The sequence below is a fragment of the Pseudocitrobacter sp. 73 genome (assembly GCF_008369545.1).
Classification (GTDB): Bacteria; Pseudomonadota; Gammaproteobacteria; order Enterobacterales; family Enterobacteriaceae; genus Pseudocitrobacter; species Pseudocitrobacter vendiensis.
On sequence record NZ_VTZO01000008.1, the window covers coordinates 1 to 57,671 of the forward strand.

General features: G+C 48.3%; 45 protein-coding genes (1 of these 45 running past the window's edge). 22 read left to right on the forward strand and 23 right to left on the reverse strand.

Features of this window, described 5'->3' with window-relative positions; all coding sequences use genetic code 11:
* From F0Q32_RS07295 to F0Q32_RS07325, 7 genes are all read left to right on the forward strand, one after another.
* Positions 1–485: IS3 family transposase (locus tag F0Q32_RS07295; RefSeq protein ID WP_149462505.1), on the forward strand; the 485-nt coding region annotated here is incomplete at its 5' end.
* An 887-nt stretch (positions 486–1,372) separates the two neighbouring features.
* Complete coding sequence (locus F0Q32_RS07300; RefSeq protein ID WP_149462506.1) at positions 1,373–2,632, forward strand: hypothetical protein; 1,260 nt, start codon at positions 1,373–1,375, stop codon at positions 2,630–2,632.
* Positions 2,633–2,873: 241 nt separating this feature from the next.
* Positions 2,874–3,692 carry an abortive infection system antitoxin AbiGi family protein gene (locus F0Q32_RS07305; protein WP_103798342.1) on the forward strand — a complete coding sequence of 273 codons (819 nt, stop codon included), beginning with the start codon at positions 2,874–2,876 and terminating at the stop codon, positions 3,690–3,692.
* Between the two features lie 211 nt (positions 3,693–3,903).
* The gene (locus F0Q32_RS26775; protein ID WP_326970303.1) at positions 3,904–3,999 is read left to right on the forward strand and encodes a hypothetical protein; all 96 of its coding nucleotides are present in this window, start codon (positions 3,904–3,906) and stop codon (positions 3,997–3,999) included.
* Positions 4,000–4,035: 36 nt separating this feature from the next.
* The gene (locus tag F0Q32_RS07315) at positions 4,036–5,196 is read left to right on the forward strand and encodes a DUF3800 domain-containing protein (RefSeq protein ID WP_149462507.1); all 1,161 of its coding nucleotides are present in this window, start codon (positions 4,036–4,038) and stop codon (positions 5,194–5,196) included.
* A gap of 547 nt (positions 5,197–5,743) precedes the next feature.
* Positions 5,744–9,871, forward strand: a complete 4,128-nt coding sequence (locus F0Q32_RS07320; RefSeq protein ID WP_149462508.1) for an ATP-binding protein — start codon at positions 5,744–5,746, stop codon at positions 9,869–9,871.
* A gap of 135 nt (positions 9,872–10,006) precedes the next feature.
* Positions 10,007–11,149 (forward strand): helix-turn-helix domain-containing protein, encoded by a 1,143-nt coding sequence (locus F0Q32_RS07325; RefSeq protein ID WP_103798345.1) that lies wholly within the window; start codon positions 10,007–10,009, stop codon positions 11,147–11,149.
* Positions 11,150–11,434: 285 nt separating this feature from the next.
* Here the strand turns inward: F0Q32_RS07325 and F0Q32_RS07330 are convergent, their stop codons facing one another.
* Positions 11,435–14,233 (reverse strand): ATP-binding protein, encoded by a 2,799-nt coding sequence (locus F0Q32_RS07330; protein ID WP_149462509.1) that lies wholly within the window; start codon positions 14,231–14,233, stop codon positions 11,435–11,437.
* Positions 14,234–14,578: 345 nt separating this feature from the next.
* On the opposite strand from F0Q32_RS07330, the gene F0Q32_RS07335 reads away from it, so the two are divergent.
* Together F0Q32_RS07335 and F0Q32_RS07340 are read left to right on the forward strand one after the other, a co-directional pair.
* Complete coding sequence (locus F0Q32_RS07335; RefSeq protein WP_149462510.1) at positions 14,579–16,315, forward strand: ATP-dependent endonuclease; 1,737 nt, start codon at positions 14,579–14,581, stop codon at positions 16,313–16,315.
* Positions 16,305–17,723, forward strand: a complete 1,419-nt coding sequence (locus F0Q32_RS07340; protein WP_149462511.1) for a UvrD-helicase domain-containing protein — start codon at positions 16,305–16,307, stop codon at positions 17,721–17,723. Before F0Q32_RS07335 ends, F0Q32_RS07340 begins: the two co-directional genes overlap by 11 nt.
* A gap of 88 nt (positions 17,724–17,811) precedes the next feature.
* On the opposite strand, the gene F0Q32_RS07345 is transcribed toward F0Q32_RS07340, so the two are convergent.
* Both F0Q32_RS07345 and F0Q32_RS07350 read right to left on the reverse strand, forming a co-directional pair.
* The gene (locus F0Q32_RS07345; RefSeq protein ID WP_032149706.1) at positions 17,812–18,108 is read right to left on the reverse strand and encodes a helix-turn-helix domain-containing protein; all 297 of its coding nucleotides are present in this window, start codon (positions 18,106–18,108) and stop codon (positions 17,812–17,814) included.
* Positions 18,109–18,415: 307 nt separating this feature from the next.
* Complete coding sequence (locus tag F0Q32_RS07350; protein WP_103798347.1) at positions 18,416–18,973, reverse strand: hypothetical protein; 558 nt, start codon at positions 18,971–18,973, stop codon at positions 18,416–18,418.
* A gap of 97 nt (positions 18,974–19,070) precedes the next feature.
* Here F0Q32_RS07350 and F0Q32_RS07355 point away from each other — a divergent pair, with 97 nt between their 5' ends.
* Entirely contained in the window at positions 19,071–19,403 is a 333-nt protein-coding gene (locus F0Q32_RS07355) for a helix-turn-helix domain-containing protein (RefSeq protein ID WP_103798348.1), read from the forward strand.
* 209 nt (positions 19,404–19,612) lie between these two features.
* Here the strand turns inward: F0Q32_RS07355 and F0Q32_RS07360 are convergent, their stop codons facing one another.
* The 10 genes from F0Q32_RS07360 to F0Q32_RS07405 all read right to left on the reverse strand — a co-directional run bounded on the left by F0Q32_RS07360 (position 19,613) and on the right by F0Q32_RS07405 (position 35,628).
* Entirely contained in the window at positions 19,613–20,041 is a 429-nt protein-coding gene (locus F0Q32_RS07360; RefSeq protein WP_103798349.1) for a hypothetical protein, read from the reverse strand.
* Positions 20,041–22,407 (reverse strand): hypothetical protein, encoded by a 2,367-nt coding sequence (locus F0Q32_RS07365; protein WP_149462512.1) that lies wholly within the window; start codon positions 22,405–22,407, stop codon positions 20,041–20,043. Before F0Q32_RS07365 ends, F0Q32_RS07360 begins: the two co-directional genes overlap by 1 nt.
* Complete coding sequence (locus F0Q32_RS07370; protein ID WP_149462513.1) at positions 22,391–23,956, reverse strand: site-specific integrase; 1,566 nt, start codon at positions 23,954–23,956, stop codon at positions 22,391–22,393. The genes F0Q32_RS07365 and F0Q32_RS07370 overlap by 17 nt, the downstream gene beginning before the upstream one ends.
* Complete coding sequence (locus tag F0Q32_RS07375) at positions 23,943–25,283, reverse strand: tyrosine-type recombinase/integrase (RefSeq protein WP_103798352.1); 1,341 nt, start codon at positions 25,281–25,283, stop codon at positions 23,943–23,945. The genes F0Q32_RS07370 and F0Q32_RS07375 overlap by 14 nt, the downstream gene beginning before the upstream one ends.
* Before the next feature lie 307 nt (positions 25,284–25,590).
* Entirely contained in the window at positions 25,591–26,910 is a 1,320-nt protein-coding gene (locus F0Q32_RS07380) for a type II toxin-antitoxin system HipA family toxin (protein WP_149462514.1), read from the reverse strand.
* Positions 26,910–27,176 (reverse strand): type II toxin-antitoxin system antitoxin HipB, encoded by a 267-nt coding sequence (gene hipB / locus F0Q32_RS07385; RefSeq protein WP_149462515.1) that lies wholly within the window; start codon positions 27,174–27,176, stop codon positions 26,910–26,912. Before hipB ends, F0Q32_RS07380 begins: the two co-directional genes overlap by 1 nt.
* A 177-nt stretch (positions 27,177–27,353) precedes the next feature.
* The gene (locus tag F0Q32_RS07390; RefSeq protein ID WP_149462516.1) at positions 27,354–27,512 is read right to left on the reverse strand and encodes a YqaE/Pmp3 family membrane protein; all 159 of its coding nucleotides are present in this window, start codon (positions 27,510–27,512) and stop codon (positions 27,354–27,356) included.
* A 201-nt stretch (positions 27,513–27,713) separates the two neighbouring features.
* Positions 27,714–33,134, reverse strand: a complete 5,421-nt coding sequence (locus tag F0Q32_RS07395; RefSeq protein ID WP_149462517.1) for an ECSE_1600 family autotransporter — start codon at positions 33,132–33,134, stop codon at positions 27,714–27,716.
* Between the two features lie 305 nt (positions 33,135–33,439).
* On the reverse strand, positions 33,440–34,171 hold the full coding sequence (locus tag F0Q32_RS07400) for a MerR family transcriptional regulator (protein ID WP_149462864.1): 732 nt from the start codon (positions 34,169–34,171) through the stop codon (positions 33,440–33,442).
* 236 nt (positions 34,172–34,407) lie between these two features.
* Positions 34,408–35,628: a diguanylate phosphodiesterase gene (locus F0Q32_RS07405; protein WP_149462518.1), complete on the reverse strand. Its 1,221-nt coding sequence runs from the start codon at positions 35,626–35,628 to the stop codon at positions 34,408–34,410.
* A 316-nt stretch (positions 35,629–35,944) separates the two neighbouring features.
* On the opposite strand from F0Q32_RS07405, the gene ycgZ reads away from it, so the two are divergent.
* From ycgZ to cho, 5 genes are all read left to right on the forward strand, one after another.
* Positions 35,945–36,196, forward strand: a complete 252-nt coding sequence (gene ycgZ, locus F0Q32_RS07410) for a regulatory protein YcgZ (protein ID WP_149462519.1) — start codon at positions 35,945–35,947, stop codon at positions 36,194–36,196.
* Positions 36,197–36,300: 104 nt separating this feature from the next.
* A complete protein-coding gene (locus F0Q32_RS07415) occupies positions 36,301–36,591 on the forward strand; it encodes a hypothetical protein (protein WP_149462520.1) in 291 nt (96 codons plus the stop codon).
* A gap of 48 nt (positions 36,592–36,639) precedes the next feature.
* Positions 36,640–36,906, forward strand: a complete 267-nt coding sequence (locus F0Q32_RS07420; protein WP_149462521.1) for a biofilm development regulator YmgB/AriR family protein — start codon at positions 36,640–36,642, stop codon at positions 36,904–36,906.
* A gap of 64 nt (positions 36,907–36,970) precedes the next feature.
* Positions 36,971–37,528, forward strand: coding sequence for a helix-turn-helix transcriptional regulator (locus F0Q32_RS07425; protein ID WP_149462522.1), 558 nt, complete (start codon positions 36,971–36,973; stop codon positions 37,526–37,528).
* Positions 37,529–37,622: 94 nt separating this feature from the next.
* The gene (cho, locus tag F0Q32_RS07430; protein ID WP_149462523.1) at positions 37,623–38,486 is read left to right on the forward strand and encodes an excinuclease Cho; all 864 of its coding nucleotides are present in this window, start codon (positions 37,623–37,625) and stop codon (positions 38,484–38,486) included.
* On the opposite strand, the gene F0Q32_RS07435 is transcribed toward cho, so the two are convergent.
* Together F0Q32_RS07435 and F0Q32_RS07440 are read right to left on the reverse strand one after the other, a co-directional pair.
* Positions 38,487–39,866, reverse strand: a complete 1,380-nt coding sequence (locus tag F0Q32_RS07435) for a diguanylate cyclase (protein ID WP_149462524.1) — start codon at positions 39,864–39,866, stop codon at positions 38,487–38,489. It lies immediately after the preceding gene.
* A 243-nt stretch (positions 39,867–40,109) separates the two neighbouring features.
* The gene (locus F0Q32_RS07440; protein ID WP_149462525.1) at positions 40,110–40,355 is read right to left on the reverse strand and encodes a DUF2545 family protein; all 246 of its coding nucleotides are present in this window, start codon (positions 40,353–40,355) and stop codon (positions 40,110–40,112) included.
* A 285-nt stretch (positions 40,356–40,640) separates the two neighbouring features.
* On the opposite strand from F0Q32_RS07440, the gene F0Q32_RS07445 reads away from it, so the two are divergent.
* The gene (locus F0Q32_RS07445; RefSeq protein ID WP_149462526.1) at positions 40,641–41,774 is read left to right on the forward strand and encodes an alpha/beta fold hydrolase; all 1,134 of its coding nucleotides are present in this window, start codon (positions 40,641–40,643) and stop codon (positions 41,772–41,774) included.
* Positions 41,775–41,807: 33 nt separating this feature from the next.
* Here F0Q32_RS07445 and F0Q32_RS07450 read toward each other — a convergent pair whose 3' ends face one another.
* The 3 genes from F0Q32_RS07450 to F0Q32_RS07460 all read right to left on the reverse strand — a co-directional run bounded on the left by F0Q32_RS07450 (position 41,808) and on the right by F0Q32_RS07460 (position 44,472).
* A complete protein-coding gene (locus F0Q32_RS07450; RefSeq protein WP_149462527.1) occupies positions 41,808–42,773 on the reverse strand; it encodes a TauD/TfdA family dioxygenase in 966 nt (321 codons plus the stop codon).
* Between the two features lie 173 nt (positions 42,774–42,946).
* Positions 42,947–43,378 carry an OsmC family protein gene (locus F0Q32_RS07455; RefSeq protein WP_149462528.1) on the reverse strand — a complete coding sequence of 144 codons (432 nt, stop codon included), beginning with the start codon at positions 43,376–43,378 and terminating at the stop codon, positions 42,947–42,949.
* 47 nt (positions 43,379–43,425) lie between these two features.
* The gene (locus tag F0Q32_RS07460) at positions 43,426–44,472 is read right to left on the reverse strand and encodes an NAD(P)-dependent alcohol dehydrogenase (RefSeq protein WP_149462529.1); all 1,047 of its coding nucleotides are present in this window, start codon (positions 44,470–44,472) and stop codon (positions 43,426–43,428) included.
* 213 nt (positions 44,473–44,685) lie between these two features.
* Between F0Q32_RS07460 and F0Q32_RS07465 the strand changes: the two genes are divergently transcribed.
* The 3 genes from F0Q32_RS07465 to adhP all read left to right on the forward strand — a co-directional run bounded on the left by F0Q32_RS07465 (position 44,686) and on the right by adhP (position 49,705).
* Positions 44,686–46,380, forward strand: coding sequence for an NAD-dependent malic enzyme (locus F0Q32_RS07465; RefSeq protein ID WP_149462530.1), 1,695 nt, complete (start codon positions 44,686–44,688; stop codon positions 46,378–46,380).
* A gap of 388 nt (positions 46,381–46,768) precedes the next feature.
* Complete coding sequence (locus tag F0Q32_RS07470; protein WP_149462531.1) at positions 46,769–48,481, forward strand: ABC-F family ATP-binding cassette domain-containing protein; 1,713 nt, start codon at positions 46,769–46,771, stop codon at positions 48,479–48,481.
* A 213-nt stretch (positions 48,482–48,694) separates the two neighbouring features.
* Positions 48,695–49,705, forward strand: coding sequence for an alcohol dehydrogenase AdhP (gene adhP, locus F0Q32_RS07475; protein ID WP_149462532.1), 1,011 nt, complete (start codon positions 48,695–48,697; stop codon positions 49,703–49,705).
* Positions 49,706–49,719: 14 nt separating this feature from the next.
* On the opposite strand, the gene araJ is transcribed toward adhP, so the two are convergent.
* Positions 49,720–50,895, reverse strand: coding sequence for an MFS transporter AraJ (gene araJ / locus F0Q32_RS07480; protein WP_149462533.1), 1,176 nt, complete (start codon positions 50,893–50,895; stop codon positions 49,720–49,722).
* Between the two features lie 131 nt (positions 50,896–51,026).
* Here araJ and F0Q32_RS07485 point away from each other — a divergent pair, with 131 nt between their 5' ends.
* Both F0Q32_RS07485 and F0Q32_RS07490 read left to right on the forward strand, forming a co-directional pair.
* On the forward strand, positions 51,027–51,320 hold the full coding sequence (locus F0Q32_RS07485; protein WP_149462534.1) for a hypothetical protein: 294 nt from the start codon (positions 51,027–51,029) through the stop codon (positions 51,318–51,320).
* Positions 51,320–51,643, forward strand: coding sequence for a CcdB family protein (locus F0Q32_RS07490; protein ID WP_149462535.1), 324 nt, complete (start codon positions 51,320–51,322; stop codon positions 51,641–51,643). Before F0Q32_RS07485 ends, F0Q32_RS07490 begins: the two co-directional genes overlap by 1 nt.
* Before the next feature lie 54 nt (positions 51,644–51,697).
* Here the strand turns inward: F0Q32_RS07490 and fdnI are convergent, their stop codons facing one another.
* The 3 genes from fdnI to fdnG are packed head-to-tail and all read right to left on the reverse strand — an operon-like array spanning position 51,698 to position 56,289.
* The gene (gene fdnI, locus F0Q32_RS07495) at positions 51,698–52,351 is read right to left on the reverse strand and encodes a formate dehydrogenase-N subunit gamma (RefSeq protein WP_149462536.1); all 654 of its coding nucleotides are present in this window, start codon (positions 52,349–52,351) and stop codon (positions 51,698–51,700) included.
* Positions 52,344–53,231 carry a formate dehydrogenase subunit beta gene (gene fdxH, locus F0Q32_RS07500; protein ID WP_108474287.1) on the reverse strand — a complete coding sequence of 296 codons (888 nt, stop codon included), beginning with the start codon at positions 53,229–53,231 and terminating at the stop codon, positions 52,344–52,346. The genes fdnI and fdxH overlap by 8 nt, the downstream gene beginning before the upstream one ends.
* Before the next feature lie 10 nt (positions 53,232–53,241).
* Positions 53,242–56,289 carry a formate dehydrogenase-N subunit alpha gene (fdnG, locus tag F0Q32_RS07505; protein ID WP_149462537.1) on the reverse strand — a complete coding sequence of 1,016 codons (3,048 nt, stop codon included), beginning with the start codon at positions 56,287–56,289 and terminating at the stop codon, positions 53,242–53,244.
* A gap of 221 nt (positions 56,290–56,510) precedes the next feature.
* Here fdnG and yddG point away from each other — a divergent pair, with 221 nt between their 5' ends.
* A complete protein-coding gene (gene yddG / locus F0Q32_RS07510; protein ID WP_149462538.1) occupies positions 56,511–57,389 on the forward strand; it encodes an aromatic amino acid DMT transporter YddG in 879 nt (292 codons plus the stop codon).
* Here the strand turns inward: yddG and benD are convergent.
* Positions 57,386–57,671, reverse strand: partial view of a benzoate diol dehydrogenase BenD gene (benD, locus tag F0Q32_RS07515; RefSeq protein ID WP_149462539.1) — the 3' portion only. It continues 488 nt past the right edge of the window; 286 of the gene's 774 nt are visible here — the last part of the coding sequence; its start codon lies off the right edge, out of view; its stop codon occupies positions 57,386–57,388. The two genes, yddG and benD, sit on opposite strands and share 4 nt — an antisense overlap.

Genomic DNA, 57,671 nt, shown 5'->3' on the forward strand with positions numbered 1-57,671 from the left:
CCCTGCCTCTTACTCTACTCAGGACCCACGAAGGCTGGCTGTATCTTGCTGTGGTTGTTGATCTGTTCTCACGCAAAATTATCGGCTGGTCAATGCAATCGCGGATGACAAAGGACATTGTCCTGAATGCACTGCTGATGGCTTTATGGCGGCGTAATCCCCAAAAACAGGTGCTGGTTCACTCGGACCAGGGCAGTCAGTACACCAGCCATGAGTGGCAGTCGTTCCTGAAATCACACGGCTTGGAGGGGAGCATGAGCCGTCGCGGTAACTGTCACGATAATGCGGTTGCAGAAAGCTTTTTCCAGTTGCTGAAACGCGAACGGATAAAGAAAAAGATCTACGGAACGCGGGAAGAAGCCCGCAGCGATATTTTTGATTACATCGAAATGTTTTATAACAGTAAGCGTCGGCATGGTTCGAGCAATCAGATGTCACCGATAGAATATGAAAACCAGTATTATCAACGGCTCGGAAGTGTCTAGATTATCCGTGGCGATTCATCATGAACTTACTAAGAATGCGCTTCTTATGTGTATTTTCTGACAGCTTGGTCTAGTAGAGTTCATAAACCATATCACATCGCAATCGCATAACCAAGCATATAAATCTTCAAGAGCTATCTGATTGTTTTCTTGAATAACTTAAGAATCTTGGTAACATTTGGACACATCAATGCTTAATCAGGACTGACGTCTCTGATGGCGGTAGCGTTGCTAAGGTATCGTGGTTTAATGAACTTGGACACCTGTTAAGAGGTTGATATTCTTACCTCATAAATGCAGATGACACAATGCGAAGAATTTTTAGCCCCGAGTTTAAACAGGAATCTGCTCAGTTAATTCTCGACCAAAACCATACCCTCTTGGACGGCGCTGTCGGCATTTCTACAATGACTGGCAGGGTGGGACAGTTGCGAGAAAAAAGGCAAAGTTGATCGCCAAAAGCTTCTCCCATAACACCTGAGCAGATTGAAATACGTGAGTTTAAGGAAAACTGCAACGCATTGAAATATAGTATGAAATTTTAAAAATGATATTAAGTTGACAGACTAAAACTACAACCATGATCTTGATGTCAGACTTCCTGAACAGTTCTCGTTAATCGAGAAACTCAGGGCGCGTTATTCCATGAAAACGCCTTGCCACGTGTTCGGAGTTCGACGCAGTAGTTATAAGTACTGGAATAATTGCCCTATTGAACCAATATCAGGCATATACAACTCCGCAGCTTTGTTCAAAAATCTCACGACGTCAGTCACAGTTCAATTGATGCGCGAATGACATCACCCAAAGGTTACAAGATGGGGCGCTGGCTTGCTCGGGAATTGATGGTAGGCGCCAATTTAAAATCATCCAAATAAAGGAATGTGATGAATATATCACTGCAGCCGAATAACCCGTTCAATCATCCAACAAAAAAAATAAAAATTGACATTAATTATTACAATAATGAACAGAAAAAATTATTTAACAGAAGACGAGGTAACCCTTATCCGAAGATTGTAAGAAATAACATTAGATTATCTGTGACGAGTGGAATTGAAATCGATATCGAGGAGTTTTTTATTTACTATCTTTTTCATTTAAAAACATCTAGACCTCTTGATTTCCCTGACAGAAACATGATTTCTCAGCATATAAGCAGAGCTGTTTATGAAATTGATGGATATATTGAATATATTTCCGATAGTTTACATGTTTGTAATAGTGTCGATTCTTTAACTACTCCTATAACGGAAAGGATAGGCGAATCAATTGGAATGCTCGTTATTGCACATGTGAATAACATGACTTCGGCCGATTGGATACCGATCCCCGTATTACAGGTCAAAGCTTTTGACTATTTCGTGGCGATTTCCCCTCATGGGGCATTGCAAATTGAGACGAAAGGATCTTATGTTGAAAACAACAGCACGATACAGAAGTTAAGAGCTCATAAGAAAAGTATTGTTGATAAAAAAGAACAAACTAAAAATAATCCAATTTCAGATTACCCAGGTGATTATCTTTTTGGAACAATTACAGCCATTGACAAAGAGTTCTCAAGAAAAATAAAATGTTGGTTGGTTGACCCAAACATTGAAGATATAGAATTTGATTATAGAAGAGAGAGAATCCTTTCTAGACTATATGACATTTATTTTTTAATGAAAGTCATATCTCCATCTTCTAGATTAACTAAAGCATTAGATAAAAGGATCGCTGTTCTTATAGAGAATGAAAATATCACGCAATTTGATGGTATTCCACTAATTGAATGGGTTAGGGATGATGATGACGCAGAAAAAGTAATAAGACAATTTTTTTATAATAAAACATACATAAATGACTCCAGTGATGCAGGGATTTGGGGGAGTGTTAATGACCAAACAATTTACTATGTTGGTATGAAAGCGGACCTTTTAAAACTCGCGTTATGGCAAAATTTCGACGATATAATTGATTATAGATTTGTAGCTGAGCATTCCGAGACACGCTTAGAATGTCGTCTAGTAACCGAAGCGGATAAAATTGAATTCAGTAAAATGTTTAAAAGTAGTGGTTTGGTGAAGCATTTCGAATCATTCGGCAGTGTTTACACAAGCTCGAGTGGGATGCTTTTTGGAATGTTAACTATGTCGTTTACCTAATAGCTATGCCCACATAATGACTATGGCACTTATGTCGATTAAGGGGGGCGGGGCATGAATATTAAACAAAATAAGGATTTATGGTTAAATTCCGTAGTTGCGAATGTAATTTATTTTTATATGAGTCTGTAATTTATTTTATGGTTTTTGTGATTAAAATTAAAAGATAAAATCTTAGTTATATGATTTTAGTAAACTAATACTACATTGCAAAATGTTTACCTGTATTGGACACGTTATAATGGAAAAAGTAGCAAAGAAAACCAAGCAGAAAAGGTCTAAGAGTCTGCACCCTTCCACTATTTTTCATTTCACAAACAATGAAGAAGCATTTTATAGTATACTTACAGAGCGGCGCTTCAAACCCTTTTTAGCTCGAGAACGTATTACAGGAATTGGTTCAAGGAGACAATTTGCTGTTCCTATGGTTTCTTTTTGTGATATAAGATTATCGCAAATTGATGATCATACATTCAAATATGGTGAATTTGGTTTTGGTCTCACAAAAACTTGGGCGGTAAAAAAGAAATTGCATCCTGTTTTGTATATGGAGCAAGGAGGGGGGTTGTTTTCCAATTACAACAAAAGGGTCAGAATAATAAAAAATGAATTGTTGCCACTTTGGAATAAAAGAAAAAAATTAAACCCTACAGAATCAAAGTTATTTAACGCACTTAAAGATGAATATTCAGACCTTTACAATTTACTTCGTTACATGAAAAACTACAAAGGAAAACTAGTAAGGCCAGGGGAAAAGGATGACGATAACTATATTTTTGCTGATGAAAAAGAATGGAGATATGTACCGGAACCTTTTGTCGGTGATATGTGGCCGAGTTTAAATCTCGAGAGAGTCATATCATACGAAGATAAGAAAAAGTTTAGTGAAGGATTTTTTGATTTCAGCATCAACTTTACACTGGATGATATCAAATATATACTTGTGCCAGACGACTCTTACATGCTCAAGGTAATAAATTGTTTATCAAGTTCTGATAGTTTTGATAACGAATTCATTAGTAAAATATTGACAATGGATAAAGTAATTAACGACTTCTGAATAAGCCATTTCGTTACTAAAAAATTTATTGAGGAGTCGCTATAGATTAAAAGAAATTTGATTGTTGCAATCAGATGTCGCCTAATGAATATTAACAACATTATTATTAACGGCTCGAAAGTGAATAGCCATTTTGAAAGAGGGATACATCGCTTGCATTTTTTTTTCGCAGCTTTCACTGAATCTTATGACTTTACAACGGTTGGTTGAAATGGATTATCTCGTTGTGCATTCTGGTGATGCGAATGACTCTGATAGCCTGCACGCACCACAACCAATGCGGGCGGATGAATTACTGATACGTTGATTACTTTAAGTATTTGACTTTATAAAGAGGTATGGATTGAAAATTTACATTGATGAATCGGGAATCTTTAGCGCAAATAATAATTTAACCCGGATTGATAAAGCATGGGGTACAGTTGGGGCGATCACAATACCGCATAAAAATATAAAAAAAGCTAGTGCTGCACTATGTGTTCTAAAATCGAAACTGAAGATCCCTGTTTCCCTTGAAATAAAAAACGAATTCAGACCGGAACCTTCATCTGAGTATTTTGCAGAATTCCTGACTGAATTGTTGAAGTTGGATTGTACGTTCCATGCTATGACTGTAAACCGTACATCACTAAATGATGATGCTACGCGCATGCATATGAAAGCGCAGATCGACGGCAGAGCTAATTACATTAAAAAAATTGAAAGTGAGTTAAATCAAGAAGAGTCTGAGGAGTATGTTAATGAGTTTGAGGTGACCAAGGAACTCATTAATTCATCAAGCATACAGGAATACAACCAAGTTGTAATTCAGTCTTACCTGATATCGTTCATGCTTGATAAAACCATTACCTATTATTTACGTAATAACCCTAGGGAATTATCTCGCTTTGAATGGGTTTTTGACCTAAAAAACTCCGCACCTGCTAGATTTGAACTTCTATATTCTAAATTTATGCCTGAGACCGTTGAGTCACATTATTACAGCGAACCAAGAGGTATACCATATATACCAGAAGCAATAAAATATTTTTATAGAAACTACGGAGCAGAGGAAGTTGGATTAGGAATGCCACTCGAGGAAATAGAACGTCGTAAAAGGCTATTTAACGTAGACCATTCCACTGTAGCTGGTTGTTCTATGCCAATCCTATTTGGGAAAATACTTAATAATTATAGTGTTTTCCTGGACTCAAATAAATCTGACGGGCTACAAATAGCTGACTTAGTTGTATCTGCAGTTAACCGCTTTTTAAAGGGGAATGTTGATGATGTTGTCAAGACATCTAAACTACTTGGTCCGTTGTTTGTTAACTCGCCGAGAATAGATGTTCCTGCAATTCCACATGTTAATTTTGGTGAATCAAGCGAATCAATCAAAAATATCAATTTTGATAATCTTGAATTGCTTAACTTTGAAGCAAGAGAATTGTATACGAATGTTTTTAGGAGCGGTTTCACAAAGAATATCCGTAAGTTATTAGAGCGTCAAAGCAACGGTAATTAAGCTGTTGTAAATTGTTTTGGCGATGCGAATATAGACACGCCCGCTTTAGTTCCACGCATTTTCTGAAAGCTCCGGTTTATTTTAAGTATCCCGGTGAAACAAACCATTCACCTTTAGAGATCTTCCGAAATACTGATTATGTCCCCTGAGGAGATTGCCATGCGTAAAGCCCGACTCAGCCAAAAGCAGATCATTACAGATATGAAGTCTATCGAAGCCGGACGTACCATTCCTTTTGTTTGATAGCATTAAGGAAAAGGAAGCTAAGTTGAAACTTATGCAGCAACAGCTTGCCGATTTTACCCCAGAGGGTGTTCCTCAAGATGTATCGCTGAAATCAAATGCAGCACTGTCTTGAAATTGTACCCTTGATAACCCAAAATCATTTGTTCAACAGAAATGGTCAAAGACCCATCAAGATAATTTTTTCTCCCCCCTCATTCTTAGTGTTTCGCTAAACCTTACGTCACTTCAATACCAATATATTTTTAATGGGTATAATATGTGACTGCTTTTGCCGCATTATTGACAGGAACAAGGACTGGTGATGAATATTGATTTCAGTTTAATTCGCAGCGCCCCCAAAAGCCGTAACGATAGCTTTGAAGCACTCGCCGTACAGTTATTTAGGAAAACCTGTCGAGTACCGACAAATTCAACATTTATTAGTTTGCGTGGAGATGGTGGAGACGGTGGCGTTGAGGCATATTTCCGCTCACCGGACGGTGCCGTATTCGGTGTTCAGGCAAAATACTTTTTCCAGCTTGCTTCCGCAGAGCTTACACAGATTGATAGTTCCCTTAAAGCCGCGCTAAGCAACCATCCCACACTAACCGAATACTGGATTTATATACCGTTTGACCTGACCGGGCGTGTTGCTGCGGGAAAGCGAGGAAAAAGCCAGGCAGAACGCTTTGAAGAATGGAAAAGTAAAGTCGAATCGGAAGCGTCAGCGAAAGGGAAGTCACTTTCTATTGTCCTTTGTACCGCTGCTGTTATCTGCAATCAATTACTTGTGATAGACCCTTACGGAGGGATGCGCAGGTATTGGTTTGATGACACGTTGCTGACAGCAGCTCAAATTCAACAATGTCTGGATGACGCCATTGCTTTTGCCGGGCCAAGATATACTTCAATGCTGGATGTGGTGACGAATGCTCATGTCGGCCTGGATTTCTTTGGTGGGACTGGTGACTTTTGCGAGTGGTACGAAATATCATTAACACCAATCGTTCGAGAGTTCCATTCACTGAATGGATACGGACGCAAATCGCTGGATATACTCGGCGAAACCCGTGCTACATCCGCCACGGCATTGATTGAAGAAATAATTGCCTACTGTGAGAGCATGAGAGATAACAATGTCACGGCCACATCGGTTACAGATCTTTGCGTCGCTCTGTCATCCCTATTGACACTTTTCGCTGATGCCCGCCATGCTCAAGAAGATAAATTTTATGAAAAGCATGGCAAGCATAGTGATACAGAATCGTTCCGACAGTTCCACGCAGAGTATATGTGTGCATTTCCTGCCGGAGATATGGATGCGGCGAGAAAATGGGAAGAGCAGGCGCAGCAACTGCAAAATTTGCTGACTTCTCAGGTCATTGGTGCCGCAACAGCACATTCCTTACTGCTGGTTGGGCCAGCGGGTATCGGCAAAACCCACGCGATTGTCAGCGCAGCATTGCGTCGACTGGAACATGGTGGTTTTTCCCTGGTCGTCTTTGGAGACGACTTTGGCAAAGCAGAGCCTTGGGAAGTGCTACGCAGTAAAATAGGGCTGGGTGCCGCCATCGATCGTTCGACATTATTTGAATGCATACAGGCCTGCGCCGAACATACTGGCTTACCTTTTGTCATTTATATCGATGCCTTGAACGAAAGCCCGCGAGAAGTGCGCTGGAAGGACAAGCTTCCCGAATTGCTCGCTCAATGCAAGTCTTATCCAGACATCAAAATCTGCGTTTCAACCCGAGATACCTATCGCAATCTTGTGGTCGATTCACGCTTTCCAGGGTTTGCTTTCGAACACATCGGTTTTTCAGGACATCAATTCGAAGCGGTACAAGCTTTCGCAGCCTACTATGGGCTGGATGCAGAGATTACACCACTTTTTTCACCCGAACTCAGTAATCCTTTATTTTTACACTTGGCCTGTAAAACGCTAAAGGGCGAAGGCCGTGACAGTCTGGATATTTCTTTGCCGGGTTTTACCTCTCTGTTTCAAGGACATCTCAAACATTGCGATGTTTTAATTCGAGAACGCCTCCACTACGCAAACCCTCGCAATCTGGTAAGGGCTGCAATGATGGCACTCGCGAATACTCTGACACATGAGTTGCCGCAGAACCGAACCTGGGAAACCTGTTGCGAAGCACTGAGCAAAATAGTGGGAACTGAGACCACACCTGAATCCTTTTTAAATGCATTGGCACATGAAGGCCTCATTATCCTTTCTGTTGTAGATGAGGATACCTTCCTGATCCGTCTGGGTTATCAACGCTACGGAGACATACTCCGTGCTATCAGCCTTGTGGAAGCTCTTGATTCGGATACAGCAAAACTAGCGGAGAAAATTGCAGCGTTAACAGAAGAAGATGCTGGATTGCTGGAAGCTCTTGCCGCCGTGCTGCCAGAGAAAACTGCTCTTGAAATTACTGCTGAAGAAGTAGGATTACCATCCGAACAAGCCCATAAGCTGTTCATCCAGTCATTGGTTTGGCGCTCCCGACAAAGTGTAGTGGAAGAAATTGATGAACACATCCATGCAGCACTGCATACACCTGGATTATGGGAGTCGGTTTATGAAGCGCTGTTTTCACTTAGTCTGGTTCCTGACCATCGTCTAAACGCAACTAACTGGCTGGGGCCATTTTTACGGCAGTCATCCTTAGCTGAACGTGACACCTACTTGTCATTAGCTGCGCTGGGATCATTTGATAACAAGACTGCTGTCTATTCACTCATCCATGCAGCACTATTTGCTGACATAACCCATTGGCCTGCTGAAAGCCGGAGGCTGGCCAGTCTAACACTTGCCTGGCTCACTTCGTGTGCTGACCGCCGAATCAGGGATTTGTCCTCAAAAGGGCTAAGCAGAATCCTGGCAAACTACCCTGAGAACTGCCAAACAGTAATCAGTGAATTTGCATATTGTGATGATGATTACGTATTAGAGCGTATTAGCCTTGCTATCTACAGTGCATGCTTATTGTCACACCAACGCAGAAATGCGTTTATGCCAGCGCTCTCTGGTCTATTAAGCATTGCGTCAGATAGCGAGAATATTCTGCTCCGGGATACGGTTCAGCTATTAGTAAACTTGTTGAAAACAGGAGAATTTCCCACAGCCGTAACAAGCCAATTACAGCATTACCAGATAAACGTATCATTACCATCACGATGGCCTGTACTGGCGGATGTCAAACCCCTCCTAGATCTGGAACATTTACCATCAAACATGCTGCTCTGGGGAGAATCCATGGCCCCGGATTTCTGGCGATATCAGGTGGAATCGAAGATTTCCGGCTTTGACTTGGAGAGCGCCAATATCAGCCATGAAAACATTGCCTGTTGGTTAATGCGAGAAGCACTTAATTTAGGATATCCCGGTTATAACCACTGCGCGCTCAATTATGATCGCCATATCGGGAGTCAGTATGGTTCGGGACGGGGTAGAAAAGGGTATGCTGACCGACTCGGTAAAAAATATTACTGGATCGCCTTACATCGACTACTGGGCATTCTGGCCAGTAATGTTCCCGCACTTGAAGACCCATATTCCGACTACGAACCTACAAGTGATCATCTATGGTCAGTCGACGTCCGTAAAGTTGACCTGACCGATGTACGCGATATCACCGCAGAAGGTGTCTATCCAGTACTGATGGAGGAAACAAATTATGCATTCCCTGACCACAATTCTGATATCAAAGGTTGGGTTCGGACCGATGATTTTCCACCTTATGAAGCTAGTCTTATTCGAACTGACGAGGAAGGAGAGCAGTGGGTAGCGCTTTCACATAGCTATTGGGATGACGATAAAGCGCCGAATGAAAATAGCTGGGATTCCCCGTACTTGGGAGTGCGTGCTTCCTACTCAAGCGCACTCATAAATGAAAGCATCCAGAACTTTAAACAGAAAAGATCACGCGATATTTTTCAATATAATCAGGGAAGTAGTTGTTATCGCGGTTATCTTGCTGAATATCCTGACAGCCCGGTATACAAACAACTTCTTAATAGTGATGAAGATAGTGAAGCATTTAATTTTACAGAAGTCAGTTTACTGCGCGGAAACGAATGGGAATACGACTACTCATATACCATGCCCGAGCGCCAGGATAACCTCATTGCGCCATGCCTGGGAATCATTCAAAAACTCGAACTTTTATGGGATTGTCAAAGCGGTTGGGTTGATCATTCTGGCAAACTTATCGCCTTCCATCAAAAAGGTGTAAAACAACGCGGACTTTTCATCCATCGTTCGGCATTGAACGCCTATCTGTCCATAACAGGTGAAGAGCTTATACATCGCCGTTTTGCTAACAGAGGATATTTTGATTTAGCTGGTCGTAATAGCACGCAAATAGACCTTAAAACTTGGATCCAGTACCGGGCAGACAAGGCACCGGTAGTTTTACGAGAAGAGGAACTGCCGTTTAACTGCTGACAACGATACTTATTAAGTAATCAACTGGCTGCCTTGGCATCGAATGCCAGAAGAGCCATTTCGCACTACCAATTTAAGTAGACTGAAGGAATACTTGGTACAAGCAAACGCACGCCATATCGGATAGAGGGGACTATGAACGAAACCATCGAAAAACTGATTGCCAGTGGCAAGGAAGGGCCATGGTGGGACTTTAAACAAACCTACCACCAAAACAATGCAGCCCTTGTTCACGATATCCTCTGCATGGCAAACGTCCTGCATGACGGTGACCGGTATCTGATTTTTGGCGTGAATGATGAAGGGGTGATTACCGGCGTGCCGGAAGATGGTAAGCAACTTAACCAGGCAAATTTAATCGATCTGTTAAGAAAAGTCAGTTTTGCAGAGCACCATTGTCCGGATATTCAGCTGCACCACATCACACTCCAGCATAAGGTGCTGGCTATTCTACAAATTCGTAACGTCAGAATTAAACCCTACTATCTGACCCAGGACTATATAAAAGAGGGAAAAACTGTCAGAGCCGGTGTCGTTTACACCCGGCAACAAGATGCCAATACGCCCGTAACTAGCTGTGCCAGCCCTGGAGATGTCATGGCAATGTGGAGAGAGCGCTTTAACCTGGACCTGGCACCCGCTGACCGCATAGTCAGACTGCTTCTGGATTACGACAATTGGGAATATGACGGTATCAGCGAGGCCTATTATCGGTTGGACCCGGATTATGCCATTCATATTGGCGACACAGAAAAAGATATAGGAGGACAACACTGGTGGTCAACGATTAGCATTGAGCAACCTTGTCACTATGAATACATCCTCAAATACCGTGGGCGTGTACTTGAACGAGTGCCAATCGTACATTACAGAAATGAGGGTTTACAGTTTCCCTTTCCAGAGATGGATACGCTGGCTTATCCAGGGAAAAGGGATGGATTCGTAACTGATTATTATGCAGACGTTTTTTACTTCGTAAAAAACACATTACCCTACAATCTGTTGAGTCATATCAGAGAATTATACTCACTGCCTGGCCGTAATTCAGGCATAACCATGCCGTTAACCACCCAGACCAAACCGCCGATTATCGAGCTGCCATTCATGGTGTTTGAGAACGCAGGGGAAAAAGAAGAAAAGCTAAAGTTTATTCAAAGTCAGCTTGCTGATTTTTGCCCGGATGGTATGCCTGATACAGCATCGATGAAAACTGACCCAGAACTAAGAATGGAAGTAGAGAGACAATTTTCCTGGTGGGTTTTTAACCATATGCGTTGAGCCGAAGCCAGTAACCCTGCCTGGGAGTTGTTCATTTTTGACGTTGCAACTAAAGGTCAGCACTACGATAGCGTGTTTTAGTGCGCACTCGCGTATTTTCTCCCTCTTGGGTGTATATGGCCTGCTTTCGCAGGCCATATACTGCCCCCCACGCACGACGATGTGCTTTAAGAGAGTCAACGGCAATACCAATAAAAAGCGCTCGGTTGCACGATGTGGACAGCATCCTGATATGGCTCCCGTGGACTTAGCCCCCGGCCGCGTCCAACATAGCGAAGCCAGCACTCAGGCTCCATGACATTTTTTATACTTTACTCCCGACCCGCAGGGACAAGGTTCATTTCTGCCTACCGCCCCGAACAATCGCGTTACTTCGGATTTAGCCGCCTTGTAAGCAAGCTGCGCGATGTAGTTCGATTGATTTTCAACCTCCTGTCGCTGCTCACCTGTTAACCCTTCAAAAAAGGGGGCTAGCCGACGCATCTCCGCTTCTGCCTGCCCATGTTCGCCTGCAAGTGCCAGTATGACGGCATACTGGCTCCGGACCTGAACCAGTCGCTGTACCAGGCCGGCTTCATTAACCACGGGCAGGACGTGTTGCTCCAACACCTGTCTGGCGCCGACATAGTCCTTTCTTGCGACAAACTCGTCTGCCAGATCCTGTCCGACCCGGACCAGAGATTCCGGGGCCGCGGTCATGTTGTAAAATTTCATCGCGTGAATTCGCAGAAGCGGTGACACTTTTCCCTGTGCGTCAGTAATCCTGGCGAGTAACTCCAGGGCATCGGCCAGATGTTTGATGTGTTCGTGAACATTTTCAGGCTGGTTGATGATTGTCCACAGCACATCCGAGTTCTTACCCATGACATCCTGTGGGGTAATACCAAATAGCGCGTAATAGCGATTTACTACGCTCAGGCACAGCGTTTCTGCTTGCTTGTATCTTTTCAGTCTCCAGAGCGCGATGGCACAGGTGTAGTCAAAAATACGCGCATGCTCTTCGTCCGGAAGACTGGGGCGGGCTTCATCTGCCAGCCTTTGCACTTCACTAAGGTCTCCCTTTTCGGATAAGAAAAGCATCCGTTTCATGGTGTAGGCTGTGCGTTCCCGGTAGCCAAACTCATGTTCTGTAAGCAAGGCTCCCATCGCTTCCAGCCATAGCGCAATTTGCTCAGAAACACCGTCTTTAAGCTCGGAAAAAACCAGTCCATCGAGTGCCCAGAATTTTTGTAAGGGCGCCAGAGAGTCTGAAGCTGTCGCCTGTTTCAGGCTTTCCATAATGTCGACAGTAATGCCCATCTCATAAAACAGCTCTTCACCAGATAGACCGATGAGCGTCATGACATCGTTAAGCTTGATGTATATCTGTGTCAGAAGAGAAAATCGCGAAGTGTCACGTGTCTGGTGAAGACTCTCGATCAAAAGATCTTTTAACGCCAGTAACGCGTTGTTTGTGATATCCGCGTCCATCATGGTCAGGTGCTGCAGCCCCAGCGCCCTGACAGCGTCGTGTACCTTTAACGTCTGGTTTCCATAGTTTTCAATGGTTCCGGTGGCTCGCATTTTTTTAATTAATGTGGCTGCTCCGCTTGAAGGGATATTCAATGAACGGGCAAGGTACCCTGAAACTTCGTCACGGCTCAGTCCCACATCGGACAGACTGAACAACGCCAGTGCGTTCTGGACCGGTGGCTCGAATCCCTGATAGACCCGGCTGAGAATGACGTCCTGCGCGGTTTCCGTGCTGTTTTCCTGTTGCCGCAGTTCAGCACACAGCGTGTCTATATCCCCTTTGTATTCCTCTGCGGCAACTCTCGCCGCGCTTTCGACATACAGCGGCAACCCTCCGGTGTAGCTTCGTAGCTGCTCATATCCCAGCGCACTGGCGTGCCCACCGAGGTCGGCCACTGCGGCAGCCACTGTGTCGATATCCCATCCCTGTAACGATTCACGCTGAAGTCCAGTCATCGCCTCCAGTTGACGGACATTGTCATGGGGCTGGCACAGCAGCACAAAATGGATACGGGTTGTGGCGTGTAGAACATCCCGCAAGTTCTCCACAGGGATACGATGCGCGTTATCCAGAACCAGCAGAAGATTGTCGTTCCGTTGCTGCAAGAAGGTGTCGAACGTTCTCAGCGCTTCAACGCCACTGGCACCAGGGAGCAGTATTCTTCGCAGGCCACCTTGCTCCTGAGTCGCAAACCGGGCTGCCAGCTCACGAACCAGCGTACTGGCAAGTGCAGGACCCGGAAGGTCGCCAGCGTCGTAATACGCACACACCTGTGTACTGTGCTGGGCGGCCTGTGCTGCCCATGCTGTTTTACCTGCACCAGACAAGCCGCAAATGATGCGTATTCGCTCATCCGAAACAAAAGAGGGTTCCTCTCTTTGTGGCCGGTAGAGTGTCGGCGGTGCAGGGAAGTCCTGTAACTGAACGATGAGCTGTTCGAACAGGGCAGGAAGATCCCGGGTATAAAACGCATGCTGTCCGTCGGCATCACCTCCGGTGGCGGCGAGCTGGACCAGACCGGCCAGCTTCCAGATCAGGGATTCTGGCGACAATAACGAAAAATTCAGTTGCTCTGCTTGCGCGATGCACCACGCGGCCGCATCAGCCACGGCGTCCCAGGCAGGGGGAAGTGCGGGATAGCGCTCAGCGGTTGACTGGGGCCAGATAAAACGGACATCCGCAGGAAGCGTCTTATCCTCAATCATCTTCTGCAGATGTGGACCTGGCGCCTGGTTGGCGACGATAACGAAAGAAGCGCTTCCCTGGCGGCGCCCATCAGTGTGCTCGTTACGCAGCTCCGCAAACCGCGCGAGCGCGCCAGACACATCGCTGAGAATGATGGGTTTCAGGCGGGTTTTAACCTGAACGTAAATGCGCTCCTGCCTGGAGTTGAGTTCAATATCCTCATCCAGCTCAACGGTTACTGTCTCCACGCTTGCTTTCTGTGCCAGCAGCAAGCAGCCAACGGCATACAAGTGCTGATAAAGGAATCCCCGGTGTACGGCTTCAATACGTACCAACTGGGCAGAGTCCAGAACATCCGGCATAGATTTTTCTTTGCTTCCCCTCATTTTTGTTCCTCAAGTTACTTGTCAGAAGTATCCAAGATTTACCTATCAGCGTGCGCAATGGAACTTAAGTATGGCTACTAAAAGTTTGACCAGAACACCCGGATTGATCGGTGCGCAACAATTTCACCTCATATTTTGAGAGAGGCAGATGTAGTTCGTATGGTGTTAAATCAATAAATTGAAGGAAGTCCACCCGCTGTCAGATATGTCAGTAAAACAGGCTATATATCATTGATTAAGAAATTCGGGAGCGTTACTTTTATACGTGTCGGTGCACTGGCTGCGCATTTGTAGTTATCTTTACGACAGGCGAGTGGACAAAAAGAATAAAAGAGGGAGAGTCCCGTGGTCAGAGTTTGTAAAGTTGAAATCCAGAACTTCCGATCTATTCGTTTGCTGACCTGGCTGCCTTCGCCAGGGCTCAACTGTCTCATTGGCCCTGGGGACAGTGGCAAGACCACAATTCTTGACGCTATAGATTTGTGCCTGGGGGCGCGACGTAATGTCAGTTTCAGCGACACCGATTTTTTTGGTCTCGATGTGACTCAGCCCATCAGCATTACCTTGGCCCTGGGGTCATTGCCGGATGCACTGAGGACTATAGAAACCTACGGCAATTATTTGCAGGCGTTCAACAGCACGACTGGGCAGATTCAGGAAGAGCCCCAGTTCGGGCTGGAAACGGTTTTGTGTCTGCGGCTTAGCGTCGACAGTGAACTGGAACCTAACTGGACGCTGGTTTCTCAGCGTGCCGAAGCGCTAGGTCAGGAACGCAATCTGGCCTGGAAAGATCGGCTGCTCATCGCACCGGCGAGACTTGGCACATATGCAAGCTCAAATTTATCTTGGGCACGCGGATCGGTGCTTAATCGGCTCACGGAGGAGCGCCCTAATCTGGGGGCTGAACTGTCAAATGCTGCGCGTCAGGCCCGAACCAGTTTCGGTGGTCAGGCTGCAGTACAACTCGCGGCAACGCTGGACGTAGTTACTCAGAAGGCCAATGAGTTGGGTGTGCCGGTCGGTGGTCGGACTCAGGCCTTATTGGATGCTCACGCGGTTTCCATCGGCGATGGTGCAATTGCGCTGCACAACGCCGCTGGTGTGCCGCTGCGTTCTCTTGGTACCGGGTCGTCCCGTCTTCTGGTGGCAGGAATGCAGCGTGCTGCCGCGCAACGGGCCTCCGTGGCGCTGGTCGATGAAGTGGAATACGGACTCGAACCGCATCGGCTTACCCGGTTACTGAACTCCCTGGGTGCCAGGGAAACACCGCCGCCACTTCAGGTTTTTCTGACCACACACTCTCCCGTGGCAGTGCGCGAGCTTAATGGCAATCAGCTCTTCGTTGTGCGGGGCCACCCGACAGCTCCCCACCAGGTGCTGCCGGTCGGCATTGCCGATGATATTCAAAGTACGGTCCGGGTCGACCCCGAAGCCTTTCTGGCGCGTAGCGTGATCGTCTGTGAAGGGGCGAGCGAGGTAGGGTTAATCCGCGGGCTGGATCATTACTGGACCGCCCTCAACGGTAATTCCATGCTGAGTGCAGGAACCGCATTCGTGAATGTTGGTGGAGGAGAGCCTGACCGATGTTTTGTGCGTGGGCTAGCACTGCGTCGACTTGGTTATCGTGTGCTGGTTCTGGTGGATGCGGATAAGCCGCCCACCCCGGCGACGGTCGAGGCCTTCGAGGCCGCGGGTGGAGAATATATCACCTGGCGAGCCGGTCATGCGCTGGAGGATGAACTGTTTATGAGCCTGCCTGATGCAGGCGTCGACGCGCTGCTTCAGCGGGGTATTGATCTTATGGAGGAGGAACTGGTGGCGGCACATATCCAGACGCAGTCCAACGGTCAGGTTACGCTTGCCCATATCCGGAACCAGCGGCAACTGATTGGGGGGGCTTATTCTCCTGAAATACGAAAACTATTGGGACTCACTGCGCGTAACCGACGCAACGGGTGGTTTAAATCGGTGACCCGGTATGAAGATGTGGCGCACGATATCCTTGGTCCTCATCTCCCCGCGTCTGATGCCGGGTTCCAGGCGCTGATTAACCGGCTGTACGGGTGGGCACATGCCGCCTGACTACAACCTGCTAGAATATCATCGGGGGACGATTACGGCCCCGGCCGGGTGCGGTAAAACACAAATCATCGCAGATACCCTGGCCCTGCATAAGGGAGGAAGGCCGGTGCTTATCCTCACGCACACCAACGCGGGTGTTACAACACTGCGTCTGCGTATGCAACGCGCCGGTGTTTCTACAGCGGCCTACCGTATCGCCACTATTGATGGATTTGCAATGCGTCTAGTGGCGATGTTTCCAGCGCGTAGTGGGCTTAACGCTGAGGTTCTTCAACTGCGCAATCGCGGAACTGACTATCCCGCTATACGACTGGCTGCCTGCCAGTTGCTGCAGGCAGGACATCTCAATGATGTTCTGCCGGCCAGTTACGTTCACCTCATCGTGGATGAATACCAGGACTGCAATCTGGTGCAACATGCAATGGTAACCGCGTTATCAACAGTGCTGCCTGCCTGTGTACTCGGTGACCCTATGCAGGCTATTTTTGGCTTTCGGGGTAATCAGCTCGTGGACTGGGACGCACATGTACTCGCTCACTTTCCACTGATTGGTGAGCTCAATCATCCATGGCGCTGGGCTAACTCAGGGGCGCCGGAACTTGGTCGCTGGCTTCTGGACTGCCGGAGGATGTTGCTGAATGGCAATGCCATTGACCTTCGCCAGGTGCCTGCTGAGGTAGCCTGGGTACCGTTACAGGCAGAAACTGCTGTTCAGCAGCGTCTTACTGCCGCCCAGACCCGAGCGGTTACCGCTACCGGGCAGGTACTGGTGATTGGAAACAGCTACGACACTCGCGGGCGCCAGCAGATGGCCAGCCAGACCCCGGGTGCGACGACCGTCGAAGCTGTCGATTTGGTTGACCTTACCGACTTTGGTGCAGGGTTTAACCTGGAGGCTGCGGATGCGTTGACGCGCCTGGTAAAGTTTGCCGCAGGCGTCATGACCCAGGTTGGCCACGCAGCATTGCTGCCCCGGCTGGAAACGCTACGAAGAGGAAGAGCCCGCAATCCGCCGACGGTCGCAGAAGCAGCGTTAGTGGCATTTGCAGAGAGACCAGGTTTTACGATGGCCGCAGAGGCGCTGCGCCTTCTGACTCGTCAGGACAATGCGCGAGTCTATCGGCCAGAGGTTTTGCGCTGTTGTTTGCGCGCCTTGCAGTCGGCTGCTGCCGGAGGCTGCACTTTTGCAGACGCCACGATAAACGAGCGCGAACGCAATCGCCACGAGAGTCGACCGTTGACCCGGCGTGTAATCGGCAGCACATTGTTGCTAAAGGGACTGGAAGGGGAGGTGGCAGTCATCACATCCCCGGAAGAGATGGATGCACGACACCTCTATGTCGCTATGACGCGGGGAGCTTCGCGGCTGGTTGTGTGCTCGCTAACTCCCATATTGGCGGCCCGCTAACTCCGATGCAAAGCGCCCTTGCTCGCAAATCGCACCTTCCTTAGGGCCAGTGCCTGACGTACAGTCCTATCAAATAGCCTGGCTTCTATCACCATTCTTCACGCCTTGCCGGTGAATCAAACTCCTTTTCAACCAAATTTGAAGCTTTTGTATAAGTTGAAATAGGTCCAGAACTAAGCGAAATCTCCACTCCTAAAATATTTAACACGTTGTATAGACGCTGAAAACTTGCTTTTGAAGGGTTTGCCTCAAGTCGAGCATAAGTCTGCTGAGTGACACCCAACCTGGCGGATAATTCTCTTTGAGTTAATCCTTTTGATTTACGAAAACCAATTAAAAGTGGCCGTAACTGGCTAAGAAGTCTGACCGGGAAAACATTATCCATAAGTAGGTGACCATGTCGATTATTTAAAATAAGTTCACTTTGCGTAAAAATAACAGCCTTCAGGGTGTTTTTTTACTTTACAGCTTTTAAGGTGTAAGGATGAACTCGTTGTTTAATTTGTTGCATTAAAGTGTTAAAGGTTGCATCTGGGACTGACTAAGATTATATTTTTCAGGACTAGCATATAGTGGTACGCGCTGCTAACACTCATATTAGTGAGGCTTATCAGTGCATGAAGGGAGAGGGCAGGGTAGGCTTTGCCCTCTCTTTTTCATGACTGTATTAAACTTCAAATCCTTTTTAAAACTCATTGCCTTATTGCGATATTTTTATTAACAATCCCAATCAGTGTGTTTATTTTTTCATTTATCTTAATGTGTCTTTTATCTTGCTCAAGAGAAAGTTTCCTGAATTCATTTTCCCTGCTCGGCACGGCAATTATCAATTCTTCATAAATTTCTTTTGCTCCTGACACTTTTTCCAATTCACTGCTGTATTTTTCAATGAGAGATCTTATTTGAATGTTTACATCACTGTGTTCATGGCTGGTAGCACTTGAAACTTGAAGGGAGGTTTTTTGGCTTACCTCAATTAATTGCACATTTTCTTTTGCTATATTGAATTCTGATGTGATTGAGTATAAATATTGATACACGCCTGATTTTCTTACTTTATTTAATAATCCTTTTTTTACTAGATATTGAGTTTGGTTATAAGCAAAAGCTTTTGCCTTTCGATAAGTTTTCGGGAGTGAAAATCGCTCGACAAGAATTTTTGCTACATCATTACTGGTGAAGTTATCCTTGCCAATGTGGATTATTGCAGAAAATATGTACGACTCAGGGTTGGATACTCGACTATTCATATGACTAAAACAAGGCAGTTAACTTAGGATTGCTAAGTATACAACAATGGCAGATACTTAGACAATCTAAGCATTCGAGGCCAATGAAGATGAATCAGTGTCTGAAAAAAATCCGATACCAGAAAGACTTAAGGAAGCGAGATGCAGGGCGGGTTTGTCACAGCGCTCATTGGGCCTCCTTGTTGGGTTTGATCCCGCTTCGGCTAGCAGTCGTATGAATCATTATGAGAAAGGGCGCCATGTCCCCGATATTGATACGCTTCGACGGATGGCGGCAGAGTTAAACGTGCCGTTGAACTACTTTTTTTGTGATGATCAGACCACAGCTGAACTTGCATTACTCATATCACGGATGACAGAGGAAGAGCGAAGTAATCTTATCGAAGCACTCAAAAAGCATCCAGGCGAAAAGCATGCTGACAAAAAATGATATTACACATAAAGTGACTGAACTTTTTGAAGGTAACGAAAGTGTAGCATTACACTGATGCAATGAACCAAGCAGGGCATTACAGTGGAAGACGCCCTCTCAGATAACAAACTCATAAGAGGGAGCCAAAATATATGTTTATCAATACAACCAGCATTCTGCCGACAACCGGGAAGCTGTCGGCTAAATCGTCCATGTCAGAAATATGACTACTTATGTAGTTCCCGAATCATATGGTTGGCCAACAGGCTTTCCACCGGTATAACCGAATTGATTTTTACCGCTTTGACAATTTCTATCAACGAAAGGGTATTTTGCGCTAATTGGTCTCGCAATTCACTTACTTCAGCTTGCAACTGCTGGTTTCTGGCCAGCAAAGCCTGACGGGTTTTGCGGTTGACGTATTGCTGTTTTTCTTTTGGGCGTAGATTCAATGGGCCAAGTTGCTGATCAACATAGGCAGCAATTAGGCGTTTACGCTCTAGGCTGCTCAGCGTACTTAAACCACCGTTAACGATACCTTTTGCCTTGAGCCTAATATGCAGGGCATTAGCGGAAATAGGGGACTTGTCAAAGCCTTCAACCAGCATCAGTTGTAATTCGTGCTCAATCAGTGTGTTCAGTTCCTTGCCGCGCATCAGTCTTTCTCCTGCATCAATTGTTGGTATTCAAGTGCAAAAAGCTGGGCCAGTGTACGGACTTTGCCCTCGGTGATTACTCCACCAGACAACACACTCTCCGCAGCAACCAGTTGTTGAGTCTTGGCACGACGATGCCATTGTGCTTGTATTGCCTCGAGTTGCTGTAACCGTCGTTCGATGTCGGCCAGTCTGGTCTGGTAATCAGGCTGATGTTGAGTAAGTTGGGTCAACTTCGAATGTGCTTGCTGTAAAGCCTGTTTCTTGGCAATCAGATTTGGTAGCTCATCTATCCGGCCTGTCAGCGTGAAATGTTCACAAAAGGCAGCACTCTGGCATTTCAGTCGATAAGGACATCCCCAGAGGTTAACTTCCCGCATACAGGAGCCAAATTTCAGCGGATACAGCACGGCATGTCTTGCCACCATGGCAGAGGCTTGCTCTGGTCCTTCTGCGTCGCGGATTTCTTCAAAGGCGGCAGCAACATCTTCAAAGAGGCCGTTAGCAAATGACGCCTCGACAAACCTGGCTACATCATCCCGATCGTCAAAAGTATGCAGGTTGGCTTTGATGGTATTGTCCAAAGTCATGTGTTCCGTGACCGCCAGTTGGCCGGTCCGTTTGACGATTTCCAGAGGCGTAGCAATGGAGGACGAAGAGGGCGCGGCAATTAGTGCTGTCGATATTGGCTGCAAGGGCACCAACGAGGCGGCTTTTCGCCGTTCTGCAAGCGCCAGATGTTGATAATGCTGATTCTGCGTGATGTCCACTCGACCCATCAACATTGCCTGTAAGTGGTCAGAGATATCCGCAATAGCAAGAAAGGTATTGATGTTGTGCCGGGGAATGTGGGTACGCATCCGCGTCGAGGTGCCATCCTCCTCCAGTAATTGATATTTGCTGAATACTGATCCATCAGGTTCAACGTTGCCTAAGAATTTATTCATAAGTGTGTTAGTGAAGGGTATCGGTGTAGCAAGCAAAGCCAGTGTGCGCTTTAATGCCAGCGAACCCTTCTCGTGTAGAAATAGCAGGTCCTCGTAGTTAACTTGGTAGCGTTTGCCATTTTCCATCCAGGCGTGTGTACAGGGTTCGTTGGCATTCGCCAGGCCAAATTCGGTCTTAATGTAATGATTGAGATCAGTCTTGGAATAATAGATAGATTTGCTGTTTTTCGGGCCTGGTATTTCTTGAACGGGCAGCACACCTCTTTTGCTAAGGGCTTTGGATGTTTTGTCCCGTTGTCCTGCCCGGCCCCGTAAACTTGAGGTAGTTTGGGTGATGTATTTCACCACATCATCCAGTTCGACTCGTTCACCGGGCATGTTGCTGATGGCCTGTGGCAGGTAATCATCAAAAGATTTTGCCCGTAGATAGGTAAGATGTCTGCGTATTGGTGCGGTCAACATTTTAACGGTACTGAATATACTCTCGACCAGCGGTACTGCCAGCGGTTCTACCCAATGCGTTCGCTCCCCAGCACCTTTGACACCAACATAACGGATACCAAGAAAATAATCGGGTAATCCCTTGTCCTGAAATCGTTTACAGATTGCCGGATCATCAATCTGGCGTTTAAATAGGGCATCCAGTCTGAGATTAAACGCTTCAATGGAGCGAAAGCCGGTAATAACCAATAACAATAGGCAATTTAACGCGATTTTCTCAGCATCACTTTCCACCCGCTGGATTAATGCAACTATGTTCAGAAATCCGCGAATGGCAATCAACGCATCTTCACCATCGGTAGTGGTATCAGACAGCTTGGCCTGCTGTTTCAGCGCCATGGCTTCCCGGGCTTTGCGGGTCAGGTTGGTTTTGTTGGTATACTTCACATCAGAGTTGTATTGCAGTTTAACCAACGTAAATGTGAAGTGATTGACCAATTTTTGAAGGCTAACGCACCGCCCTTTATAGTTAGCTGTATTGGGGTCACCAGGAGATGAAACGCTACTGAGAAGATCCATCGCTCGTTGAATGACAACTGTGCTCAGGTAAGATGGATGGGTCTGTCCTGTCTCATAAAGCATCGCATGGTACCATCGTTTCAGAATCATTAAAGTTGCCTTTGCCACCGCTGGCGACATATTCCTATTTCCCTGTCGGTAAACCACTACCAGCATAGCTTTCATGAACTGACTATATTCTTTGTCGATGGGCAGATGTTCTACAATACCTTTGAATCTGTTCATCTCATCAAAACGTAATGTATTTCTGCCGTTCCCTCGCAACCATCCACTTCCCTGGTTACCACTTACCCAGATATGATCATTCCATGTTTGGGCAAAATCAGCAGACAGGTGCTGTTCGAACCATTTTTTTTGCTCTTCAATAAAAGCCTGAAAATGCTCAAAGTGATTTTTCATTGGACTTCACCTGTTCCTGATGAAAACGGCAGCGGGCGATAACAGACTCAATTTCAAACTGTGTGGTTTCATGGATTAAAATGAGCGGATTTCGGGAATTACCTACACCGTCTGAAATAGCGATAAGTTCATCGACTTCTTTTTTGACGCATTCAAGTAGAGCCTGATGTTCACCATCCGTAAAAGGGCGATAATACAGACAGCCGTAACAAGAACGCACTTCGCTGAAAGGGCATGTACTACTGTTCCTGGAACAACCACCAATTTTATTATGCAACTCGTCACCAACGAGTCCCACCACTAGATGGCCTTTCCAATGTGCTGAGTCGACCAGTTCACCAGTGAGCATCATAGCCACCATATTTTGCCAAACGGGATTCGACCCAAGCGCTTTAGCACGGATCAAGGCCAAGGCGGGAGTTGCCATAATGTAGTATTTAGCTACGGCAAGAGAGGTGTGCCCCAGTACATGTGCTATCTCTTCAGCGCTAGCACCTTGCATCGCCAAAGAGTGCCCAACATTGTGGCGTAAATCAGTGGGTGTAATTGTGGGCAATGCAGCTTCGCCACATGCTACGGCGGCTTGATATTCAGGAGGACAGAAATTTAGGATTGCCTGATTAATTGCCTGAGACACATAATGCGGAGCTGAAACGCTGAAATCGAATAGTTTATCTTCGGGGTTTTTCTTGTATCTCACGGTATAGTTCATAATTAACTCCCCAATTTCTGAGGGGATCGCCAGAAATAACCGCTCTGTCGTCACTCGTCTTTGTTTAGCATATGGTAAAAAAACACTGTATCGAATCAGACCAGATTCCTGATTTCGTGTATCGATACGAACATCTTTGACCGCCAGCCTAGCGAGTTGAACTGGGCGTGCACCCGTTACATAAGCCAACCCAAGGATAGCCGCATTTCGCACTTCGCTGTGACTGAAACTTTTGCCATCGCGTAACAACGAAGCCATTTCAAACAGTCCATTGCAAATCATGTTTTTTTCAAGAGGGTCAAGAATATTATCGATTTCTTGGTAAATCCCCCAATGTTCGAGATACGGTCGAGGGACGAACTCAAGATCATCGTAATCTCCAAGATTGAAACCTGGGAATGTTTCAGCACAGAGTATTTTTAATCCGAATAACACGGAATAAAAAGTAGCATTATCAACATCCTCTTTTTCGATAAATAATCGGAGCGTAGCAAGCGAAAATCCACCATGTTCTCGACAATATGAAATGATATTCCTCCAATCAAGGTGCAACGCTGGAAGTTTGGTTGGAAATCTCGTCGATGCATATTTGAAACAAATATACTTGTTTAATTTATTTGAGATATTATCTTGATTGAAAACAAGATATCGCCGACTGCCTGAATAATCGAAAGCCCATTTATCTCCTTTGCTAACAATATATTTATCATCAAACTCCATTGCCGTTTTTAGATAAATTCGATCAGGAATATCGAGTTCAAAGATAGCCTGAGCTAAATCAGGAGGGTAAACTGAGTTCCCTTCGTCAGATTTTAATGCATTATCAAATGATGTCATCGTTATATCTATCCATTATAGTATCTAACGTATTATGCAGCGCTGCATTATCTTGAATAATTCGTTGGACATTGGCAGCATTAGCCTGCTCAGACAGGAAACGTTTTGCATATAGATCAGGCATTTGACTTGTCGGACTCCAGCCACCCATCAGTCGTAGTTCATCTTTGGCTTCTTCCATTATCCCTGAGAGGGAAGGGACTCCAGCAATAAAGTGTGTTTTATTTTGCTGGCTTTTCAAATATTTTGAATGCCATATTTTTTGCAATGTCAAAAAGGCCCAAGTATGTCGGGTTGTATGCGGAGTCAATCGTTGCAACGAGTCAGAGTACATTGGTGATTTGTACTCTGGATATTGGTTAGTGAAGACCTTATCAACTTTCGAAAAAATAGAATGAACTGATGTATAGGACAAAGGCTTCGCTGACTGTTGACTCGATGTAAAGATGAAATCGTGTTTATCAGTTTTTGGTCGAAGCCTTGCTATATAAATGCTTAAAAAAATATAATCCTGCTTATCGAGCTCCAACACACGATTAGCCCATGCGTTTTTGAGAGATGGCGCATTCTTTCTTGGTTCGTATGCCTCGTCGGCAGTTGTCACAATCAAACTAAACTTATCACCTTTTAAATTAGGTTTAATTGAGCTGCACTCTAACAACAATAGCTCACCTGTTCGTAAACCATAATTTAACAACAGACGAATAATCAAAAAATTGCGGAACTGAAGATGCCCGGAAGGGAAAGGATTTAGCGGGTTATGCTTTTGGGCAGAAGAGGGGGTTATTATTCCATAAAGGCTGAGCACCATTGCCCCAGACAAACTCTGAAATCCTTGGCTGCTGTGACTATGTTGCGAAAATTTGTTTGATGTAAGCGTTCGATAATTCTCCCGGCAAAGCTGTAAACGGGTGTGTAAACGCGAAGCCAAAAGTGATAATGCTTTGGGAGAGTCATCCCGGTATGCAGGTGATATGTAGGTGTTAATCAAAAAAGAAATGAAATGGATCACAGCACGAACTCTGACTGTATGAGTTAAGGTATTGGCTTTTGTGACTCTCGTTAAAGACAATACATTTGACTGGACGTTGTGGCCATTTTCTAGATACATCCAAAATGCGGGCATTTCACCGACAGCAATGTCTGGATTGTGGTCAGATGAATAGAAGCTGTAGCAAAACGAGACACCATACTTTTGCCTCCAGAATTCGTAAAAAAACTTCACAGATTGAAGTGAAGCTGACTGTGTGGACAATGAGCGGAAAGCCAAATGGTCAATATGGTACCTAAGGGGATACAGCAACGGCAGAGAGGTTTCCAAGTCCATCAGGATCCATTGCCTTTTACGGCCTGAGATAACCAACTGCTTTAGTGAATACACAATATTTACCTCAAAATTATCATGGATATGAAGAGAATGTACTCTGTACCTAATGCAAGAAACGAGAGGGAGATCAGAAATCCTAACGTATTGATTTATCAGTTAGTGGGAGTGTCTTATGAACTTATTTACCACAGTAGGTGATTTAACATAATATACATTATGCGCACTATGGTAAGCCCAGTCAGATTCCGCCGTATTGCGGTCATGATTGTGCTGGTCTTTGATTCCTCACCAAAACCTCATATTCTGCTCATTCCTCTGTTTCCCGCTTTAACCGACCATGCAACCTGAGAACATTCATCCTGATTGCCATTGCGACGTTCTCCGGAAAATCAGTCGGTAATGTAGCCGTTACGCTATCCAGTGCTGCGGGTATCTGCTCTGCAAACTCACTCAGGATTTCACGCATCTGTACTTCCGGGAATTTCAGCGCTTTTGCTGTCGCCAAAAAATGTCGCGGATGAATTTTATCGATTGCCGTTTTTCTGCCTTTGGATGCGTTAAGACCCATGGCCAGTTTCAAATCGCTGATATGTATTCCCGTCCCGCCAAGAACCGGAAATGCCGAAATGATGTCGTAAAATGGCGTTAGCCGATAACTGCCGCCAGCCTGAATAAAAACGGAGAAGTTTTTTGCATGACCATCCGTTGCGCCAATCAACCACTGGAACACCTGAAACTTCATAAAATCATGGCGATCTTTCAGCGCCTCGCTGGACCCCATCAAAAAAGCCATGATTTGCGCGATACCTGGGCCTCCGTCAGATTCGTATTTGACTGATGACGGTAAACCGAATGTCTGGCACATATCTTCCTGCGGCAAGCGGAGTAAAACTGACCGTTCAGCATTCCAGCGTCTGTCAAAGCGCTCGACCGCCAACGCGCGCACCCTTCCCGCTTTGATGATTTCGGCGCCGGGAACATTCAAACCGACTTGTTTCGCCAGGAGTAGACAAAAATATTCATTATCAACGCTTTGGCTAAGATCGAGCGTCGCATTGGGCTGTCTGATTTCGCCAATCGGTAATTTGATAATGTGCGTCGTCGGCGTTATTCCCTTCGGAATGCACCAGTCAGCGCCCATTCTGAGCAGCGCGGTTTTTTCCTGCGCGCCGGCAACGGAGATGCGAAAATCATTTTCTTCGTTAATCATGCCTAACGGGATATCTGCTTTATAAGCCGACAACACCTCTTCAAGCTTTACCTCGCTTAATTTTTCCCATGTCATCACCGGATTTGTCACCGCCTCATCTTCCGGTAATAACGTCACTGCGCCTACGCTATCTCGACCGACTTCTGACAACAAATCAAAGGGTTGCTTTGATTTAGCGCGATAACGTTTAACAATCCTGTCGCGCACGATCGGACTATCAGGTAGCAAGTTATCGAAAAAATTGAATACCGCATCCGAAGTGATATTCCCCACCTGCAACGGCAACGAAAGTGACAATGGTCTGGCATAACGATTGGCTAACCATTCCGGTGCATACTTAAACGTATGCGCACCGTTGGCCAGTTTCGTCAATTCACCGACCCGCTGATTGTTCATCCACGTTATGAGTTTAGGCATTACCACTCCAGATCCTGTTGGTCAGTAGATTCAGGCGCCGCGTCTTTTGTTTCGCATAGCGTCATTGAGAGCTCAAGTGACTGTAAAATCTTAAAAAATGTCGTCAATGTGGTGTTGTCAGGGTTATTTTCGAAATTGGAAATGGTTGCCTGCTTTATGCCGATTTTTTTCGCCAGCTCGCTCTGCGTCCAGCCATTTTGCTGACGGACCAGTTTCATTGCATTCGCTAATTGTGTTGGGCTGTAGATCATCGGGAAGCTCATCATGTCATTTGTCCACAGGAAAGTTATCCGCGCAAAGGGATATTTAGATTTTTATCCCTTCTTGAGGATAAAGTCAATCTGTAAACTCATTTTATCCGCTACACGGGATAATTGCGGTGATATCCGCGATCGCGGATAGAAGAGAAGAATTAAAAAACGGCGCTGATGCGCCGTTTGAGGTTAATCTTTAGTTTGAACCCAAAATGCGTGAATTAACCCCGGAATATACCCAAGAAGTGTGAGGATAATATTTAATATAAATGCCCAACCGAAGCCTTTACCAATTAATACACCCAACGGCGGCAAAATGATCGTAATAACGACTCTCCAGAATCCCATATTAACTCCCTATTATCATCTTCATAGCACAAGAATAAGCATAGCTAATTCTGCCGGGAATGCACTCTAAATCATCCAGTTACGCTGCGATGAGGAAGCAATTCAGAGTTTTCTACATTCGGCGTACAAAACACAATACAAGGAAATGCTTAACAATATATTAAAGCCGCATGCCAATAACGGCATGCGGCTTGATACGATTTACCAGCTATATTTCACACCCAACATTCCCTGAGTATCGCTATAGCCTTTATCACTTAATTGCACACCGACATTCCCCCACAGACTGAGGTTATTATTCATCTTCGCTTCGACCCCGGTACGCACTTCCCCCAGATTACGCGCACCATCGCGGCTTACCGTCTGGCCATCCATCTTCACGGCGTAGACTTTGCTGTTATAGATCCAGTTCGCTTCGATGTAAGGCTGGAACTCGCGCTGTTTCCCATTATCACGCTGGTGATGGCTGTTCAGGTAGGTTTTCACCCCAAGCCGCGTTTGTACGTTTCCGTCGCCTTCCGTTTCAATGCGCGTTCCGTCTTTCCGGGTATGGTCAGAATCTTTCACACCCATCCAGGTGATTTGTGCCTGAGGTTGAATGTACCAGGTGTTAAGCGTCCCTTCGCTGCCGCTAAATGTTCCCGCTTCAAAGGTATATCCGCCCTCAATAGACGCAGTCACGCCGCGAGAGTGATAGTCATCATCTGAACGGTTATCGGAACTGACGCTGTTATCAAACCAGTTATACAGTGCCCAACTGTCGACATAAGCACCGGTCTTATCCGCAGCGTTCTGATACCAGGTCGCGTACAGTCCTGCGCTGTAACCGCTGATGCGCCCATCTGATTTATAACCCACACGGTTACTCTGCGTATTACTGTGCTGATTGGCATAGCCTGCCATGATGCCGAGATGCCAGCGATCCTGCGCGTTGCTACTCCACTGCGCCAAATCGCCGCCTAACTGCAATACATAGCGGGTGGCCTGCGTTTTTAACTGACCGTCTCCGGCACTGGAACGTTCATGCCCCCCGACATGTCGCATCCACATACTGGTTGCCGAATCCTGAACTCGCAGGGACTCTGTGTATTGCGGCTCCCCAAGGCGATCGTGTAATCGATGGCTAAACAGCGTATTGGCTGCGGCTATGTTGCTGATATAGCTCCCGGCTTCCGGACGAACCACTGATGGGCCTTCCGGATCCACAACAGGTGGATTATCAATGGGGTCAGGAGTATCCGGCGGCGTTACGCCGTCCCATTTACTGGTGAGATACCAGTTTTTCGCGTCATTACCCTTCCCTTTAGCCAGCGTATAAACATAAGCTCCAGCTTCGACAGTTCCGGTGGTCAGCGCGAAGTTACCCGCGGAATTGCCGCCTACTTCAACGAGCTCAATACCATTAACCGTTTGTGCGCCAACGCCGCCAATGTTATCAACCCGAACACGCGTATTGCCCTGAGTATCGCCTTTCACGTTCATCTTATCCGTGGGGGAATTATCGCCACCCAGCGTCGTGTTGAATGTCATCAGGCCATTGTTGCCGGTATAGTTGCCGTTAACGGTCAGTATATTGCCCGGCTTTCCTCCTTCGCTGTTCATTTGAACCGTGCCGCCATTCTCCAGGTTGCCACCGATAGTGGTTTTGGCGACACGCAGTGTCCCTCCAGGCATCACGTTTACATCCCTTGCGGTGCTGACATTTCCCGACATAACACCGCTGTTATGGATATTAATGTGCTGACTTGCCATATCAATGATAGAGCCAGAACCGAAAGCAATTTCACCGCCCACGATATCCGTCGTCCCCTGATACGCTGCAGAATCGTTGTTGAGGGTTAAAATCCCGGTGCCCAGTTTTGTCACATCACCGCTGCCGGTGATGCTGTGCGTCATTGCCCAGCCACGTTCGGTGGCGATAGTGAGCAGCCCATTATTGATAACGGAAGCATCGCCCAGGTTCTTCTGTTCGTTGACGCTGAGCGCGCTGCCAGCATCGATGTTGAATTGCCCCGTAAAGCGGCTATTATCGCCATCCAGTTCAATATCCGTTCCGGCGGTCGCGCTCACGACGCCCTTGCCGCTCATGCTGTTACGCAGTTCACCGGTCACACTTTTCAGCGTTAACAGCCCGTCATTGGCAATATTTCCGCTGCCCAATCCCTGCGCATTATCGAGGCTGACTTCCGCATTTGGGCTAATGCTGGTTAACGCATTGTAGCGTGCGTTAAGCCCCTCGATAGCCAACGTTCCTCCAGTAACATTCAGGTTTCCGCCACCTGTCAGTTCACCCTGACTCATCCCGCCGTTATTCACCGTCAGTGAACCGTCTTTGAACAACACGGTTGAGCCCATCTGCCCGGTGAATGTTCCCACTGTCTGCGACGATCCGTTAAGATCAACGATGGCCGCATTACTGATGTTCAGTTCCCGGGTTTTGCCCAGCGCACCACCTGCATCGGTACGTAGTGTCCCCATCTGAACAAATGTGGCACCCTGATAGTCGTTCTGACCGTTGGAAAGCGAAACTTGTCGAACCGTATTGATCGCCAGATCCCCTTCACCGCCGATTTTTGCCGACATATCAGCCGTCGCACCATAGGCACCGCCGTGTTCGGCTAACGTCAGCGTCTGCCCACCATAGATATTCAGCGCTTTCAGGCCATAGTTCACGTACAAACCATCACCAGGTGCGGTTGTGAGGCGGAAACCATATTCGCCATCGGCAACCACCGTACCGTTTTGCGCAATGTGTAACGTTTTGTCCGCCGCCACCTCATCGCCCTGCAAATCACGTAACGTTAATGAGCCACCTGATCCAATAACCGCTTGCGCCTTGACCAGTTGAACGCCGACATGGCTATCATCCTGTTCCAGTAAATTGAGCGTAGTCAGCGGGTTATTCGCCATTGGATCATTCCATGGTTCAGGCACGTCGATAAGCACGTCGCCCGTCCCGTTTACCTGATAGTTACGGGCCTTCCAGGTATAGTCACCGGCGCCGACAACCAGCGTATCGACACTGATATAGCCCTCCGCAAGCGTCGCAGCAGGAATATCCGTATCGAAAATGAGCGTACCGCCGTTCATTGCCAGCCCACCAACGGATTGCTCTCCCGCTTTTACCGATGTGGTATTTTCACTGTCAGACTGTAACATCGCGTGGGTAAGCGCCGCCGTGTTGTCACCTTCCAGAGTGAAATTACTGTCTTTCAGTTGTGCAACTCCGGCGAATTCAGTCCCCGTCGCATGGGTAAAACCAAACATTTTGTCGGAAGACGACAGTTGCACTCGCATCAAGCCATCGCCTTTGAGCGCGTTGGTCAGCGTGTAATCTCCGGAAGTGTTCGTCGATGCGAGAATGTCGAGTGTACCGGCGCTTGCAATGGTGACTTCACTCGACCCCATACCCGTTACCCCATCCGTCGTATGAGACGCAATGGTCAGGAGACCGCCATTGACCAGCGTTTTACCGCTATACGTATTCCCTGCATTGAACACAGTATGGCCTGCATCATGCATCACTTTTCCGTCTTTATCGTCACCTGTAATCAGCATGTCGACCTGGTAGCCGGCATCGCTGTTATTGGTGTGATTAAAGACAAAAACGCCTTCGCCAAGACCGAACTCCACCTTCGTCGCATTGGTGATAAACCCGGCATCTGCCGCAGCCTCACCGTGGGCAGCACCAATGTTTAGCGTTCCAACGGCAGGTTCAAAAACACCTAAATAAACCTCACCACCCTCGACATTTAACGTGCCGTTATTCGTCAGGGTTAACGTCCCCGTGCCAGTCGTCCCTACATTCATATTGAGTGTTTCAAGAAGAGATCCCTGCCCATCCACCCGGACGTTTCCCTTACTTCCCTCATTGACGGCTATTTGTGTATCACGCGCCTTAACGACACCGCCGGTGTTAATATTCAGCTCACCCGAGCCAAATAAACCGACATGCAGCAATTGGGCATTATTTGACGACGTCTGCAAGTTCCATAGACTATCCGTTGAAATATTGACTACACCCTTACCAGAGGTATTTCCTCCGATAAATCCATAGCCCATTGAATTAAGCGTGGCACCATTACTGACATTTACGATGCCGCTACCAAAATTACCGACATTGATACCCATAGTATCGAACGATGACGTTGCATCCATCAGGTTCAGTGTGCCGATACCGCTTGCCTTATCGCCCAAAAAAGTAATATTTTGCGATACGAACTTACCGCCATCGCTAATGTTGAAGTTTCCGACGCCCGCAACGCCAATGGTGGTGTAGACATTCTTGTTGACCTCCCACATCCCTCCCGTTGTGATGCTGACATTCCCGACGCCGGTTTCTCCATATCCAAGTGAGCTTCCCCCATTGCTGACAACAAGCCCCTCATTACTGATATTCATTTCGCCGTGGCCGTCATAACCAAGATTAGTTCCGAGGTTAGTGATAACGGAATTCTTATCCTTAACAGTAATGTTGCCTGTCCCTGTCTCTCTCATCCCTGCAGTGATAATTCCCGAATCTACTCTGCCTTCACTCGAGACATTGAGTTCACCATCGCCAGCATCACCAACGTAGATATAGCGAAAAGATTCTCCCGTTCCGAGGAAATTCCAATGTCCCTTATTTGTCACATTGACGACACCGCTGGAAGCGTTCTCAACGCCCAGTAGCGCAAAATATCCGTTATTTATCAGTCCGCTATTGGAAATATTGATCGTACCTTTACCACGAACACCGTTATAGAGTCTGGCGAACGTGATTACAGAGTCGGAATCCTGCACATTCAGGGTTCCGATACCGGTAGGATTACCACCGATATAGGTATCTCCTGCCGTAACTATGCCACCTTCGCGAATAGTGGTTTCACCCGTCCCTTGATTGCCAATCTGGAAGTCAACTGATATATTATTTTTTTGTATCTCCCACTCACCTCCTTTTTCGACAACAACCTGATCATTACTGCCCGCCTGATAACCTACAATGGCAACTTGCAAACTATTGACGTAACCTTTATCGGTAATATTTAATGAACCCGTTCCATACCCCCCGATTTGGAACATTTCGGTCGTCAATCCCGAGCTTTCTCCCTCAACATTAACCGTCCCTACACCTGTTGCCTGAGAGCCTATCGTTAAATAACCTCCATCAACGTGACCCGCCTTACTGATATTAAGCGTACCTTTTCCTGATTGACCGATATTTAAGGGCCAGGCTTTATTTCCAGCATCATACAGTCGCCAGGTGCCACCCAAAACATTTACGGTACCTTCAGACCCCACATTACCGCCAACGACGCTGGTTGTAATAGTGGTTAAGGAAAGATCACCACCAGTCAAAATATTGAGCTCCCCAGCGCCATTCCACCCGATCTCGTAGAAATCATAAGCACCAGCAGTATCGACAGTCACACTCTGACCATTATCAACCGTTAGCGGCGCAGCTGACGCTGTACCGGCTAGCGCCAGCAATACGCTCAGCGCCAGCGTGTTGAACTTTGTTGCCAGACCTGGGGAGTGACGCAAATTAACCGTCGATGTTTTCCCTACCCGGCGGGTTAATTCCGAGCAGACCTGAAATACACGCAGAGTACTATTCCATATCACGCGATAAACTCTGTTCATATAAACGCTCCATATATAAACAACACTGCCACGAAAGAGAAGAATAGTAAAAAGCAAAGAGCTTTTAGGCTTATACATTGTCTGTTTTGAGTGTCATCTGGGAGCAAAAAACTGTCAACTCACCCAAAAAAGCATTATAAAAGGACAAGAATTTGAAATGGCGTAAATCTTATATAAGCATTTAGAGCGTGACAATTAAATCAACGGTGAGATAAGAATATTACAATAAGAGGTTAGATTAATGCAGATAAAAAAATACATGAAGACAGCACAAAAAGCTAAAAAAAAGACCGCGGTGCGGTCCATCAAGGCTGGTGGAATGTTATGGCGTAACCTTGCTCATTCCAGTGTTGTAACAGTTCTTGCTGACGTCTGGTGGGGGTAAGGCCCGTCCAGACAAATAACGTTTGGCCAGGAAAGAGTTCGGGACGCGGAGATTCGAGCGGTTCAGCCAGTACAGAAACATGCCAACCAGACTGAGACAAACGCCAGGCCTCAAGCCAAAGCCGAACGCGATCGTCAATCTCCCATCCAATAAGCAACGCTTCTTTTCCGGACTTACGTCGGCGTTCAGTCAAGGTTGCCGCAACATATTCGATGAGAATCCCGTCAAACATACTGCACATAATACGCGCTGTATTATGATCGAGGCTGAGCCGCTGACGTACGGGTCCGTAAACATGATCAATTAATGCATCAACCGGATGCTCGCGTCCTGCAGCGACAATTTTTGCGCGAAGTTTCGATGTGCTGGCATAGCGCAATACGGACATCATCTCTTCTTGCAGATAGGTCCAGTCATCATGCGTCATGGTCCGGCTCTCTTCGAGAAGTGCTTTCACCTTCCCAACCGGAACGCCGCTTTTTATCCAGCGCTTGATTTCTTCAACTCGCTGAATATCTTCTTCGTCGAACTGGCGATGCCCCCCTTCACTGCGCTGTGGTTTAAGTAATCCATAGCGCCGCTGCCACGCACGTAGCGTTACCGGGTTTATTCCGCATCTTTCGGCCACGTCGCCGATACTGTAAAAAGCCATAATGCCTCGCAACTCAACCATTACATCCCTGGGTAATGTTCTGCACTGTCTGTATAACTTAGTGTTTATTGTACAGCCTTTTGGGGCACAATGAGTATTAAAGTCGTTAACTTTTATTAAACAAGCTGTAAAAGATGAGGAATATCAAAGAACATGGATGGGGATTTAGGATAAATCATCCTCTTACGACATGCTGTCGCAAGAGGAATAGGTACAAGCAGAAGAGTTGTACAACTTTACAATAACCCTTTCTTTTCCGGCCACGCAATGGATGGCGCGCCTTCAAGATAAGGCTGGGCGAATAAATCGCCCTGAAAATGAGAAATTCCTGCAGATTCAAGCCACATCCACTCCTCCGCTTTTTCAATTCCCAAAGCAGACACCACAATTTCCAGCGAGCGGCAACAGCGAATAATGGCCTGTACAATCGCCTGACGTGGACCACTTTTGTGCACGTCGCGAATCAGTTCTGCATTAATCTTGATTCGGTCGGGCTGAAACTGTGACAGCAGTTGCAGCCCTGCAAATCCGGCTCCAAAGTTGTCAATGGCCACGCTAATTCCTGCTGACTTCAGTGCGCGTACTGCTGCGGTGAACTCCTCAATGCTTGAAACAACCTCGTGCTCAGTAAATTCAACGACAATTTGCTCGGGTACCAGACCGTTAATTTTTATCTCATGAAGTAAAAAATCCACCGCGTTAGGGATTTTTACCAACGTCATTGGCAACAGGTTAACGGAAAGGATTTGACCACGCAGATCCCGCGCCTTCACCATCTCAAACGCCACTTTCTTACTGTTAAGATCCACTTCATAAATTTCATCGCCGGTTAAACTATCAAAATAGGCATTCGAAATCTCACCCTCTTGGGTGTAAATGAGCGCCTCAAGAGCGATAATCTCTTGCGCCAGTGGGTCAATGATAGGTTGCAGGGCTAAGGTATATTCAGTAGCAGAAGAGGCTATGAAAGGGCCGAGTTCGTCGCTGATTTTGGTTGGCAGAAATTCCCAGCTCTCGGCTGGCGGAATCTCATAATAGTTACCCTTCTCTGTCGACTCGACAAAGGTGCGAAAAAACTGCAAGGCACGATCGTTATAGGTGAGCTGATAGGGTGACGTACCTTTATCCAGCACGGTTTGCAGCACCTCCTCCCTGGCATATTCACGTAGATCGAAAAGCTCCATACCAACCTTGCCAAATCGGCGAGTTGGGCCGTGATCACATAAAAGTTCTACAAGATTGTAGTGGCGCGGATCTTGTAAAATTTGGTGATAGATAGCTTTAACCTGCTCCTCAGGGCCTTCAAGTAATTGAAAAAAATGGGTCCCGTTAAAAAGCAGTATTCCGGTGACGTTTGCCTCAGCATTCCTAAGGTTAGCGGCCGCTACCATTCCCTCGAGGGCCTTGACGGGAACGTCGTGACATAAATGGCTGCGATAAATGATCGTGGTAAGCATAGCGGTTCCGACTACAAAATTTTCTCAACATTAGCAGATAAATGGTCAAATAGCTTTCAATTAATACATTGATTTAACATTGCTACCAATAAAATCCAACACGCTTTCTTCCTCTTGACACACCACCGACAACCCTCCGTTTTTGTACAAATAACTGCTACATTGATACAGTTGTATAACTTGTAACTTATTGATTCATAATGGTTAGCGCAAAATGCTAAAAAATAAACCATCACCTGTACAGTATTTATGTACAATTTTTATGAGTTTTTTAACACAAAGCGATACACGATAACGTCTTTAACAGGAGAGACACATGCAGCAGAACCGCCAATACACAATGGATTCAGCCAGTGCCATTTCCAGCTACTTCAACAAGGCGGCCCTGCCTACTCAACAGGAAACCCTGGGGCAAATTGTGGTCGAGATTCTCAGCGCTGGCAAAAACCTTAACCGCAAGTCTCTGTGTACAAAATTATTGGGCCGCCTTGAGCAAGCCTCTGGCACGGAAGAAGAGAAGCACTACAACGCGCTGATTGGTTTACTTTTTGAAAACCGAAATTCATAAGGGAGAATTTTACTCAGCGTGGCGATGGCGATAAATATACTCCACCACCTGAGAAAACTTACTGCTGTAAGCCTTGTGGTTTAATAGCATAAGAGATGGCAGTTATGAATAGTAGTAATAAGAAGCTGAAAGAAACCTTAATTGGTGAAGCGACTCTACAGCTCATTAAAAACAAAAAACCGGTTAATTCCAAGACTTTGTTAAATGAACTGAATGACATGCAAAACCGGGAAATTGATTCAGAGCGTCTCTCGGCATTGCATGTAGTAATAAAAGAAATACACCAATTTAGAGCATCGAAAGAAGCGCACCGCGCTGGCCAAAAAGGCGTTAAACACCGCAAAGACGGTAGAAAGGATCTTTCGATAAATGAAACGAACAAAAATATTCATTGATACATTTTCAATGAAAGATACTCACACAATCAACAGATGAGAACCGTTATGTTACAGCAATATGATTTCTACCAGTCAATTCAGAATAAAGCATTATCCGAACACTTTCTCAAGGCCGGTGATATGTTAGCTGATGAAGCAGAAATCCTCGGAGGCGCGGTTCGCCATCTGATGGCTGCTGGGGAAACCATCAACAACAAAAACATTATCACTGCGCTGATTGAGTCTCTCGAATGCACTGACAGCGTAGTTTCAGCCGACGTTATCCGTAAGACACTGGAAATTGTGGTGGATCATACGCTCGATGATATCTGAATCATTAGCTGATGATGTGCTTTATTTAAACAATATTTAAACAATTTTAGAATGTGGAGTCATTATGAACGGAGAAGCGTGTCCTGTTAAACTGGAATTGGTCGATCTCTGGCTGGATGACAATTTCCTCGAATATGGTTTGTGTGAAGTACTTAAAGATGTCAGATTAGATCGCCAAAACATTCGCTATGTGATCTTTTCTGCAAGTCAATATGCAAACGTTAAAAAGCATAATTACGATCTGCGCAACCATCGTTTTATTTTACTCAGCGATGGACAGCGATATAATTTCCTCGATTCCTTTACTGTGAACCATATTTCATCAAAGGCATCGGTTGAAGAGATTGTAAAATTTCTGACGAGCTTGCGTAAAAATAATGAAGACCATTGCCAGATTGAGCAAAAAGTTAAGCTCTCTGCACGAGAAACCACCTTGCTCGATCAGATGTCTGACGGTAAGAAGATTATCGAAATGGCAGAAAATCTAAACGTCCATATTAAGACGGTTTATCAGATGCGCACCAATCTGATTAAAAAATTAGGGTGTTCTGGAAACATCGATTTTATGCAAACCTTGCGCACAGATGTGTTCAAAAGCTGGCTGACGGATCAGCGCGTGTAAGGATACTGCTATGCACCTTTTCAGCACCGGGTAGAGGATTGACATTATCGTCCCGCCCGGTAAGCTGTATGCATAAACAGTATCTGGAGTAATTATGGTCAACCGCAGGGTTCCTATTCGGCCCGAGCCCCCCCAGGGGCCCCTCTACACCTACCCCGAGCATCTACGCTTTTGCCTGGAAACGTTGCCAAAATTGCCCGGTGTTTATATCTTTCATGGCGACAGCGAAACGCTTCCACTCTACATCGGTAAAAGTGTCAATATTCGCAGCCGGGTTATGTCACACTTCCGCACCCAGCAGGAAGCCGCCCTGCTTCAGCAGACCCGGCGCATTAGCTGGCAGCCCACGGCGGGTGAACTTGGCGCGCTATTGCTCGAAGCACGTTTGATTAAAGAACAACAACCGCTGTTCAATAAACGATTGCGTCGCAACAAGCAACTATGTTCCCTGCGCCTGCAGGCAAACACACCTCAGGTTGTTTATGCCCGCGAAGTCGATTTCTCCCACACACCGGGCCTTTTCGGCCTTTTTGCCAATCGTCGCGCCGCCCTTGAGGCATTGAAGTCTGTCGCCGATACGGAGCGTCTGTGCTACGGCGTTATGGGGCTGGAGCCGTTAAGTCGTGGGCGTGCCTGTTTTCGTTCGATGTTGGGGCGTTGCGCCGGGGCCTGCTGTGGCCGCGAAAGCATAGAAGATCATAATGACAGGCTCCGCAGTGCGTTAGCGCATTTGCAGCTGATATGTTGGCCATGGAAAGGCGCCGTGGCGCTGGAAGAGAAAAGCGATACCCTCACCCACTACCATATTGTGAATAACTGGCTATGGCTGGGGGCGGTAGAATCCCTCGCGGATGCGGAAAAACTTACACGTATCGCAACCGGGTTTGATCAGGATGGCTATAAAATACTCTGTCGCCCAATGCTGAGCGGCGAATACGTTATTCATACGCTCGAATAATCATGATGCTTTCCAGAGCTCTACGCAGTTACGCCCCCGTCGTTTTGCGCCGTACAACGCCTCATCAGCCAGTTGAATTAAACGTTCATAATCAGGATGCCCGTTAAACATCGCCGCGCCAATGGACAGCGAAAGTGAGATGCTTTCACCATTGGGTGCAGTGACGTTAATTTTTTCAACGCGCGAGCGTACTCGCTCGGCAATCCGCAGCGTGTCTGCCTCGTTGGCTTCGGTGAGAATAATCAGAAATTCATCTCCACCATAGCGGAACACAAAATCGCTGGTTCGAACATGTTCATAAAACGCGCCAGCAACTTTACGTAAAATCTCATCGCCGGTGTTATGCCCCCAGGTATCGTTAATTTGTTTGAACTTATCGACATCGATCAACAGAACCGACATCGGCGTTCCAGCGCGTCCCGCATGGGCAATTTCACGTTTAAAAATAGTAGGCAAGAAGCGTCGATTCAGCAGACGCGTCAACACATCCATTCCTACTTCGTGACGTGACACCTCGTCAAAGAGTTCGCGTAACAGCGTGACGATTTGCGAAAGCGTATTACGGGTTTGCAGTATAAAGTTGACGCGTCGTGTCCGGTTATTCATTGCCTGGGCAGATCCGCGCACCGCCCGGAATGTGTCATCGAACTCAAGGATCAGGCGAGAGATATGTCCTGCTTCTGCGATACCGCTAAAATAATGCCGTCCTTTATGGTTAAACCAGAGCCCGAAATCAGACTGTCCCAACGGCACATTATTACCGGGATCGGTATCCAGCATAATCTTGTAAATCAGGTCCATTTCCCAGGAAAGCAGTGATGCAATTTGTCGCTCTTTCTCTTCTTCAGCATTCTCCATCAGTGAAAAAATACGGTAGTTTTCATCCTCTTTTGCCGCACTGTTCTCGCTGAAGATAAATGCCCGGGACATCACTTCCATCGCAAGATCGATGCTGTTAATTGCGAAGTGAAAGACATTCAGTTTTATGTCCGAAGACTGTTGACTGGCACTGATAACCGGAAACAATAATTTCTTCAGGACTCTAAATCCCATCTCGACTAAATCAACAGGAATACCAATGCGGGCATGCACATCCGCTACGCGTTGCTGGACCTGAATCTGCTGTTCGACTCCTTCGACCTGGCAGGAAAGCACATCGATAATCCACTGCTGTAACGCAGTTTTTAGCTGCCTTTCAACTTGATCATTCGTCAGAAAATCCGCGGCCTGAGAGTCAGAAAGGACAACGCTATAGAATTCCTGACTCAGTACTTTCGCATGTTCTCCGGCAATCTCGGCGGCGAGGAGACGCACCTGCGGGTCGGTATCACCGATGAGTTGCGCCCACTCATCCTTCATTTTTTGCAGATATGTTTCCATGATTTATCGACCTTTTAGTAAAACGGAGCGGAAACCCGACTGTCAGCCCTTATTGAATAATCTTAAGTTAAGCTCAATTTATGACATGTGTTCTTTTTATCTTGATAGCCGCGTATTAAATGAAGATGTTCAAGCCATAAAGAAGGATAAGGTGATAACCCGTATCGAATGGGGGATAAAGCGCTGGAGAGGTGACAAAACTGAAAAGAGACACACCCCACATTACTGCGGGATGTGTCGTGGCTATGCGGCTTTTACCGATTTCATCATTATCGTCATTATCAGGCCCGCAGCCGGTGACAACATCATATAGATGCCAGTGACCAGACCATGCCCTTGCGTCAGCCAGTCTGTAAAAACGTATATTCCATAAGCCATTAGTATCATACAGACGAGAGAGAGTACGCCTGATTTCACGCCCAGGACTGAGCCGTTGTAATAAGAAACAGAACCGATACTCACCAGGATAAACAACAATAAATATTGCATATAGCCTCCTGCCCGTTTTTACCGATACTTGTTACTTGAGGTTGCCTGCCTGGTCTCATTATCACATTGACAACAATCAATTTTTAATCCGTTATCAAAAAGACACCACACAATTAATCAATGCTTACAATGAGAATAGTCACTCCAGTGACATTTTTAATAACCTTGCCAATTTTATTTTTATTATTAAAGAAATCAGGCTTTTCTGATTAACGTTACCAGTTAGGTTCCCGTTCAGGCCAGTTCCACTACACTGGGGGCATCGTATATAAGGAATGAAAAACCATGCACTACCTGAAATCAAAACGCATCCTGACAACGACGTCCGCGTTATTTTTACTGGCGCTGTCACCAGTCACGGCGTTGGCCGCTGATAACCTTGAAACAACGCGTGTGCTGGCGAAAGAAAATGGCCTTAATGAAGCCGCACAACAATATTTGATTCACTACGCTTCAGTCAGCGGCGTTGACGGCAAAACCTCGCGGCAAGATACCGCCGCTGTCTTTCTCCCCTATGGCAAAACCCCGGAAGGCGGTTGGCCTGTTGTCGTTTGGGCGCACGGTACCGTGGGTGTGGCAAATGACTGTGCGCCTTCACTCAACGTCCGTACCGATCGGGATAAACAGTATCTGAATACCTGGCTTTCGCTCGGTTACGCCGTGGTGGCGCCAGACTATGCAGGTTTAGGCTCTGCTGGCTTGCATCACTATCTTAATGCGCGTGGAGAAGCCTGGAGTATTCTGGATGGCGTACGGGCGGCGATGAAAACATACCCGCTACGCAATGAGTTAATTCTGGTAGGTCAATCTCAGGGCGCGCACGCTGCGTTTGCGACAGCAGGTTATCAGCCGCAGTATGCGCCAGAACTGAATATCCGCGCGACGGTCCTGACGGGTACCCCCTATTTTGACAAAAACACCACGGCTGCCGATATTTTGCCACCCGTAAATGGCGCGACGCAGGCCAAGGGTGATCCCAAAATACCGTATATTTTCTATATCTATCTTTCTGCTGCCGACATTAATGGCAAACTTAATGCGACCGACTATTTCCAGGATACCGCTCTGCCGTATCTGGAAAAAGCCCAAAAGCTTTGTATTAACCCGCTTACACAGCAGACGATGGAGGCGAATCTGAACGCCGCCACGACGCTGAAACCTGCGGTAGAATCGCTGTTGAGCAGCAGTATCGGCAGTATGCTTTACCCTACGCTCAAAATTTCCCATCCGGTATTTATCGGCATTGGCAGCAATGACATCAACGTACCAACCGCGATGCAGCTTCGTTTTGCCGACGCGGTGAAACGTGCCGGTACGCAAGCGGAGGTTCATCTCTATGAGGGGCTTGACCATAGCGGAACGGTAAATCCGTCCCTGCGTGATTCCATTCCTTTCATCCTGCATACCACCGCGAAATAAATGCAGGCAGGGAGAGATCCCTGCCTGCTCGTCTTATGACGCAGCCTCTTTCGTGCGTGGATCCGTGTTTGCGGCAACCTGCTGCGGATCGGTTTGCCCGCGCGCAATCGTTCGGCTGCGGGTACCATCGACGCCCACCGCCGTTTCTCCTTCAACCGTAACTCGACGCACCACACGCGGTTGACTGCCGTAATCGTTCACCGCGTAATGTTGCGTGCTGCGGTTATCCCAGATAACCACATCATCCTGCTGCCACTGCCAGCGAACGGTATTATCAAGGCGAGTCACCCGATTTTGCAGCAGCTCAAACAGACTGGCGGACTCACGGCTGCTGAATCCAACCAGGCGTTTGAAGAAATGCCCAAGGAGCAGACACTTCTCGCCGCTAACCGGATGAACATGCACCACGGGATGCTCAGCTTCCCACACGGATGAAACAAACACATTTTTGTGATGATTCAGGCGGGTTGATTCAACCACCACCCGTTCTGCGCCGTAGTCATAATCATTACTGTGCACCGCACGCAGTGAAGCCGCAAACCGCTTAAGCTCATCCGGAAGTTGTTCATAGGCCCGTGCCGTATTCGCCCACACGGTATCGCCACCATACGCAGGGATCGTCACGCCGCGCAAAATAGAAATTTTTGGAAAAGCATCAACGAAGGTGACATCCGTGTGCCAGGAGTCTGCTCGTCCTCCGCCTTTAGAGGCATCCAGCTCAAACAGCTGAGTGCCGGTCGGTGCTGGCACGGTGGGATGCGCCACAATGCGACCAAAACGCGCGCCAAATGCCTGATGAGCGTCATCGGTAAGATGCGGCTGTTGACGGAAAAACAGCACTTTATATTTCACCAGCGCAGCGTTCAGCTGTCTAAACGTTGCATCGTCCAGATCGGCTGAGAGTGCAATATCACGCACTTCAGCACCAATGTGTCCGGCCACACGTCGCAGGTTGAGTAAAGGAAATTCACTGTCGGTAAGAGGATATTCTGTCGCCATCGGTTTTTCCTTAAGAGTCAGCAGGAATTTCACTCTAAAGGGAATAAAGCCCATGACAAATGCCTTCTCAGGCTAACGATATGAAGGCAAGGTGAATAAGTTAAGATAATTATTGCAATTAACGTGACATTGTCACAACAAGGTGTGGGCAGCGTGACGCTGCCCTGTGAAGGTTAGTTATCCAATTGATAATCGAGTGTAATTTCTGCTTTTAACACCTGGGAAACCGGACAGCCTGCTTTTGCTTTCTGAATGATTTCATCGAATTTCGCGCTATCGATACCCGGCAAAACAATCTTACTTTGCAGCGCCACTTTGGTGATAGCGAAACCGCCATCGACTTTGTCCAGCGACACATCGGCAACGGTATCAATCGAAGTCGGGGCATGTCCGGCCTCAGTCAGCATCAAGGAAAGCGCCATAGAGAAGCAGGCCGAATGCGCAGCGGCAATCAGTTCTTCCGGGTTAGTCCCCTTCGCACCTTCAAAACGCGTATTGAAACCGTAGGGTTGCTGTTCGAGTGCGCCGCTCTCTGTCGAGACGGTGCCTTTCCCACGTTTAAGATCGCCTTCCCAGTGTGCCTGACCTTTCTTATGGATTGTCATATATCACTCCTTTTTGCTTACGGAACTAATAAGTGTAGTACATCTTTTCAGTGTGTTAACGACGCCATATCGATAACAAAGCGGTATTTCACATCGCTTTTGAGCATGCGCTCGAACGCTTCATTGATAGTATCGATGGTGATCACTTCAACATCGGCGGTAATACCATGCAGAGCACAAAAATCGAGCATCTCCTGCGTTTCTGCGATACCACCAATACAGGAACCAGCAACTGAGCGGCGTCCCAGAATCAGCGGAACCGTATAGAAATCAGCGATATTGCCCAACAGGCCGACGAAGACCAGGGTGCCATCCAGCGTTAAGGTGGGAACGTAGGCGTTAATATCATGGGCATAGGGAACCGTATCGATGATCAGATCGAACTGGTTTTGTACCTCTTTCATTTGCGCATCATCCGTGGAGAGCACCACATGATGTGCGCCCAGCCGCCGTGCATCCGCCTCTTTTCCGGAGGAACGGGTAAAGAGCGTAACTTCTGCCCCCAGCGCATTGGCTAACTTCAGCGCCATATGTCCCAGACCGCCCAGACCGATGACGGCAACTTTGCTGTTCTCATTGATGTTCCAGCGACGTAGCGGCGACCAGGTGGTTATCCCGGCGCATAACAGCGGCGCAGCGCCTTTCAGGTCAATGTTTTCCGGCAGATGCAGGACAAAATCTTCGCTGGCAACAATCGTTTGTGAGTAGCCGCCCAGGGTTAACGAACCATCGTGGCGGTCTATGCCATTGTAGGTCTGAATATTGCCTTCTTCGCAATACTGCTCCAGGCCCTGCTGGCAAGGGTGGCAAACGCGGCAGGAATCGACCATACAGCCAATCGCTGCCAGCTCACCCGGTTTAAATTTTGTGACGTTGTCACCTATCGCCACGACCCGGCCAACAATTTCGTGACCGGGCACAATCGGATAACGGCTAAACCCCCAGTCATCCCGTGCCTGATGGAGATCAGAGTGACACACGCCACAGTAAAGTATGTCGATCACCACATCGTCGGGCCGGGGTTCGCGGCGGTCAAAGGTAAAGGGGGCGAGCGGCGCGGCGGGATTCTGAGCAGCATAACCTAGTACTTTCATCGTCTTACCTCACAGAGGGTGATCAACGTCACAGATACGTTTCAGCTTAGTTGATTCTCAGCAGAACGCGACACTCACCGCACGAAGCGTCAACCTGCCCTCAACTTCCCGGCAATTTTGCCCCACGTTAGTTAACAGTTGTTTTATAATCCCCGGCACTGCAGTTTCTGCCAGACTTCCCATGGCCTGGCGTGATGACGATGGAGTAATACGATGTCACAAGGTAAAACGAACCGTTCTCTGTATATCCCGTACGCCGGCCCGGTGCTGTTGGAGTTTCCGTTGCTGAATAAAGGCAGTGCCTTCAGCAAGGAAGAACGCAGCAATTTCAACCTGCTCGGCCTGCTGCCTGAAGTGGTCGAAACGATTGAAGAGCAGGCAGAGCGCGCCTGGATCCAGTATCAGGGGTTCAAAACAGAGATCGACAAACACATCTACCTGCGCAACATTCAGGACACCAATGAAACGCTCTTCTACCGTTTGGTGGAAAACCATCTTGATGAAATGATGCCGGTCATCTATACCCCGACTGTCGGCGCGGCTTGTGAGCGTTTCTCTGAGATCTATCGTCGCTCACGCGGGGTGTTTATCTCCTATCAGAACCGTCACAACATGGATGACATTCTGCAAAACGTCCCTAACCACAATATCAAAGTGATTGTTGTCACCGACGGCGAGCGAATTCTTGGCCTCGGCGACCAGGGTATCGGCGGCATGGGCATTCCCATTGGTAAGCTTTCGCTCTATACCGCCTGTGGCGGTATTAGCCCGGCATATACCCTTCCGGTGGTGCTGGATGTCGGTACCAACAATCAACAATTGCTGAACGATCCGTTGTACATGGGCTGGCGTAACCCGCGTATTACCGACGACGATTATTATCAGTTTGTCGATGATTTCATTCAGGCGGTGAAACAGCGCTGGCCAAACGTGTTGCTGCAATTCGAAGATTTTGCGCAGAAAAACGCAATGCCGCTGCTCAACCGCTATCGCGATGAAATTTGCTCATTTAACGACGATATTCAGGGCACCGCCGCCGTTACCGTCGGTACGCTAATTGCCGCCAGCCGCGCGGCGGGAAGCCAGCTTAGCGATCAGAAAATCGTCTTCCTGGGGGCCGGTTCCGCCGGTTGCGGTATTGCCGAACAAATTATTGCTCAACTTCAGCGTGAAGGCCTCAGCGAAGAACAGGCGCGAGCGCGTGTGTTCATGGTGGACCGTTTTGGCTTACTGACCGATCAGATGCCAAACCTGCTCTCCTTCCAGACCAAACTGGTGCAAAAGCGCAGTATCCTGCAAACCTGGGATACGAATAACGAAGTGCTGTCATTGCTCGACGTCGTACGTAATGTGAAACCGGACATTCTGATTGGCGTTTCCGGGCAAACGGGGCTGTTTACGGAAGAGATTATCCGTGAAATGCACAAACACTGCCCGCGCCCGATTGTCATGCCACTCTCCAACCCGACCTCGCGTGTGGAAGCCACGCCGCAGGATATTATCGCCTGGACCGAAGGCAATGCGTTGGTCGCCACCGGCAGCCCGTTCAGCCCGGTAGTATGGAAAGATAAGGTTTACCCGATTGCCCAGTGCAACAACTCCTATATCTTCCCTGGCATTGGGCTTGGCGTAATCGCCTCTGGCGCAACGCGGATTACCGATGAAATGCTGATGTCCGCCAGTGAAACACTGGCGAAGCACTCCCCGTTGGCCAATACCGGTGAAGGTTTGGTGTTACCGGAATTGAAAGACATTCATCAGGTATCACGGGATATCGCTTTTGCAGTCGGGAAAATGGCTCAGCAACAGGGCGTTGCCGTGAAAACCTCTGCCGACGCGCTCCAGCAGGCCATCAACGAAAACTTCTGGTTGCCGGAATATCGTAGCTACCGCCGGACATCAATCTAATCCTCAGGTGGGCTTCGGCCCACCTTTTCTGCCAGACCCTGAATAGGCACTGAACTTCATGTACGGTTATTAAAAGGAATAATATGTATGTTGTAACTAATGGTTATTTCTCCACCAGCTAGTTGGCAGATCGCTATAATCCCCGCTACACTGCCTTCACCTATTCATACTGACAATAAAAGGAGGCTAATTATGCTGTACTGTGAAATTTTTAATGTTTCACATACCCTTGGTGATCGCACCAGCTCAAGCATTACCGATATCGTGCTGCGATAACGGAGGCTTGAGCGAAGACTCTCACCCCAATCCCTTCCCTCGGGCTTACCAGGTTATCGTCAGCGATGTTTGACGAGGCGTAATTACGCCTGTAATTCTTGGGTAAGCAACTATGAGTACATTACTCACTGCACAATCATTACGTGTTGATACGGCGTTTGCTACGCTTTTCGACGGCCTCTCCTTTACCCTAAAACAGGGTGACCGTATTGGGCTGCTTGGCGATAACGGCAGTGGCAAAAGTACGCTACTGAAAGTTCTGGATGGCACATCACAACCCACCTCCGGCAATGTCGCCATCGCAAATCGCTGCCTGATGGCTCGCGTTGAACAACATCTTCCCGAAGCGGTTTATGCCCTATCACTGCTGGAAGCCGTACTTGTCGGGCTCCCCGCCCACGCCCGTGATGCTCAACGCTGGCGCGGCGAAAGCTTGCTGGCAGAGATGGGCTTTAGTGCGCAGGAAACAACATTCACCAGCGCTACGCTGAGCGGCGGACAACACACACGTTTGATGCTGGCGCGCGCGTTAATCCATCAACCCGATTTACTGCTACTGGATGAACCCAGTAACCATCTTGATCTGCCCACGCTGCTGTGGCTGGAACAATTTCTGTTGCGCTGGGCGGGGAGTTTTATCCTTGTCTCGCATGACCGACAGTTGCTCGATACCGTCACCAATGGCAGCTGGATTTTGCGCGATAAAACGCTGCACTGCTTCGCCCTTCCCTGTAGTCAGGCCCGGCTTGCCCTGGCGGCTAAAGATGAAAGCGATATTCTGCGGCGTAAAGCGGAACAAAAAGAGATAGAACGGGTAACAGCAAGCGCTAAACGGCTGGCGACATGGGGCCGGGTCTACGATAACGAGGGGCTGGCGCAAAAAGCGAAACAGATGGAAAAACAGGTTGCCCGGCTTAAGGAGAGCCAGACGGCAGTGACAGACGGCAATCCCTGGACGTTAACGCTGCGGGGCGATGCGCTTGCGGCAAATCGACTGCTGGACGTTGAGAATCTGTCGATTTCTCCCGACGTCGGATTGCCGCCGCTGTTCCACATTCAGGCCGCGAGACTGAAAAGTGGCGACAGAGTTGCTCTCGTCGGCCATAACGGTTGTGGGAAATCCTCTCTGTTACGAACCCTCTGGCAACACGTATTATCTGGCCGCAGCAACGATGCGCTAAAACTGCATCCGCGCGTGACCGTCGGCTATTACGACCAGACTCTGCATCAGTTGCCCGATAATGCCACGCTGTTTGACGCACTTGATGCCTTTGCGCCGGATCCGGAAACACGCAAAAAAGCGCTATTACGGGCGGGTTTTCCGTGGCTGCGTCATGGGCAACGGGTGCACACGCTCAGCGGCGGCGAGCGTGCAAGGCTACTATTTGTCGGACTCACCCTTGCCCGCTACCACCTGTTAATGCTCGATGAGCCCACGAACCATCTGGATATCGAAGGGAAAATCGCGCTGGCAGAAACGCTACAGCAATTTCAGGGCGGAGTATTATTGGTCAGTCATGACAGACAACTGATTACCGCCTGCTGCAATCGTTTCTGGCTGGTTGAAAACGGCTACCTCAGCGAATGGCATGATGCTGATGAGATGTTTACACGAATCAGGGAAAAGCACGATTCAGTGAGTGCCCTAAGCCCTCCGGCTGACACACCGCAACCTCAGCCAGACGATGCTGACGCGCTGCTGGAACGGCTCATCGCGCTGGAATCGTGGTTAGCCGCCGATCTTGCCCGCAAAGCCAAACATCAGAAACCACAACTGCAACAGGCCTGGCGCCAGGAAATTGCGGTAATTCAATCTAAACTGTAAGCACACGCCTGGCAGGTCCCCTGCCAGGCTCATCTCCCCAGGTCAAATACACATTAGGCGTATTGAAGGAACATTTTGTTCTGAATAGATAATTCTTAATAAGAATTATTACATTAGGTGTCTGAGCTATTGCAACTGAAGCAGAAAAACATTAATCCTTATGGAGTAATCACATGATTACTCTGCAGAAATTCATCATAAAAGGAGAAATACATGAAGGCTGCTGTCGTCACAAAAGATCATCAGGTTGATGTCACCGAACGTACACTGCGTCCGCTAAAACATGGTGAAGCGCTTCTGAAGATGGAATGCTGCGGCGTTTGCCACACCGATCTCCACGTTAAAAATGGCGATTTTGGTGACAAAACCGGCGTGATTCTGGGCCATGAAGGTATCGGGATTGTGAAAGAAGTTGGCCCGGGGGTGACCTCGCTGAAACCCGGCGATCGCGCAAGCGTCGCGTGGTTCTTCCAGGGATGTGGACACTGTGAATACTGTAACAGCGGTAATGAAACTCTGTGTCGTGAGGTAATTAACGCCGGTTACACCGCTGACGGTGGTATGGCGGAAGAGTGCATCGTCACCGCCGACTACTCCGTCAAAGTGCCTGACGGTCTGGAATCCGCCGCGGCCAGCAGCATTACCTGTGCGGGCGTAACGACCTATAAAGCCGTAAAAATTTCCGGCATTAAACCGGGCCAGTGGATCGCTATCTACGGTCTGGGCGGTCTGGGCAACCTGGCGCTGCAATATGCGAAAAACGTCTTTAACGCCAAAGTTATCGCGCTTGACGTCAATGATGAACAGCTGAAACTGGCTGAAAGCATGGGCGCAGACTTAGTCATCAACTCCCGTAGCCCGGATGCCGCAAAACTGGTGCAGGAAAAAACCGGCGGCGCGCATGCAGCAGTGGTTACCGCTGTCGCCAAAGCGGCGTTCAACTCCGCAGTTGACGCCGTTCGTGCCGGTGGCCGCGTGGTAGCTGTTGGTCTGCCGCCGGAAGCGATGAGCCTGGATATCCCGCGCCTGGTGTTGGACGGTATTCAGGTTGTAGGGTCGCTGGTCGGTACGCGTCAGGATCTGACCGAGGCCTTCCAGTTTGCGGCTGAAGGGAAAGTGGTACCTAAAGTCGCCTCTCGCCCGCTGGAAGATATCAACGCTATCTTCAAAGAGATGGAACAAGGCCAAATCCGTGGCCGTATGGTGATTGATTTCCGTAAGTAAGCGGGATGCTCCCTCTATGCAGAGGGAGCAATAACGCGCGCGTGACGACGATTCTTCACATAGCCATACGCCAGCAGCGCCGACATCGCCGAGAACGAAAGCAACGCCGCCGGTAAAGTCACATAGTTGTAGGCAAAACCCAGCGTCAGCATCATGCCACCGCAATACGCCCCCACAGCGCTACCGAGGTTAAAGGCCATTTGGCCACCTGCGGCGCCAAGCATCTCCCCGCCCTTCGCATTTTGCAGCAGCAGGATCTGCAACGGTGCAGAAAGTGCGAATAACCCTGCACAGCAAATGAACGCCAGCCCCAGCGCCGCACCTTTAACATCGGCAAACAGAAACAACATCACTAACGAAAGCACAATAATGCCATCGGTGGTGGCGGCGATGCGTAGCGGGCTAAAGCGTGCGGATAATTTCCCGCTGATGATATTTCCCAATACCATCCCAAGCCCCACAAACATCATGATGAAGGTCATAAAGGTTTCTGTGAAGCCGGTGACATACAGCATGTAGGGTTTGATATAGCTAAACCAGGCAAAGACGCCCGCGTTGCCAAACAGGGTGGCAAGGAAGATTAACCATGGCTCTGGCGCTTTGAGGAAACGGAACTGCTCGCTGAGGCGCGCGTTGGATTTATCAAACAGATCGGGCACCCAAAAGATAATCGATACAATAACGATGACATCAAACGCAGCGATCAGCAGAAACGTATAGCGCCAGCTAAAGGCATGACCGAGCCAGGTACCAATCGGAATGCCCAATAAATTCGCGACCGTCATACCAGAGACCATTCCGGCTACCGCCATCGTAACCTTACCCGGCGGCGCGATTTTCGACAAAATGATCGCCCCAACGCCGAAAAAGGCGCCATGTGGAAAACCGGAGACCAGCCTGCCGAGGGCCAGCATGGTGTAAGAAGACGAAAAGGTGAAAATCGCGTTGCCCAGCACGCACAGTGCGGCCAGGAATAGCAGAATATGCTTGAGAGAAAAGCGACTGGAGAACAGTGCAATAATCGGCGCGCCAATCACCACGCCAAAGGCATAGAACGAGATCATGTGCCCGGCGGAAGGAATCGAGATCTGTGTATCACGCGCCAGATCCGTCAGCACGCCCATAATGCCGAACTCCGCCATTCCCAGGCCAAAAGTGCCAAGCGCTAACGAAAAAACCGTCTTTTTCATACCACAACCACTTGTTAATTATTTGCGGCAGACATTATTGAACATTCATCCGGCGCAAACCAGCGCAAAATCCCCGCTGACGCGATTGTCCATATATTCAGTTTTTGAATTAATATACCGGTGCAAATGTAATGCGTTGCTATATTGTGGAAGCCGCTACGCAAATTAATAAACTCACGGTGAAAGGCACTTGCCTTTTAAATGAGGGAAACGATAATCAGCGCATTAACGATAAGGAGACAGAAATGAAAATTTCAGCGACGAAAAAAAATGAACGCTCTTACCTTACGCCCCCTGGTAACCGCCCCGTTCGTAGCATTACTGCACGCCAACGACAGCAGGATAAGGAATTCATGAAAGCTATGAATGATCTTATAGAAAAGTATGGCACGTTAACTGACGATGATTTTTTTAAGGTTATCTAATGGCTGAACAATTTGACGTATACAGAAACCCATCACCATTAACCAATAAGTTATGGCCCTATTATATGGTTGTGCAAAATGATTATTACGAAGACTTAGCGACACGAGTCATTATGCCACTGGCTAAAAATTATTTATTGCCGAAATGGCAACGTTCCGTCGTTCCGAAAGTAAATCTTGAATTTGAAACTTTGGTGCTGTGCGCACCGATGCTGACCAGTATCAAAACAAAATCGATGGCCCCGACAGACTACATCTGCAATCTGCGCAACGCCCGGAACAACGTTATCCACGCCATCGACTCGCTCATCACCAACACCTGAATGCAAAAATCCCCCGCACCTTGCAGCACGGGGGAGCGTATTCACGTCAGGCCCTTACAGCCCTTCGTTAGTCTCTTTTTTCGCTTCCATGCGCTCGACATCACGATACCAGCGCGGGTGATGCTTCTTCGCCCAGCGGCGGCTCACCTTGCCTTCAATCATGCCCTTAATCGATCCTTTCACCCAGAAAGCCATATACATATGGATAAGGATGGCGTGAATCAAAATAATGGCTGATGTGGCGTGCAACAGCAGGCTGTAACGCACGACCTGAATCGGGAAATAGTGCGCAAAGTACGGACGCCAGATAATAATCCCGGTCACCAAAAGCACAAAAATCATGCTCATGATCGTCCAGAACATCATTTTCTGCCCGGCGTTATATTTGCCGACGCGCGCTACTTTGTGCTCGTTACCCTTCAGAACTTCAACAATCCCTTTCACCCAGGGAATGTCTTCTTTGTCCGGAATGTTGTGATGCACAAAACGGAAGAACATCAGCATCAGCAGCACGAAGATCAGTACGCCGAAGAACGGGTGCAGAATACGACCCATTTGCGGTGTACCGAACGTTTCCGTAAGCCATTGCAGCGTCGGGAAGAAGAATGAAATCCCCGACAGCGACACCAGGAAGAAGGCAATCACCACCGTCCAGTGACAGGCGCGGTCAATAAATTTGGTGCGCACAATCATTTTCGACTTATTCATGGCTGTCATCCTCTTCGTCGTCATCTACTTCTTTATTCGGGCCAATACCAATGTAGTGATAAATCAGCCCGGCGAAGGTGGCGATGAACCCGGCGGCGGAGAGCGGCTTCAGCGCCCCTTTCCACAGGTTGATGCTGGTGTCGATACTCGGATCTTTTGGTAGCTTATGATACAGCTCCGGCTGATCCGCATGATGCAGAACATACATCACGTGCGTACCGCCCACGCCCTGCGGGTTATAGATGCCTGCATTAGCGTAGCCGCGCGCTTTTAGCTTATCGACACGTTCCTGAGCCACATCCAGCATCTCTTTCTTGGTGCCGAAGTGAATCGCCCCGGTCGGACAGGTTTTCACACACGCCGGCTCCTGGCCCACGCTGACGCGGTCCACGCACAGGGTGCATTTGTATACCCGGTTATCCTCTTTATTGAGGCGCGGAATATTAAACGGACACCCGGCGATGCAGTAGCCGCAGCCAATGCAGTTATCCTGCTGGAAGTCGACGATCCCGTTCGCGTACTGGATGATTGCGCCGGCAGACGGGCATGCCTTCAGGCAGCCCGGATCTTCACAGTGCATGCAGCCATCTTTACGAATCAGCCACTCCAGTTTGCCGTTCTGTTCGGTCTCGCTAAAACGCATCACCGTCCAGGATTTGGCGCTTAAATCTGCCGGGTTATCGTACACACCCACGCAGTGGCCTACGTCATCGCGAATATCATTCCACTCTGAGCACGCCACCTGGCAGGCTTTACAGCCCACGCAGGAGGAAACATCAATCAGCTTTGCTACTTCCTCTTTATAATCCCGCGCACGCGGCGCGGGCGTTATCGGGTTCGTCGCAGAGCGTTTGATAATATCCTGAGATTGCATATCCATCGTTCGCTCCTTAAGCCTTCTCGATGTTCACCAGAAACGCCTTATATTCCGGCGTTTGCGAGTTCGAATCGCCGACATTAGGCGTCAGGGTGTTAGCGATATAGCCTTTACGGGCCACGCCTTCATAACCCCAGTGCAGCGGGATCCCAATTGTTTCCACCTGTTGTCCATGAACGTTGAGGGTTTGCAGACGACGCGTTACCACCGCCACGGCGCGGATAAAGCCGCGCTTACTGCTGACGGTCACGCGATCGCCATTGGCGATACCTTTGGCTTTCGCCAGGTTTTCGCTGATTTCAACAAACTGTTCCGGCTGCGCAATGGCGTTCAGGCGCGCATGCTTGGTCCAGGTATGGAAATGCTCGGTCAGGCGATAGGTTGTCCCCACATACGGGAACTTATCCTTTTTACCCATCCGCAGTGCATCGTCTTCGTACAGTCGAACCACCGGGCTCGAAATCACGTTCGGGTGCAGCGGGTTGGTGCCCAGTGGCGTTTCCATCGGCTCGTAGTGTTCCGGGAACGGACCTTCCGCCAGCTTATCGATAGCAAACAGACGGCCCATCCCTTCCGGCTGCATGATAAATGGCCCGGTATCGCTACCTGGTGCGGCGGTGTTGAAGTCCGGAATATCGTTCCCGACCCATTTCGCGCCATTCCATTTAATCAGCATCCGTTTTGGATCCCACGGTTTACCCTGCGGATCGGCAGATGCGCGGTTGTACAGCACACGGCGGTTCAGCGGCCACGCCCATGCCCAGCCGAGGGTATTCCCCAGACCCGATGGATCGGCGTTATCGCGATTCGCCATCTGGTTACCCTGCTCTGTCCAGCTACCGGTGTAAATCCAGCAAGACGACGCCGTAGTGCCATCGTCACGCAGCAGCGCGAAGCTGTTGAGCAACTGACCTTTTTTCGCCACCAGCACGCCGTTTGCATCATAGAGATCTTCCAGCGCGTAGCCGTTGTTCTCTTTCGCCACTTCTTCTGATTCCGGGCGGTCCGGCTGCTTATAGTTCCAGCTCATTTTCAGCAGCGGTTCAGTACCTTTGCCCCCTTCAGTGCGATACATCTCGCGCAGACGATGGTAGATACCAGCCAGAATTTCGCCGTCGTTCAGCGCTTCACCCGGCGGCTCTGCGCCTTTCCAGTGCCATTGCAGCCAGCGGCCAGAGTTGGCAATCGAGCCATCCTCTTCCGCAAAGCAGGTTGATGGCAGACGGAAGACTTCAGTCTGAATCGTTGACGGATCAACGTCGTTCGATTCGCCGTGGTTTTGCCAGAACGTCGAGGTTTCGGTGACTAACGGATCGATAACCACCATGTATTTCAACTTACTCAGTGCGCGGACGGTTTTGTTTTTGTCCGGGAAGCTGGCGACCGGGTTAAAGCCCTGGCAGATATAGCCATTCACTTTACCGTGGTCCATCATGTTGAAATATTTAATCACGTCATAGGCCTGGTCCCACTTCGGCAACCAGTTAAAGCCCCAGCCGTTTTCTTTCTGCGCGGCATCGCCGTAGAACGCTTTCATCAGGCTGACGTAGAACTTCGGATAGTTGCCCCAGTAGTTCACCTGGTCTGCGCGCGTGGCTTTCGGCGTATTGGCCGTCAGGTACGTTTGCAGGTCAGTCTGTTTATCCGACGGCAGCGTCAGATAACCCGGCAGGCTGGTAGAAAGCAGGCCGAGATCGGTCAGACCCTGGATATTGGAGTGACCGCGCAGGGCATTCACGCCGCCGCCTGCCATCCCCATATTGCCGAGCAGCAACTGAATCATCGCCATGGTACGAATGTTCTGCGCACCCACGGTGTGCTGTGTCCAGCCCAGCGCATACAGGAACGTGGTCGTCCGGTCAGCCGCACTGGTAGAAGCCAGCACTTCACACACTTTCAGGAAGTCCGCTTTCGGCGTACCGCAGATGTTTTCAACTACATCCGGCGTATAGCGGGAAACGTGATGCTTCAGCAGATTCCAGACACAGCGAGGATGCGTCAGCGTGTCGTCGCGTTTGGCATAGCCGTTTTCATCGAACTGATAGTTCCAGGACGTTTTATCGTACTGGCGCTTCGTTTCGTCATAGCCGCTGAACAGGCCGTCTTCGAAGCCAAAATCATCCCGCACCAGCAGGCTGGCGTTGGTGTAGCTCTTAACGTATTCGGCGTTAATTTTGTTGTTTTCGATCAGATACAGCAGTACGCCAGACAGGAACGTAATGTCCGTACCGGAACGAATTGGCGCGTAGATATCCGCCACCGAGGCGGTACGCGTAAAGCGTGGATCGACGACGATAAGCGTCGCATCGTTATTGTTTTTGGCTTCCATCGCCCAGCGGAAACCCACCGGATGCGCTTCAGCGGCGTTGCCGCCCATCACCATCACAACGTTGGCGTTTTTGATATCAACCCAGTGGTTGGTCATCGCACCGCGACCAAATGTTGGAGCAAGACTTGCTACCGTTGGTCCGTGTCAGACGCGCGCCTGGTTGTCTACCGCCAGCATGCCAAGAGAACGCACAAACTTCTGCGTCAGCATACCGGTCTCATTACTTGCCGCCGATGCGCAGAGCATCCCGGTCGACAGCCAACGGTTTACTGCCACGCCTTGATCGTTTTTCTCGATAAAGTTGGCGTCGCGGTCCGCTTTCATCAGCTTCGCGATACGTTCAAACGCTTCGTTCCAGCTGATGCGCTGCCATTTGTTGGAGCCTGGCGCACGGTATTCCGGGTAACGCAGGCGGTTTTCACTGTGGATGTAATCCAGCAGGCCCGCCCCTTTCGGGCATAACGCCCCGCGGCTGACCGGATGATCCGGGTCACCTTCAATATGATAAATGGCTTCGCGGGTATTTTTCGCCCCATCGCCCAGGCTATACATTAATAGCCCACAACCCACAGAGCAGTAAGTACAGGTATTACGGACTTCTTTGGCTTTCAGCAGTTTGAAATTACGTGCCTGAGCCAGCGCCATTTTAGGCATAAAGCCCAGCGCCGCTGCCGTTGTACCCGCCATACCGCCCGCGCAGATTTTAAAAAATTTCCTGCGGCTGACGTCCATTGCTTTCCTCGTTATTGGAATGTAACGTAGGCAGGCAAATTAACAGCTATACCCCTGCGTTTTTTGCGTCAAATCAAACTCAAATAGATCTGCCCCCTTAATAGTCAGGGTCATTGATTTTCATTAACTCTTTAGTAGTACGTTCCCCGGAAATTATTCTCCGTCAACGGGTAAAAAGTGCTATAAACGAGGTTTGCTCAATTTAAGCACCTCAATTTGTGATGAATAAAAAGAAAGCAACGCTTATTGGCCTGGTGGCCATTCTGTTATGGAGCACCATGGTGGGGCTGATTCGCGGCGTCAGCGAAGGTCTTGGCCCGGTAGGCGGCGCGGCAATGATCTACACCCTGAGCGGTTTGCTACTGATGTTGACCGTCGGCTTCCCCGATCTTCGCCAGTTTTCGCGCCGTTATCTGCTGGCGGGATGCGTGCTGTTTGTGAGCTATGAAATATGTCTGGCGCTGTCGCTCGGTTTTGCCGGTACGCGCCAGCAGGCCATTGAAGTGGGGATGGTCAATTATTTGTGGCCAAGCCTGACGATTCTGTTCGCCATTATTTTCAACGGCCAGAAGAGTAACTTCTTAATTATTCCCGGCCTGGGATTATCACTGTTAGGTGTCAGTTGGGTACTGGGTGGCGATCGCGGGCTAAATATTGATGAAATTATCAGCAACGTTATTTCCAGTCCGCTAAGCTATATTCTCGCCTTTACCGGGGCTTTCATCTGGGCGGCTTACTGCACGGTGACAGCAAAATATGCCAAGGGCAAAAATGGCATCACGCTGTTTATCCTGCTGACCGCCGTTACGCTGTGGATAAAGTTTTTGTTTAGCACGCAGCCAGACATGGCCTTCAGCCTGCCAGTGGTGATTAAGCTTGGGATGTGCGCCATCGCGCTGGGCTTTGGCTATGCGGCGTGGAACATCGGGATCCTGCATGGTAACGTCAGCCTGCTGGCAACGGCTTCGTATCTGACGCCAGTGCTTTCCGCTGCGCTGGCGGCACTGTTACTGAGCGAATCGCTTTCCTGGGCATTCTGGCAAGGGGCCTGCATGGTTTGCGCAGGCTCCCTGCTCTGCTGGTACGCGACCCGGCGTTAACCGAGGTCGCCACCTGCGACGGGCAATACCACGCCAGTGATGTAGCTGGCTTCATCACTGGCGAGGAACAGAATGGCATGCGCCTGCTCATCCAGCGTGCCGTAACGGTGCAGTAAACTACTTTGCACCGTTTGATCCACCACCTGTTGATACCACGCTTTTTCCTGCTCGTTTGGTTGCTCCGTGTTGCGCGGCGTTAAACGCGCCGGGGCTTCTGTCCCGCCAGGGGCAACGGCATTAATGCGAATGCCAGCCTCGCTATATTCCATCGCAATGGAGCGC

What these genes read in the sequence shown, in the direction of transcription:
- F0Q32_RS07300 (WP_149462506.1), top strand. Translation starts at nt 1,373, where the DNA reads ATGAATATATCACTGCAGCCGAATAACCCGTTCAATCATCCAACAAAA.
- F0Q32_RS07305 (WP_103798342.1), top strand. Translation starts at nt 2,874, where the DNA reads ATGGAAAAAGTAGCAAAGAAAACCAAGCAGAAAAGGTCTAAGAGTCTG.
- F0Q32_RS26775 (WP_326970303.1), top strand. Translation starts at nt 3,904, where the DNA reads ATGGATTATCTCGTTGTGCATTCTGGTGATGCGAATGACTCTGATAGC.
- F0Q32_RS07320 (WP_149462508.1), top strand. Translation starts at nt 5,744, where the DNA reads ATGAATATTGATTTCAGTTTAATTCGCAGCGCCCCCAAAAGCCGTAAC.
- F0Q32_RS07325 (WP_103798345.1), top strand. Translation starts at nt 10,007, where the DNA reads ATGAACGAAACCATCGAAAAACTGATTGCCAGTGGCAAGGAAGGGCCA.
- F0Q32_RS07330 (WP_149462509.1), bottom strand. Translation starts at nt 14,233, where the DNA reads ATGAGGGGAAGCAAAGAAAAATCTATGCCGGATGTTCTGGACTCTGCC.
- F0Q32_RS07340 (WP_149462511.1), top strand. Translation starts at nt 16,305, where the DNA reads ATGCCGCCTGACTACAACCTGCTAGAATATCATCGGGGGACGATTACG.
- F0Q32_RS07345 (WP_032149706.1), bottom strand. Translation starts at nt 18,108, where the DNA reads ATGGATAATGTTTTCCCGGTCAGACTTCTTAGCCAGTTACGGCCACTT.
- F0Q32_RS07350 (WP_103798347.1), bottom strand. Translation starts at nt 18,973, where the DNA reads ATGAATAGTCGAGTATCCAACCCTGAGTCGTACATATTTTCTGCAATA.
- F0Q32_RS07360 (WP_103798349.1), bottom strand. Translation starts at nt 20,041, where the DNA reads ATGCGCGGCAAGGAACTGAACACACTGATTGAGCACGAATTACAACTG.
- F0Q32_RS07365 (WP_149462512.1), bottom strand. Translation starts at nt 22,407, where the DNA reads ATGAAAAATCACTTTGAGCATTTTCAGGCTTTTATTGAAGAGCAAAAA.
- F0Q32_RS07370 (WP_149462513.1), bottom strand. Translation starts at nt 23,956, where the DNA reads ATGACATCATTTGATAATGCATTAAAATCTGACGAAGGGAACTCAGTT.
- F0Q32_RS07375 (WP_103798352.1), bottom strand. Translation starts at nt 25,283, where the DNA reads ATGGACTTGGAAACCTCTCTGCCGTTGCTGTATCCCCTTAGGTACCAT.
- F0Q32_RS07380 (WP_149462514.1), bottom strand. Translation starts at nt 26,910, where the DNA reads ATGCCTAAACTCATAACGTGGATGAACAATCAGCGGGTCGGTGAATTG.
- hipB (WP_149462515.1), bottom strand. Translation starts at nt 27,176, where the DNA reads ATGATGAGCTTCCCGATGATCTACAGCCCAACACAATTAGCGAATGCA.
- F0Q32_RS07390 (WP_149462516.1), bottom strand. Translation starts at nt 27,512, where the DNA reads ATGGGATTCTGGAGAGTCGTTATTACGATCATTTTGCCGCCGTTGGGT.
- F0Q32_RS07395 (WP_149462517.1), bottom strand. Translation starts at nt 33,134, where the DNA reads ATGAACAGAGTTTATCGCGTGATATGGAATAGTACTCTGCGTGTATTT.
- F0Q32_RS07400 (WP_149462864.1), bottom strand. Translation starts at nt 34,171, where the DNA reads ATGGCTTTTTACAGTATCGGCGACGTGGCCGAAAGATGCGGAATAAAC.
- F0Q32_RS07405 (WP_149462518.1), bottom strand. Translation starts at nt 35,628, where the DNA reads ATGCTTACCACGATCATTTATCGCAGCCATTTATGTCACGACGTTCCC.
- ycgZ (WP_149462519.1), top strand. Translation starts at nt 35,945, where the DNA reads ATGCAGCAGAACCGCCAATACACAATGGATTCAGCCAGTGCCATTTCC.
- F0Q32_RS07415 (WP_149462520.1), top strand. Translation starts at nt 36,301, where the DNA reads ATGAATAGTAGTAATAAGAAGCTGAAAGAAACCTTAATTGGTGAAGCG.
- F0Q32_RS07420 (WP_149462521.1), top strand. Translation starts at nt 36,640, where the DNA reads ATGTTACAGCAATATGATTTCTACCAGTCAATTCAGAATAAAGCATTA.
- F0Q32_RS07425 (WP_149462522.1), top strand. Translation starts at nt 36,971, where the DNA reads ATGAACGGAGAAGCGTGTCCTGTTAAACTGGAATTGGTCGATCTCTGG.
- cho (WP_149462523.1), top strand. Translation starts at nt 37,623, where the DNA reads ATGGTCAACCGCAGGGTTCCTATTCGGCCCGAGCCCCCCCAGGGGCCC.
- F0Q32_RS07435 (WP_149462524.1), bottom strand. Translation starts at nt 39,866, where the DNA reads ATGGAAACATATCTGCAAAAAATGAAGGATGAGTGGGCGCAACTCATC.
- F0Q32_RS07440 (WP_149462525.1), bottom strand. Translation starts at nt 40,355, where the DNA reads ATGCAATATTTATTGTTGTTTATCCTGGTGAGTATCGGTTCTGTTTCT.
- F0Q32_RS07445 (WP_149462526.1), top strand. Translation starts at nt 40,641, where the DNA reads ATGCACTACCTGAAATCAAAACGCATCCTGACAACGACGTCCGCGTTA.
- F0Q32_RS07450 (WP_149462527.1), bottom strand. Translation starts at nt 42,773, where the DNA reads ATGGCGACAGAATATCCTCTTACCGACAGTGAATTTCCTTTACTCAAC.
- F0Q32_RS07455 (WP_149462528.1), bottom strand. Translation starts at nt 43,378, where the DNA reads ATGACAATCCATAAGAAAGGTCAGGCACACTGGGAAGGCGATCTTAAA.
- F0Q32_RS07460 (WP_149462529.1), bottom strand. Translation starts at nt 44,472, where the DNA reads ATGAAAGTACTAGGTTATGCTGCTCAGAATCCCGCCGCGCCGCTCGCC.
- F0Q32_RS07465 (WP_149462530.1), top strand. Translation starts at nt 44,686, where the DNA reads ATGTCACAAGGTAAAACGAACCGTTCTCTGTATATCCCGTACGCCGGC.
- F0Q32_RS07470 (WP_149462531.1), top strand. Translation starts at nt 46,769, where the DNA reads ATGAGTACATTACTCACTGCACAATCATTACGTGTTGATACGGCGTTT.
- adhP (WP_149462532.1), top strand. Translation starts at nt 48,695, where the DNA reads ATGAAGGCTGCTGTCGTCACAAAAGATCATCAGGTTGATGTCACCGAA.
- araJ (WP_149462533.1), bottom strand. Translation starts at nt 50,895, where the DNA reads ATGAAAAAGACGGTTTTTTCGTTAGCGCTTGGCACTTTTGGCCTGGGA.
- F0Q32_RS07485 (WP_149462534.1), top strand. Translation starts at nt 51,027, where the DNA reads ATGCGTTGCTATATTGTGGAAGCCGCTACGCAAATTAATAAACTCACG.
- F0Q32_RS07490 (WP_149462535.1), top strand. Translation starts at nt 51,320, where the DNA reads ATGGCTGAACAATTTGACGTATACAGAAACCCATCACCATTAACCAAT.
- fdnI (WP_149462536.1), bottom strand. Translation starts at nt 52,351, where the DNA reads ATGAATAAGTCGAAAATGATTGTGCGCACCAAATTTATTGACCGCGCC.
- fdxH (WP_108474287.1), bottom strand. Translation starts at nt 53,231, where the DNA reads ATGGATATGCAATCTCAGGATATTATCAAACGCTCTGCGACGAACCCG.
- yddG (WP_149462538.1), top strand. Translation starts at nt 56,511, where the DNA reads ATGAATAAAAAGAAAGCAACGCTTATTGGCCTGGTGGCCATTCTGTTA.